Source organism: Burkholderia sp. BDU5, assembly GCF_001522845.1.
In the GTDB taxonomy this organism is placed as follows: Bacteria; Pseudomonadota; Gammaproteobacteria; order Burkholderiales; family Burkholderiaceae; genus Burkholderia; species Burkholderia mayonis.
Map to the genome: position 1 here is coordinate 1 of NZ_LOWC01000056.1, position 49,674 is coordinate 49,674.

General features: G+C 63.5%; 46 protein-coding genes and 3 pseudogenes. 35 read left to right on the plus strand and 14 right to left on the minus strand.

The genetic code is table 11. From position 1 onward, the window contains the following. A partial coding sequence (locus WS69_RS33195; RefSeq protein ID WP_156438067.1) for an SDR family NAD(P)-dependent oxidoreductase occupies positions 1–101 on the minus strand: 101 nt, incomplete at its 3' end. A gap of 46 nt (positions 102–147) precedes the next feature. Then, positions 148–888, minus strand: a complete 741-nt coding sequence (locus WS69_RS11665) for an acetoacetate decarboxylase (protein ID WP_059470934.1) — start codon at positions 886–888, stop codon at positions 148–150. A 469-nt stretch (positions 889–1,357) separates the two neighbouring features. Between WS69_RS11665 and WS69_RS11670 the strand changes: the two genes are divergently transcribed. Next, positions 1,358–1,954, plus strand: a complete 597-nt coding sequence (locus WS69_RS11670) for an undecaprenyl-diphosphatase (RefSeq protein ID WP_059470935.1) — start codon at positions 1,358–1,360, stop codon at positions 1,952–1,954. 22 nt (positions 1,955–1,976) lie between these two features. On the opposite strand, the gene WS69_RS11675 is transcribed toward WS69_RS11670, so the two are convergent. The 3 genes from WS69_RS11675 to WS69_RS11690 all read right to left on the minus strand — a co-directional run bounded on the left by WS69_RS11675 (position 1,977) and on the right by WS69_RS11690 (position 4,590). After that, the gene (locus WS69_RS11675; RefSeq protein WP_059470967.1) at positions 1,977–2,213 is read right to left on the minus strand and encodes a hypothetical protein; all 237 of its coding nucleotides are present in this window, start codon (positions 2,211–2,213) and stop codon (positions 1,977–1,979) included. A 797-nt stretch (positions 2,214–3,010) separates the two neighbouring features. Next, entirely contained in the window at positions 3,011–3,838 is an 828-nt protein-coding gene (locus tag WS69_RS11685) for a siderophore-interacting protein (RefSeq protein ID WP_059470937.1), read from the minus strand. Between the two features lie 38 nt (positions 3,839–3,876). Beyond that, a complete protein-coding gene (locus tag WS69_RS11690; protein ID WP_059470938.1) occupies positions 3,877–4,590 on the minus strand; it encodes a PadR family transcriptional regulator in 714 nt (237 codons plus the stop codon). Between the two features lie 339 nt (positions 4,591–4,929). Between WS69_RS11690 and WS69_RS34645 the strand changes: the two genes are divergently transcribed. The 13 genes and pseudogenes from WS69_RS34645 to WS69_RS11740 all read left to right on the plus strand — a co-directional run bounded on the left by WS69_RS34645 (position 4,930) and on the right by WS69_RS11740 (position 16,631). After that, positions 4,930–5,103 carry a hypothetical protein gene (locus WS69_RS34645; protein WP_226382904.1) on the plus strand — a complete coding sequence of 58 codons (174 nt, stop codon included), beginning with the start codon at positions 4,930–4,932 and terminating at the stop codon, positions 5,101–5,103. Positions 5,104–5,326: 223 nt separating this feature from the next. After that, on the plus strand, positions 5,327–5,767 hold the full coding sequence (locus WS69_RS34650; protein ID WP_231747117.1) for an IucA/IucC family protein: 441 nt from the start codon (positions 5,327–5,329) through the stop codon (positions 5,765–5,767). A 45-nt stretch (positions 5,768–5,812) separates the two neighbouring features. Beyond that, a complete protein-coding gene (locus WS69_RS34655) occupies positions 5,813–6,031 on the plus strand; it encodes a hypothetical protein (protein ID WP_226382905.1) in 219 nt (72 codons plus the stop codon). A 69-nt stretch (positions 6,032–6,100) separates the two neighbouring features. Beyond that, positions 6,101–6,253 (plus strand): annotated as a pseudogene (locus WS69_RS33200) (IS5/IS1182 family transposase); the annotation flags it as partial. An 11-nt stretch (positions 6,254–6,264) separates the two neighbouring features. Continuing rightward, positions 6,265–6,516: a Fur family transcriptional regulator gene (locus tag WS69_RS30825; RefSeq protein ID WP_082716134.1), complete on the plus strand. Its 252-nt coding sequence runs from the start codon at positions 6,265–6,267 to the stop codon at positions 6,514–6,516. Positions 6,517–6,843: 327 nt separating this feature from the next. Next, positions 6,844–7,371 (plus strand): sigma-70 family RNA polymerase sigma factor, encoded by a 528-nt coding sequence (locus WS69_RS11705; RefSeq protein WP_059470941.1) that lies wholly within the window; start codon positions 6,844–6,846, stop codon positions 7,369–7,371. Positions 7,372–7,374: 3 nt separating this feature from the next. After that, positions 7,375–8,388 (plus strand): FecR domain-containing protein, encoded by a 1,014-nt coding sequence (locus WS69_RS11710; protein WP_059470942.1) that lies wholly within the window; start codon positions 7,375–7,377, stop codon positions 8,386–8,388. 353 nt (positions 8,389–8,741) lie between these two features. Further along, a complete protein-coding gene (locus WS69_RS11715; protein WP_231747118.1) occupies positions 8,742–11,243 on the plus strand; it encodes a TonB-dependent receptor in 2,502 nt (833 codons plus the stop codon). A 77-nt stretch (positions 11,244–11,320) separates the two neighbouring features. Further along, positions 11,321–12,697, plus strand: a complete 1,377-nt coding sequence (locus tag WS69_RS11720; RefSeq protein ID WP_059470943.1) for an MATE family efflux transporter — start codon at positions 11,321–11,323, stop codon at positions 12,695–12,697. Further along, complete coding sequence (locus WS69_RS11725; RefSeq protein ID WP_231747119.1) at positions 12,694–13,734, plus strand: FecCD family ABC transporter permease; 1,041 nt, start codon at positions 12,694–12,696, stop codon at positions 13,732–13,734. Before WS69_RS11720 ends, WS69_RS11725 begins: the two co-directional genes overlap by 4 nt. Beyond that, positions 13,731–14,801, plus strand: a complete 1,071-nt coding sequence (locus WS69_RS11730) for a FecCD family ABC transporter permease (protein ID WP_059470945.1) — start codon at positions 13,731–13,733, stop codon at positions 14,799–14,801. The genes WS69_RS11725 and WS69_RS11730 overlap by 4 nt, the downstream gene beginning before the upstream one ends. Then, complete coding sequence (locus tag WS69_RS11735; RefSeq protein WP_059470946.1) at positions 14,798–15,655, plus strand: ABC transporter ATP-binding protein; 858 nt, start codon at positions 14,798–14,800, stop codon at positions 15,653–15,655. Before WS69_RS11730 ends, WS69_RS11735 begins: the two co-directional genes overlap by 4 nt. Then, positions 15,648–16,631, plus strand: coding sequence for an ABC transporter substrate-binding protein (locus tag WS69_RS11740; protein WP_059470947.1), 984 nt, complete (start codon positions 15,648–15,650; stop codon positions 16,629–16,631). Before WS69_RS11735 ends, WS69_RS11740 begins: the two co-directional genes overlap by 8 nt. Before the next feature lie 40 nt (positions 16,632–16,671). On the opposite strand, the gene WS69_RS11745 is transcribed toward WS69_RS11740, so the two are convergent. Genes WS69_RS11745 through WS69_RS11755 form a run of 3 tightly spaced genes read right to left on the minus strand, consistent with a single transcriptional unit; the run spans position 16,672 to position 22,251 of the window. Further along, positions 16,672–19,737, minus strand: coding sequence for an efflux RND transporter permease subunit (locus tag WS69_RS11745; RefSeq protein WP_059470948.1), 3,066 nt, complete (start codon positions 19,735–19,737; stop codon positions 16,672–16,674). Then, complete coding sequence (locus tag WS69_RS11750; protein ID WP_226382908.1) at positions 19,734–20,789, minus strand: efflux RND transporter periplasmic adaptor subunit; 1,056 nt, start codon at positions 20,787–20,789, stop codon at positions 19,734–19,736. The genes WS69_RS11745 and WS69_RS11750 overlap by 4 nt, the downstream gene beginning before the upstream one ends. Positions 20,790–20,847: 58 nt before the next feature. Then, a complete protein-coding gene (locus tag WS69_RS11755; protein ID WP_082716132.1) occupies positions 20,848–22,251 on the minus strand; it encodes a TolC family protein in 1,404 nt (467 codons plus the stop codon). Positions 22,252–22,380: 129 nt separating this feature from the next. On the opposite strand from WS69_RS11755, the pseudogene WS69_RS34660 reads away from it, so the two are divergent. From WS69_RS34660 to WS69_RS11855, 21 genes and pseudogenes are all read left to right on the plus strand, one after another. Continuing rightward, positions 22,381–22,524 (plus strand): annotated as a pseudogene (locus WS69_RS34660) (ISL3 family transposase); the annotation flags it as partial. Between the two features lie 171 nt (positions 22,525–22,695). Continuing rightward, on the plus strand, positions 22,696–27,819 hold the full coding sequence (locus tag WS69_RS34665) for a DUF6543 domain-containing protein (protein ID WP_231747120.1): 5,124 nt from the start codon (positions 22,696–22,698) through the stop codon (positions 27,817–27,819). A gap of 355 nt (positions 27,820–28,174) precedes the next feature. Next, positions 28,175–30,052, plus strand: a complete 1,878-nt coding sequence (gene sctC / locus WS69_RS11765; RefSeq protein ID WP_231747121.1) for a type III secretion system outer membrane ring subunit SctC — start codon at positions 28,175–28,177, stop codon at positions 30,050–30,052. Further along, entirely contained in the window at positions 30,049–31,161 is a 1,113-nt protein-coding gene (locus WS69_RS11770; RefSeq protein WP_059470950.1) for an FHA domain-containing protein, read from the plus strand. The genes sctC and WS69_RS11770 overlap by 4 nt, the downstream gene beginning before the upstream one ends. Positions 31,162–31,223: 62 nt before the next feature. Continuing rightward, positions 31,224–31,454, plus strand: a complete 231-nt coding sequence (locus WS69_RS11775; protein ID WP_059470951.1) for a hypothetical protein — start codon at positions 31,224–31,226, stop codon at positions 31,452–31,454. Positions 31,455–31,473: 19 nt separating this feature from the next. After that, positions 31,474–31,926, plus strand: coding sequence for a hypothetical protein (locus WS69_RS11780; RefSeq protein ID WP_156438069.1), 453 nt, complete (start codon positions 31,474–31,476; stop codon positions 31,924–31,926). Between the two features lie 96 nt (positions 31,927–32,022). After that, complete coding sequence (locus WS69_RS11785) at positions 32,023–32,226, plus strand: hypothetical protein (RefSeq protein ID WP_226382911.1); 204 nt, start codon at positions 32,023–32,025, stop codon at positions 32,224–32,226. 63 nt (positions 32,227–32,289) lie between these two features. After that, positions 32,290–32,721, plus strand: a complete 432-nt coding sequence (locus WS69_RS11790; protein ID WP_059470953.1) for an HrpB1 family type III secretion system apparatus protein — start codon at positions 32,290–32,292, stop codon at positions 32,719–32,721. Continuing rightward, positions 32,718–33,089, plus strand: coding sequence for a hypothetical protein (locus tag WS69_RS11795; RefSeq protein WP_226382912.1), 372 nt, complete (start codon positions 32,718–32,720; stop codon positions 33,087–33,089). The genes WS69_RS11790 and WS69_RS11795 overlap by 4 nt, the downstream gene beginning before the upstream one ends. Beyond that, positions 33,079–33,927 (plus strand): type III secretion system inner membrane ring lipoprotein SctJ, encoded by an 849-nt coding sequence (gene sctJ, locus WS69_RS11800; RefSeq protein ID WP_059470955.1) that lies wholly within the window; start codon positions 33,079–33,081, stop codon positions 33,925–33,927. The genes WS69_RS11795 and sctJ overlap by 11 nt, the downstream gene beginning before the upstream one ends. Continuing rightward, positions 33,920–34,570: a hypothetical protein gene (locus tag WS69_RS11805; RefSeq protein WP_156438071.1), complete on the plus strand. Its 651-nt coding sequence runs from the start codon at positions 33,920–33,922 to the stop codon at positions 34,568–34,570. The genes sctJ and WS69_RS11805 overlap by 8 nt, the downstream gene beginning before the upstream one ends. 23 nt (positions 34,571–34,593) lie before the next feature. After that, positions 34,594–35,187, plus strand: coding sequence for a FliH/SctL family protein (locus tag WS69_RS11810; RefSeq protein WP_231747122.1), 594 nt, complete (start codon positions 34,594–34,596; stop codon positions 35,185–35,187). Between the two features lie 86 nt (positions 35,188–35,273). Then, positions 35,274–36,194, plus strand: a complete 921-nt coding sequence (locus WS69_RS11815) for a FliM/FliN family flagellar motor switch protein (RefSeq protein WP_226382914.1) — start codon at positions 35,274–35,276, stop codon at positions 36,192–36,194. Beyond that, positions 36,191–36,832 (plus strand): type III secretion system export apparatus subunit SctR, encoded by a 642-nt coding sequence (gene sctR, locus WS69_RS11820; RefSeq protein ID WP_059470959.1) that lies wholly within the window; start codon positions 36,191–36,193, stop codon positions 36,830–36,832. Before WS69_RS11815 ends, sctR begins: the two co-directional genes overlap by 4 nt. Continuing rightward, a complete protein-coding gene (locus WS69_RS11825; RefSeq protein WP_015603580.1) occupies positions 36,832–37,116 on the plus strand; it encodes a flagellar biosynthetic protein FliQ in 285 nt (94 codons plus the stop codon). Before sctR ends, WS69_RS11825 begins: the two co-directional genes overlap by 1 nt. Next, complete coding sequence (locus WS69_RS11830; RefSeq protein WP_269434742.1) at positions 37,077–37,904, plus strand: EscT/YscT/HrcT family type III secretion system export apparatus protein; 828 nt, start codon at positions 37,077–37,079, stop codon at positions 37,902–37,904. The genes WS69_RS11825 and WS69_RS11830 overlap by 40 nt, the downstream gene beginning before the upstream one ends. Further along, complete coding sequence (locus WS69_RS11835; protein ID WP_059470960.1) at positions 37,901–38,653, plus strand: EscU/YscU/HrcU family type III secretion system export apparatus switch protein; 753 nt, start codon at positions 37,901–37,903, stop codon at positions 38,651–38,653. The genes WS69_RS11830 and WS69_RS11835 overlap by 4 nt, the downstream gene beginning before the upstream one ends. A 33-nt stretch (positions 38,654–38,686) precedes the next feature. Next, a complete protein-coding gene (locus WS69_RS11840; RefSeq protein WP_226382915.1) occupies positions 38,687–40,753 on the plus strand; it encodes a flagellar biosynthesis protein FlhA in 2,067 nt (688 codons plus the stop codon). After that, complete coding sequence (locus WS69_RS11845) at positions 40,750–42,099, plus strand: FliI/YscN family ATPase (RefSeq protein WP_059470962.1); 1,350 nt, start codon at positions 40,750–40,752, stop codon at positions 42,097–42,099. The genes WS69_RS11840 and WS69_RS11845 overlap by 4 nt, the downstream gene beginning before the upstream one ends. Before the next feature lie 28 nt (positions 42,100–42,127). Then, positions 42,128–42,586 (plus strand): hypothetical protein, encoded by a 459-nt coding sequence (locus WS69_RS11850; protein ID WP_059470963.1) that lies wholly within the window; start codon positions 42,128–42,130, stop codon positions 42,584–42,586. Positions 42,587–42,745: 159 nt separating this feature from the next. Then, positions 42,746–43,045 carry a hypothetical protein gene (locus WS69_RS11855; RefSeq protein ID WP_226382916.1) on the plus strand — a complete coding sequence of 100 codons (300 nt, stop codon included), beginning with the start codon at positions 42,746–42,748 and terminating at the stop codon, positions 43,043–43,045. Positions 43,046–43,180: 135 nt separating this feature from the next. On the opposite strand, the pseudogene WS69_RS34110 reads toward WS69_RS11855, so the two are convergent. From WS69_RS34110 to WS69_RS11880, 6 genes and pseudogenes are all read right to left on the minus strand, one after another. After that, positions 43,181–43,348: pseudogene (locus tag WS69_RS34110) on the minus strand (IS5/IS1182 family transposase); the annotation flags it as partial. An 83-nt stretch (positions 43,349–43,431) separates the two neighbouring features. Further along, positions 43,432–44,583 (minus strand): ParB N-terminal domain-containing protein, encoded by a 1,152-nt coding sequence (locus tag WS69_RS33205; RefSeq protein WP_197419242.1) that lies wholly within the window; start codon positions 44,581–44,583, stop codon positions 43,432–43,434. A gap of 289 nt (positions 44,584–44,872) precedes the next feature. Next, entirely contained in the window at positions 44,873–47,185 is a 2,313-nt protein-coding gene (locus WS69_RS11865; RefSeq protein WP_226382917.1) for an ATP-binding protein, read from the minus strand. A gap of 69 nt (positions 47,186–47,254) precedes the next feature. Beyond that, positions 47,255–48,019, minus strand: a complete 765-nt coding sequence (locus WS69_RS11870) for a response regulator transcription factor (RefSeq protein ID WP_059470966.1) — start codon at positions 48,017–48,019, stop codon at positions 47,255–47,257. A gap of 353 nt (positions 48,020–48,372) precedes the next feature. Beyond that, positions 48,373–49,053 carry a response regulator transcription factor gene (locus tag WS69_RS11875; RefSeq protein WP_082716133.1) on the minus strand — a complete coding sequence of 227 codons (681 nt, stop codon included), beginning with the start codon at positions 49,051–49,053 and terminating at the stop codon, positions 48,373–48,375. Positions 49,054–49,551: 498 nt separating this feature from the next. After that, positions 49,552–49,674, minus strand: a 123-nt coding sequence (locus tag WS69_RS11880) for a transposase (protein WP_147299358.1), incomplete at its 5' end; no start/stop codon positions are given.

Sequence of the window (49,674 nt, forward strand, 5' to 3'; positions counted from 1 at the left end):
GCGACCGCCGCGCCCGCGCGCGCGAGCTCCAGCGCGATTTCCTTGCCGATGCCGCTTGCTGCGCCTGTCACGACCGCGGTCTTGCCATTCAGATTGCTCATGATCGAATTCCTGTCCAGAAAGTAGTAGGGAAGGATGCAGCGCGCGTTACTGCGCGAGGTAATCGTAGACGACTTCGCCGAGGCCGAGCGTCAAATCGGCGATCAGATGGCGCGCTTCGACGATCTCGAGCACTGGCAGATCGGCGACGGGTGCGAGCGCATGCGGCGCGAGCTCCAGCGACGCGGGGCCCGTCCATGCGCCCTTCATCTTGATGTCCTGCAGGTAGTAGCGCACGAGCTCGCAGACGCGCGCCGAGCCGTCGACGTGCGGAATGATCTTCAGCAGGAAGTTCGCGCCGGCGAGGCGCTTCTGCTGCTCGTCGAGATCGAGCTCCTTGTGCTTGTAGCCCATCGTGCCCGTCGCGACGCGCACGGGGCCGTAGTCGAGCGTGCCGAGCAGCGTGTCGATGTGCGTTTCCAGCGTCGGCTGCGCGAGCTTCTTCGGGAATCCCCACAATTCGCGGCCGCCTGCGATCGGCGGATGATCGTTCAGATACATCGCGAGCGTGTAGCCGCCCGGCTGGCCGTTGTATTCGACGGGGATCACCTGTCCACTCTCGGTGTAATCGCCGAAGCCGGTCGAATCGGCCATGCGGATGAACTCGTAATGGACGAGCGGTTCCTTGACTTCGAGCGGTTCCGGCACGATTTCGCGGAGACGGTCGATGTCGGTGCGATAGGTGATGATCAGGAATTCGCGATTGACGAAACGATAAGGGCCCATCGGAAACGCCGGGCTCGTGAGCGGCATCGCGAATGCTTTCGATCGGACTTGGCTGGGCTTCATGCGGACTCCTTGTTGATCGCTTCGTTGTCGGGGTGCCGATATCGTATGCCTCTGCGAATCGATTGTGCGATGCCGCAACTGGAAAAGATTATTGCGCAAATCGAGGCAGTGAAATGACAAATATTGACAGTGTTGCGGACGTCGTAACGAACGCGCGCCGGCGGGTGACGGACAGCGGGTCGCCGGCGCTTCGTCGCGGCAAACGGTGAGTTTTTTCGGGGGCTATGGTGAGCATTTACGGGACACGTGAAACGAATGTGAACGACAGCCCGAAATCGCATGCTGCGCCGCGCGACGCGTACGATTGAACTTTTGGGGAATGACCGTCCTCGAAGAAGTGCGTTGTAGAATTTTCGATTTTCCTTTCGATCTCGCGGCGCTTCGGGTTAAGCCTTTCTTAAGCGTGCGCGTCCTAGCATCGTTCGAACCGGTGACCCGGTGCCGTTCGATTCGCTACCGTTTCAGCCCCATGCAGAACTTCAATCTCACTGTCTTTTCCGCACTCAATGCAGGTTCCGCTCCGCATCTCGCCGCCATTCGCTTCGGCGTGTTCGCCGCCGATTGGCTCGTCTATGCGGTGCCCGCGCTGCTGCTGTTGACCTGGGTAATGGGCGCGCGCCCGACGCGTCGCCAGGCGATCGAAGCGGGCGTCGGCGCATGTGTCGCGCTCGCGCTCGCGCAGGTGATCGGCCACTTCTGGTATTCGCCGCGGCCGTTCGTGCTCGGCATCGGCACACAACTGATTCCGCACGCGCCGGACGGCTCGTTTCCGAGCGATCACGCGACGTTCGTCTGCAGCGTCGCGGCGGGCTTGCTCATCGCGAGCACGACGCGCGCGGCGGGCCTCGCGCTCGCCGTCATCGCGGCGGCGGTCGGATGGGGGCGCATCTACGTCGGCGTGCACTGGCCGCTCGACATCGCGGGCGGCGCACTCGTCGGAACCGCCGGCGCGCTTGCCGCTCATCTGTATGGCCGTCCGGTGACGGCGCTGCTCGACCGGATCGGCGAATCCGTGCATGCGGTCGCGTTCACGCGATTGCACGAGCGGTCGATTCGTATCGACTGACGATAATCGGCGGGAATCCGAATCAACCGGGCGTTCTCGTCTGGGTGGCGTTGCTCGTCGAGTTGGGCTCGACGTCGGCGCCGCCGTGCAATTCGACGTTTTCGGTCTGTCGCTGGCGCGCGGCTTCACGATCGAGCGCGCTGTCTTTCAGGATCGCGCACATCGCGACGAACAGCGCGAGCGCGATTGCGCCGAGTCCGCAATAGCCGGCGATTCTGAGCGTCTTCGCGATGCCTGCGTAGGTGTGGTGGCGAGTCATGGTCGCGTATCCGGGTGACGACGCGCGAGGTTGCGCGCTCTCGTTCTCATTCGACGCGGAAAAATGCGGCGACGCGTCGTGCTTTTTCGATATTCGGATCACGGGCGACGCGGGCCACTTTGCCCCGGAGTCCGCCGACGTGTGCCGCGACGGCTTTGCCGAACCGGCCTCGTGCCGTCGAGATAGGTATAGGACACGGGCGGCTCGGATGCAACTCCGTTCGTGTCGAGACGACGCTTGCATCGATGCGCGGGCGTCGAAAGGCGATCGACGGAATGCAACCGCATGGGATTCGACGGATGCGGCTGTGGCTTCCATTTACGGGAAATCGGCCGCGAAACGCATAAAGAGGTTTTGTCGAAGCCGTCGCGCGCATTGAAGTGCGTGGCGCGGTACGCACTTCGATGCGATTGCGCCTCGGCTGGCAGTGCGGCCGCATGACTCAATGCGTACGAGGATTGCGCGCCGCGATCCGTGCGTGGCGAGCGCCGCCGAGCACGATTATTTCGAGATACGCCGATGCGCGGTGGCGACGCGGATGCGATTTCGTTCGGACGAAAACGCAGTGCGATGGCCGATGCCGCGCGCGGGCGTCTTTCGATACCGGCGTACCGGCGCATCTATGCGCGCGCGCGCCGCCGACCCGATCTACAGAGGATTCAAGCGCGACGAGTGTGTGTCGGCAATGCCGCACTTCGTATCCGCGCCGTGCGCTCGGCAGCGGCATGACGCGAGCATGCGCGCCGCGGAATCGTCGAACGTCGAACGCGTGTGCCGCGTTCGACTCGCTCATCGCGTCAGTCTTCGAGTGATTCGTGAACCGCGACCGCGCCGTGCTTCCAGTAAGCGGATGCGCGAATCCTCGATTTCGCGAGGCCGCGCTCATTGCATAGGTGCTCGCGTACGCCGCGCATCGCGGCCGCTTCGCCCGCGGCCCACACGTAGCCTTCGCCGGCCGGCAACGGCAGCGCCCGCAACGCATCGACCAACTGACTTGCACCGCGCTCGCCGTTCGCCGAGTCGTCGCGATGGCGCCACAAGACGTACAGATCCGCATCGGTAGCGAAGTCGACCTGCGCAGATGGATCGGCTACCTCCAGCACTGCGGCGACACGCGTGCCGGCCGGCAATTCCTCGAGGCGTCGTGCGACGGCGGGCAATGCGGTGTCGTCGCCGATCAGCAGGTGCCAATCGAAATCCTTCGGGATAACGAACGAACCGCGCGGTCCGCCGATGCCGAGCGTCTGCCCGACGCACGCTTGCGCGGCCCACTGTGACGCCGGTCCTGGATGATGCAGCACGAAATCGAGATCGAGTTCGCGGGCGGCGCGATCGTAGCGACGCGGCGTGAAATCGCGTGCGACGGGCCGCGGCCGGTCTTCCGGAAACACGATGCCGTTCGGGCCGAACTCGGGACACGCGGGTGCGTCCTCGCCGGGCGGCGGGAAGAAGACCTTCACGTGATCGTCGAAGGACGCCGATTCGAAATCGTCGAGTTCGTCGCCCGTCAGCGTCACGCGCATCAGATGCGGGGTCACGGCAGTGACGCGCTTGACCTGGAGCAAGCGGAATTTCAGCGTATGGCGCACGCGTACGACCGCGCGCTCGGTAGTCGGTTGGGTCATATCGATGGGTTCTCCTTGATAAGCCGGATGCGGCTCGATCAGTCCTCGGTCCGGCCTTCGATGTCGGCGACGGCGCGACGCAGGATCGCCGCGATGCGGCGCTGTTCGTCGGCGTCGGCGCTGCTCCTGCGGAAGAGCGCTTGCTTGAGCGCCGTCCGAGCTTCGACGAATTCCGGCAGCCAGCCGCGCGTATCGTCGTCGGAGGCGGCGGGCGCTTCGCCGGCGAACGCGCGGCGCATGAATTCCATCTTCCGGCCGAGATGCGCGAGCTTCGCGAACAGCAGGTCGACGCGTTCGCGCTGCGCATCGAGATACGCGCGGCCCGCGTCGGCGAGTGCATAGCGCTTGCGGTTGCCTTCGGCCTGCACGGTCACGTAGCCGAGCTCTTCCAGATACGTGAGCGCCGGATACACCATGCCGGGGCTCGGCGCGTAGAAGCCGCTCGAACGCGTATCGAGCGCCTTGATCAGCTCGTAGCCGTGGCTCGGCTGCTCGGCGAGCAGCGCGAGCAGCAGCAGTTGCAGGTCGTCGGCGCTGAATTGACGGCCGCGCGGCATGGCGTCGTCGCCGCCGAAACCACCGAAACCGCCCGGGCCGCCACCGAAACCGCCGAACGGACCGAAGCCGTGCCGGCCGCCGCCACCGCCGCGTCGATGGCCGCCGATCATGTGGCGGAACATCTCGAGCGGGCCGGCGCCGAACGAGGTATGCATGCCGCATCCGCGGCGCGAAAACAGATGAGTGTGGCGCATCGCCTTCTCCTGTGCATCTTTAGATGTATCGAAAGATATATATCGAAAGATATAAAGTCAACGGAATTTTATGGGGACGGATTGCCAAGGGTCTGGTGCAGGTTTGCGAATTTTGTAGGTTGGCAAAAAGGGTGGGTCTTTTTGGCATATTTGCGCAATGCTATTGATATTAATTTTCGATAGCATTGCGCGGCGGCGCCACTATAGTTTCCAGCGCAAATCTGGGGCAAGAAGCACCTTATCGTTGCAAGTGGAAGCCCCGGGCGAACTAGCATGCTTTGGCATTGCTAGCCGACAAGCGGATGGGTTTTTGGAGCAGTCGGAGGTTCGGAACGTTCTATGACAGACGTCGATGTCGTAGCCGACCGTCCGTCGGCGTCGGACGCTTCGGCCGAACACGACGGCGGCGTCGACCGACTGCTTGCGCAGGATCTGCTCGATGCGCTGCAGCGCGCAGACTGGTGGCCCGCCTACAGTGACCGTCTTGCCGAACTGCTTGCGCTTGCCGAATAGCAAATCGCGAAAACGTGTGCCGCGCAGGCGCGCTGGCTGGCCGACGTCGATGGCACGCCGTACAGTCTGGTGACATGGGAGGCGATTTGCTGCCTGCGGGACCGACCGTTCCATCCGGTTGCGCGCGCGAAGCGCTGGCCCGGCAGCCCGGGCGATGCGTACGACGTCGAGGCAGGCCGGGTTGCACTGCACTGGGTCGCCGTTTTGCCCGACGCGTTGCGACGTGGCGACGACAGTGCGCATGCACCGCCTGGCGTCCAGCCGATCGCTCGTGCCTGCCGTACTGGATGAGGATGCGTTCGCGGCGCTTGCGCATCGCGCCGCTCTGCTCGGAATCGATCCGGCGGCTCGCTGGCTGCCGGTTCATCCTTGGCAATGGGACTACCTTCAGCGGGAGCATCCCCGGCTTGTCATGCGGTGTATCGATCTCGGAGCCGGGTTCGGCACGGCTCGGCCCACCGCGTCGCTGCGCACGCTCGGCATCAGAGCGGACGAACGGATACATCTGAAGTTGTCGCTGAGCGTCCAGGCACTCGGTGCGTCACGCGTAATGCCGCCACGTTATCTGCACAACGCGGTACTGGCCGAGCGTTGTCTGCGCGCGCTTTGCGCGCGGGACACCTGGCTCGGCGAGCATCTCGAATTGTGCGACGAGCGTGCATGATGGGCGCTCGGCGACGACGGAACGCTGATCGAAGAGCAGGGTGAATTGGCTTGCATGTTGCGGCGGTATCCCGACGGCGATGGCTGGCTGTTGCCGATGGCCGCATGCGCGGCGTCGGCGACCGACGGGCGCCTGCCGGCATTCACCGTGCTGTGCGGGGCGAGCGATGCCGGTGTCTCCTCGGATGCCACGAGTGACGGTGCGTGGCGGATGTTCGAGCATATCGCGCGCTTGCTGATCGGGCTCGGGTTAAGGCAAAGCTGATCAAGTCCCCCAACCCCGTGTCTCAGCCGTTATAGATCGGTGGACATGACCCGAGAAAGGCAAACGACGATGAAGCAGCAGACGCTGGCGATGGCAGCCGATCAAGGCGCAGGCTTCGAGACGAAGCGCAAGCGTACGCGGCGCGACGAGTTTCTCGACACGATGAACCAGATCGTGCCGTGGGCGGCGTTGTGCGCGGTGGTTGAGCCGCACTACCCGAAACCTACCGCACCTTGTCCACTTTTCTCGAAAGGGGACTCGTCACCAGTGCATCACTGGGCGATTCGCGCGTCGTGTATGAACTGAACCGCGGCAAGGATCACCATCACCTCGTTTGTCGCAAATGTGGAGCAATCTGCGATCTCTACGAAGACGAACTGAACGAGCAGTTCGAGCGCATCGCTTCCGGGCGTCGCTTCAAGTTCCACGCTGCGTCTCTGGTGATAGCTGGGGTGTGTCCTGAATGTCAGGCGAAGGGCGTGTGATTCCCCGGATCGTCGCGAGCATCGGCCGGCTTGGTTGGTGTCGTAACGAAGGTGAACAGGAAGCTTGCGCGGGAGACAGTGGAACTGCAGTTGCCGCCATCGTGGCGCATCGCGAGCGGCAAGGCGACGAGACGTGCAGCATGCCGAAGCGGAAAACGCGAGGCGCCAGTCTAAATGTCTGATGAATCAAATCGTCTGATGCACCCGCCGACTTGATGCGGCCCCTAATTGCGAAATATTGCGTAAACCAATTGAATTGGTTTATAAGCGTGAATGATTCTTATTTGTCTTCTCGTCTCTCGCGTTTAAAGCAGAAGGGGTTGCTCCATGTCCGTCGCTCAACTCGCCGTCCATCAGGATGTGCAGGCTCTCTATCGCGACCACCATGGCTGGTTGCAGGGATGGTTGCGCAGGCGGCTGGGTAACGCTTTCGATGCGGCCGACCTTGCCCAGGACGCATTTCTTCGTCTGATCCTCAAGCCGGTGCCGAAGGGCTTCGACAGCGATGCCGAGGCGCGGGCTTACTTGCGGGCGATGGCACAGGGCATGTGTGTCGACCTGTTTCGCCGGCGCCAGGTCGAGCAGGCATGGGTCGAGGCGCTTGCCGCCCAGCCGGAGCCCTGCGAGCCTTCTCCTGAATATCGCGCGATCGTCATCGAGACGCTGATGGAAATCGGCGCGCTGATCAGCCGGTTGCCCGACAAGGCGCGGAACGCGTTTGTCCTGGCGCAGATTCATGGCTTGTCCACCCGCGAGATCGCGGGCGAACTGGGCGTTTCCGATCGGATGGTGCAGAAGTACCTCGCCCAGGCGATGCTGCAACTGGCCTTGATCGACGCCGGTATTACGCGCTGACCGATGGCAGCCTCGTCGTCTTCGGCGGCCGCCGATCCTGGCGTTCACGCAGATTTCGCAAGCCTCGAGCAGGCCGCCAACTGGTATGCGCTCCTGTATGCCGATGGCGGTAGCGGCGAGCACCGCAAGGCATGGGCAGAATGGCTGGCCGAACGGCCGGAACATCGTCGTGCGTGGGCACATATCGAGGCTGTCAGCCGCCGGTTCGAGCCGTTGAGGGGCGAGAGCCTGGCTGAGCGCAATGCCGCTGCGGCCGCCGTGCACGTTTCCGCGACGCGCGCGGCAAGCCGGCGCCATGTTCTGGGCAGTCTCGCTGCGCTGGCCGGAACCGGTCTCGCCGGGTGGCTCGCGTGGCGCTTCACGGCGTTGCCGGATCGGCTCATCGCATGGAGGCCGGATTACCGCACAGGTGTCGGAGAGCGGCGGGACGTGCAGCTCGCCGACGGTACGCGCGTCTGGTTGAACACGGACAGTGCGTTCGATGTTCACTACGACGATACCAAGCGCCTCCTGACACTGACGATGGGCGAAATCCTCATCGATACGGCCAAAGACGGCCAGGAGCGGCCGTTCTTTGTCGACACGCCGAACGGCCGGATGCAGGCATTGGGCACCCGGTTCACCGTACGGCAGTCCGGCACGCACACGCTGCTGGCCGTGTTCAAAGGCCGTGTCGAGATTCGCAATCTGGCCGGACACGCCGAAATCGTGGCGGCCGGTCAGCAGCGGCAGTTCACGGCGGACGCGATTTCGAGTCCGGAGAGGGCCGATCCCGCACGCGAAGCGTGGTCACGCGGCGTGATCCTGGCCGACGACGTCACGCTCGACGCGCTGATCGCCGAGCTGGATCGCTATCAGCACGGGCACATCGGCGTCGATCCCGAAGTGGCGGGCATCCGCGTGGTCGGCCGTTTCCCTGCCGACGACCCCGACCGGATGCTCTCGATGCTCGAACGCGACCTGCCGATCCGGGTGCGTCGCACGTTGCCGTGGTGGGTCACGATCGAAGCCCGCTGACGGGCATGTTGCCCGCCCGGTCGCGGTTCCCGGTGGTATTTCACCCTGTTGCAAAGAAATTTCCGATTTCGGTTCGCATTTCCGGGCGTCATCCGATTAACAGATGAAAGAGGACCATTCGGAGATCAATCAGTGCTCTGAATGCCGACCCGGCGCCATGACGCGGGGCATCCGCCCGGCTTGTCGACGCTTGTTTCCGACCGGAAACGGGTGTCGTCGCGATGGCGACAGTCGCAGCCAGCATGGCGCGCGCCCGAACGACCGGGTGCGGCCGCTATCAAGCCAAGGTATCCGGCTCTGTTAGACGCGCGATGGACCTCTCCTTGCCACTTCCATCTCGAGGAATGCCGTCCATGCTTCGCCCGTCGTTGTCGTCGAATCCCGATTTCTCGTTGTCCGTGCGCAGCCTCGAACGGATGCCCCGTGCGCTGCGCACCGCGCGCCGTCCCGCTCCGCACGCTGTGCGGTGTGCCGTTCTCGGCATCGCGCTCGCAGGTAGCGGCGCGTGGCAGGTGGCATCGGCGCAGTCGGCCGCCGGCGCGGCGCCGCAAGCTGCCAGCCGGCGCTATGACATTCCGGCCGGCCCGTTGTCGGCGTCGCTGAACCGTCTTGCCGATCAGGCCAACGTGATGCTCAGCGTGCCGGGCGACCTGACGGCCGGGAAAAACAGTGCGGGCGTGCGCGGCGCCTACTCGGTGCAGGGCGCATTCCAGGCGTTGCTGAACGGCACGGGCCTGGAGCCGGTGCAGCAGTCCGACGGCAGTTTCTCGCTGCGTCCGGCCGCTGCCGCGGCAGGCGCCGAAGCTGCCGTGCTGCCGGCGGTGAAGGTCGTCGGCAAGCGAATCGACGATGCCGTTCCCGAGCCGTATGCAGGCGGCCAGGCGGCACACGGCGCGAAGGTCGGCCTGCTCGGCAATCGCGACTACATGGATACGCCGTTCAGTCTCTCGAGCTACACGGAAAAGCTGATCCGCGACCAGCAGGCGACCAGCGTCGCGGATCTCCTGACCACAACTGACCCGTCGGTCCGGGCGGCGATTGACAGCACCAACCGCTACGATGCGATCACGATCCGCGGGCTGCGCGTCGAGAACGGCGAGATCGCGCTCAACGGGCTGTACGGGCTCGTGCCGGCCTACCGCGTCGGCTCTGATCCGGTTGAGCGCGTCGAGATCCTCAAGGGGCCTGGTGCGTTGCTGAACGGGATGATGCCGCAGGGCAGCGTCGGCGGCAGCGTGAACGTCGTGACGAAGCGCGCCGGCGACACACCGCTCAACCGGCTGACCGCCGAATATGCTTCGAGTTCGGTGTTCGGCGGCCATGCCGACATCGGCCGGCGCTTCGGCTCGAACGGCGAGTTCGGCGTGCGCGTCAACGCGGCCCATCGCGAAGGCGATACGCCGATCGACGAGCAGTCGCGGCGCAACACGTCGCTGTCGGTCGGGCTCGACTACCGCGGCAGCCGCCTGCGCGCGTCCGGCGACGTGATCTACCAGGAAGACTTCATGCGGGCGCCGGTACGCGGCTACACGCCGATTGCCGGGATCGCGGTGCCGGAGGTGCCCGATTCCCGGACCAATCTCGCGCAGACGTTTTCCTATTCGAATTCCCATAGCCTGACGGCGCTCGGGCGGGCCGAGTACGACCTCTCGTCGAACTTGACGCTGTTCGGCGCGGTCGGCATGAACCGCTTCGGCTACGACAAGCTGGAAGACCCGGGCGCGACGATCGTCAATGCGCAGGGTGACGCGACGTCCACGTCGAGATACCAGTCAGGCGCGTCGCATGCGCTGTCGGCCGAGGCGGGCGCGCGGGCGCGCTTCAAGACGGGCCCGATCGATCACCAACTCGTCGTGAGCGGCAACTACCTGCAGCAGACGACGTGGTTCGGTCAGACCGCCTACGGCAGCTACGCGACGAACATCTACATGCCGACCCGCCTCGCCGGACCCGGCGCGCCGGTTTCCGTGTCGCCGGAAGCGAAGGACAGCGCTCAGATCCTGCGCAGCATCGCCGTCGCCGATACGCTGTCCGTGGCCGGCGGGCTCGTGCAACTCACGGTGGGCGTGCGTCGCCAGCAGGTGAGCAGCCGCAACTTCGACACGTCCGGCGCGGAAACCTCGCACTACGACCAGGGCGCGACGACGCCGTCCGTGGCGCTCGTCGTCCGCCCGTTCGACCAGTTGTCGTTCTATGCGAACTACATCGAGGCGCTGACGCCCGGGTCGGCGCCGCCGCCTGACGCGGCCAATCCGAACCAGGTGTTCGCGCCGTTCAAGTCGAAGCAGTACGAGGTCGGGACCAAGCTCGATCTCGGCAAATTCGGCGCGACGCTCGGGCTGTTCCAGATCGACGTGCCGAGCGGAATCGTCGATCCGGTGAGCAAGCTGTACAGCCTCAACGGTTTGCAGCGCAATCGCGGTCTCGAGCTGTCCGGCTTCGGCGAGGTGACGCGCGGCGTGCGTCTGCTGGGCGGCGTCACGTGGCTCGACGCGCGGCTTCGCCGCACGCAGGGCGGCGCATACGACGGCAATCGCGCGATCGGCGCGCCGTCGCTCCAGGCCACGCTCGGCGCGGAATGGGATACACCGTTCGTGCCGGGCGTCACGCTGACGAGCCGGATGATCTACACGGGCAAGGCCTACGTGAGCCAGGACAACACGCAGCACGTGCCGAGCTGGACGCGTTTCGATCTCGGCGGCCGGTACACGACGAAAGTTGCCGGTCGCGACGTGACGCTGCGCGCGAACGTGACGAACCTGTTCAACCGGGACTACTGGCAGGCGAATCCGACCGGATATCTGTTCACGGGCGCGCCACGTACGTTCTGGCTGTCCGTGTCGACCGACCTGTGATGAATGCCGGCAGGCCGGGTACGCTTGAGCGCCCCGATCTGCCCGTCGTTTGTCAATCCGATCCTTGTCGCCATCGCATGAAATCTCACGAACAGTTCCGGCTCGACGCCCGGCACATCGGTGCGCTCGCCGCGCCGCTCATCCTTACCCAGCTTGCGCAGGTCGCGCTGACCACGACCGACGTCGTGATGATGGGGATGCTCGGTCCGCGCGAAATCGCCGCAGGCGGTCTTGCGCTGACGTTGTTCAACCAGCTGAGGACGATGGGAACGGGCCTCGTGACGGGCACTGGCAATCTCGTCGCATTCGCGAACGGGCAGGACGACCCTGCACGCATCGTGCGTCTCGTGCGTGCGAGTTTCGCGCTGTCGACGCTTGCCGCACTCGCGTTCGTGCTGTTGATGCTCGCCGTTGAACGGCCGCTCGTATGGCTCGGCCAGGATCCGGGCATCGCGCGGCTGACCGCGCTCTATCTCGCGGCGGCGGCGCCCGGCATGCTGCCGTGCCTGTGGTTCCAGTCGCTGCGCCAGTACACCGTCGGGCTGCGCAAGCCGGGGCCGCTGCTCGCGATCGCGGCCGCGTCGATCGTCGTCAACGCGGTGCTCGACTACGCGCTGATGTTCGGCCGCTTCGGGTTCCCCGCGCTCGGCCTGACTGGCGTAGCCTGCGCGACGAGTTCGGTGTACCTGTTGTCGTTCGTGGCGTTTCTCTCGATTGCCAAACGTCGAATCGGGCTCGCCGAACACCTGTCGCTTGCCGCGTGGCGGACCGATGCCGAAGCATTCGAGCGGACGTGGAAGATGGGCCTGCCGATCGCCGCCGCCTACGGCTCGGAGGCCGCGTTCTTCACCGTCCTTACCCTCGTGATCGGCACGCTCGGTACGGATGCGCTCGCAGCGCAGACGATCGTCAACCAAGTGATCTACATCGTGTTCATGATTTCGGTCGGGTTGTCGCATGCGTCGTCGATCAGCATCAGCCATGCATGCGCGCAGCACGATTATCGTGGCGCACGGCGGCTCGGCTATACGGGGCTCGTGCTGGGCATCGGCGCCATGCTGGCGGTCGCGCTTCCGTATCTCGTTGCGCCGACACACGTGCTCGCGCCGTTCCTGGATCGCGGCTCGGCCGCGAATGACGATGTGCTGCGACTTGCGACGGGGCTGCTGACGATTGCGGCCTTGCTGCAGATCTTCGACTGCAGCCAGAACATCGGCGTCGGCATCTTGCGGGGGCTCGGCGACGTGAAAAGTTCGTTCTGCATCTCGATCGTCGGTTACTGGATGATCGGGCTGCCGGTTGCGTGGGGGGCGGGCGTGATGTTCGGCTACGGAATCCATGGCATCTGGTTCGGGCTCACGATCGGACTTGCAGCGACGGCGACGATGCTGTTGCGCAAGTTCGAATATCGGCTGAGCGCGTTGGTGAAACAGGCCGGCGCGCCCCGATCATGAACGAACGGCATGTGACAAGAAATCGCGTGCGTACCTCGTCGTCGGGGTCGGGGCGGCTGGGTGTCGGTGCGATCGTGCTTGTGCTGATCGTCGGTCTCGGTGCGGTTGCGATTGCCAGCCTCTGCGCCGGCAATCTCGTTCTCGGTCCAGCTGCCGCGCTCGATGCGCTGGGTGGGGGTGAAACGCCCGCCGCGCAGATCGTCCATGCGCTGAGGCTGCCTCGCTTGATCGCGGCACTGATGGTCGGCGCGAGTCTCGCGGTGGCCGGCGCGCTGATGCAGGGCATCACGCGCAATCCGCTGGCCGATCCGACGTTGACGGGCGTGGTCGGCGGAGCGGCGCTCGCGGTCGTCGCGGCCACCGTGCTGGCGCCGGTCCGGGCGGCGGGCATGATGCCGTTCGTGGCGTTGGCGGGCGGCGGAATCGCGGCGACGCTCACGTTTGCGCTGGCGTGGCGCGCCCGTCTGTCGCCGTTGCGTCTTTCGCTGGCAGGGACGACGATCGGCGCGCTCGGCAGCGCGGGCGTCATCTCGCTGATGATCGTCGCGGGGCCGCAGGCCGGCCCGTTGTTCTACTGGCTGGCCGGTGGTTTCGCGGGTGTGGGTTGGCGGCAGGTCGCCATGGTCGCTCCGTGGACCGTCGCCGGTCTTGTCGCCGCGTTGTCCGGCGCGCGCGTGCTCGACACCCTCGCGCTCGGCGACGAGGCGGCGCAGAGCGTCGGCCTCGACCTGCTGCGCTGGCGCCTGATCCTCGGTTTCATTGCCGTCGCGCTGTCGGCGTCGGTGGTCTCGATCGCGGGGCCCGTCGGCTTCGTCGGGCTGTGCGTGCCGCATCTCGCGCGCGTCGCGCTCGGCGGCGGCTATCGCCGAACGCTGGCCGTGACGGCACTGGCGGGCGCACTGCTCGTCTCGGCAGCGGATCTCGTCGCCCGCACGGTCGCTGCGCCGCGCGAACTGCCGGTCGGCTTTTTGACTGCCTTGGTCGCGACACCGCTGCTGATCGCGATGATTCGCCGCGATGAAGGCGTATCGACATGACGGGCGTTCCGAACCGGCCGATTCGCACGACGCGCGCACAGGGCGCGGCCCGGTGGCGGACGTTCGCGCGTGGCGCAGGATGGGCGGCGATCCTGACGCTCACCGTTGTCTTGTCGGTGCGGCTCGGCGCGGCCGGCTTCCCGTTGACGTCGGCCGTTCAGGCACTGTTCCATCGCGACGTCGCGCGCGACGTCGCCTTCGTGATGTGGGAACTGCGCATGCCGCGCGTGCTGCTTGCGCTGATGATCGGCGCACAGCTTGCGGCGAGCGGACTCGTGTTGCAGGGGGCGCTGCGCAATCCGCTCGCGGAACCCGGTGTGATCGGCGTGTCGTCCGGCGCGACGCTCGGCGTGATGTTGCTGCTGCTCGTCGCGAATTTCGCGGGTTCGCTCGACGGCAGCCGGCTCGACGCGTACGACATCACATGGATACCGTTCGTCGCCCAGGCGGGCGGCATCGGCGCGGCGCTGGGCGTCTACGCGCTGGCGTGGCGCAACGGCACGGCGCCGTTTCGGCTGATTCTGATGGGCGTCGCCGTTAGCGCCGCGATGTACGCGGTCGCGATGACGATACTCGCTGGTTGGGGTTCGAGCCGTATCGAGGTGCTGCTGACGTGGCTTGCGGGCAACCTTTACGCACGCGGCTGGCAGCACGTGCTGCTGCTCGCGCCGTGGACGGCGGCGACGATCGTGCTGCTGCCAGCGATCCTGCCGGCAGTGCAGGTGCTGTCGATCGGCGACGACGCAGCGACGAGCGTCGGGCTGAATGTCGAGCGCTGGCGTCTGGTGGCGATCGTCTATGCAGGCTTCGCGGCCGCTGGTGCGATTGCGATTGCAGGCCCGGTCGCATTCGTCGGCCTGATCGCGCCGCATCTCGCGCGGCTTGCCGTGAGCGGGCCGCTCGCGCGGCAGGCGCCGTTCGCGCTCCTTTGCGGTGCGCTGATCACCGCGCTTGCGGATCTGACCGGGCGCGTCGTCGTCGCACCGGCCGAGATACCCGTCGGAGCCGTCACCGCGTTGTTCGGCGCGCCGCTTTTTCTTCATTTGCTGTCCCGATCTTCACGATGACACTCGTTGCCCGCGATCTTTCGCTCGGATATGGCCCGCGCCGCATCGTCGACACATTGTCGCTGTCGATCGAGCCGGGCCGGATCACTGTGCTGCTCGGTCCGAACGGCTCAGGCAAGAGCACGCTGCTGCGCGCACTGGCCGGGTTGCTCGCGCCGCGCGGCGGCGATGCGTTGCTCGACGACGTTCCGCTCGGGCAATGGCCGCGCCGCAAGCTCGCGCGGCGCATCGCGTTCCTGGCCCAGACGCAGGACATTCCGGCCGGCCTGACGGTGCAGGAACTCGTCCGCCATGGGCGGTTTGCGCACCGCACGTGGTTGCGAGGAGAAACGGACGACGATCGCGGCGCAGTCGAATGGGCGCTGACGACGACCGGTCTGTTGCCGATGCGCGATCGTCCGCTCGTCGCGTTGTCGGGCGGCGAACGACAGCGAGTATGGATCGCGATGGCGCTCGCGCAGCGCGCGGACATTCTGCTGCTCGACGAGCCGACGACCTACCTCGACCTCGGGCATCAACTCGATGTGATGCAGACGTTGCGGCGGCTCAACGAGGAATTCGGGTTGACGCTCGTGATGTCGCTGCACGACCTGAACCAGGCGATGCGTTTCGCGGATCGGGCGATCGTGATGCGCGGCGGGCGGCTCGTTGCGGACGGTGCGCCGGTCGATGTGCTGACGCCGGCGTTCGTCGCGAACGTATTTCATGTGCGCAGCGAGCGGCTGCATGGCGCGAGCGATGGCGTGCCGGTTTGCCATTCGCTTGGCTATGCCGGGCCCGGCGGCGAGCGGAGCGATGCCCGGCAGGACGTTGGCGACGCCGTGTCGGCGATCGAAGAGGCCGGCGATGATTGATCGCAAGCGCCGTACGTTGGCGTTCGCGTTGCCGGCTTCGCTTGCATCGGTGCTCGCGCGGCCCGTTCGCGCGGCGGCGCCCGGTAAGCCGTTCAGCGTCGTTGACGATCGCGGTGCGATGCTTCGCTTCGAAGCCGCGCCGAGCCGGCTTGCGGCGATTTCGTATTTCGGCGCCGATACCGCACTGGCGCTTGGGGTGCAGCCGGTCGCGTCGACGTTTCTCGTGCGCGGCCGGCGGCCCGCCTATCTGCTGGACAGGATGGATCGCGTGATCGATCTCGGGCAGCGTGCGAGCCCGAACCTGGAATTGTTGGCGAGTGCGCACGCGGACCTCATCATTGCGATCCGCCGCTACACCGAAGCGAACGCGGCGCGGCTTCAGCAGATCGCGCCGTATCTTGCGCTGGATCTGGAAGTCGGTGAGGACAGCAATCGCAGCATTGAACTCGTCGGCAAGGCACTGGATCGTGCCGAAGCCGCCGCCGCGCTCAACCGGCGTTTTGCGGAAGCGCTCGCAGGATTTCGCGCGCGTGCGGGATTGGGCCGCGCGCCGCGCTACTTGTTTGTCTGGGGTACGGGCGCCGCGCCGTGGGCGTTCTACGATGAGAACATGACTTGCTCGCTGCTGAATGCGCTGGGTGGCGTCAACATCGCCGGACGCAATCCGCTGCCGTCGCAGCGCGACAATACGGCGTTCCAGATGAGCCTCGAGACGTTGTTGCTTGCGAAGCCGGACACGATTTTTGTCTACGACGACGGTGGGCGACGCAGTTTCGAGACGAATCCGGTATGGCAGCACTTGGCGTCGACGCGTCGGGTGAGTATCGTGAGCGTGGGCGATCACTGGATCGAATCGTTCGGACCGATCGCGCGGCATGCCGTGCTGGCCGAAGCGGCCGCGCTTCTGCATCCTGACGTGTTCGCACCGCCGGACTTGCGCGCGATCGCGTCCTCGTACCTTGATCGTGTGACGTGACGTCCTTCGCTGTGGATCTTTACCCCGGCGATGCATGACATCAGTGTGTCTGGCGGCGCGATCCCCTTTCGATCAACAGCAGGTGCAGTAGCGCAGGCAGTACAAGCAACACCAGCGGCAGTTGAACGATCAGCCCCGAGATGATCGCGACCGCCAGCGGCTGCTGCATCGCCGAGCCCTGCCCGAGCGCGAACGCGAGCGGAAACAGTGCGAGGATTGCCGCGATCGTCGTCATCGCGATCGGCCGCAGCCGGTTGCGGCCTGCCGCGAGCAACGCGGCATCGGGCGCCATCCCTTCGTCGCGCACGAGCCCCTGGAATTCCGATACGTAGAAGATCGCGACCTCGGTCACGATGCCGACGATCATCGTCATGCCCATCATCGCGGAAATGTTGAGCTCGATGCCCGTCGCCCACAGCCCGATGAACACCGCGCCGGTCGCGCACAACGGCATCGCCATCACCGCGAGCGCGACGCGGAAGCGTTCGTAGAGAAACAGCAGCAGCCCGAATACCAGCGCAACCGCCGCGCCGAACACCGCGATCAGTCCGCGGAACGCGATCTGTTGTTGCTGGTACAGCCCGCCCAGTTCGTAATAGACGCCTTGCGGCAACAGGTTCGCATCGCCGAGCGCGCGCTGCACGTCGGCGATCGTCGAGCCGAGATCGCGCCCGTCGATCCGCGCAGTGACGGCGACCATCCGCTTCAGGTTGTCGCGGCTGATCTCGGGCTGCCCGCTGACCGTGATGCGATCGGTCACGCGATCGAGCGGGAACAGGTGCCCATCGGGCGCGCGGATCTGCAGTGCGCCGAGCCCCGTGCCGTTCATCCGCATCGCGTCCGACACCCGAACGCGCACGCCGACCGTCTTCGGCCCCTGCTGGAACTGCGTCGCGACGCTGCCTTCGAGCAGATCCGACACCTGCTGCGCGATCGACTGCGGGTCCATCCCTTCGGCGGCGGCTGCGTCGGGACGGATGTGCAGATCGAGCGCGTCGCCGGCCGGGTTGATGCCGTCGTCGACGTCGACAATGCCCGGAATCTTGCCGATGCGCGCGGCCACGCGCCGCGCGGTCGCGTCGAGCACGTTCGGATCGTCCGAGTAGATCTTGATCTGCACGGGCTGCGGTACCGCGGTCAGATCGCCGATCAAGTCTTCCATCAACTGCGCGAGCTCGACGTTGACGCCGGGCACGTTCGTCTCGATCTTCGAGCGGATCTCCTCCATCACGGTATCGATCGGCTCGCGCGAACCCGATTTCAGGCGCACGAAGAAATCGCCCTTGTTCGGCTCGTTGAGGTCGCCGCCGAGGCCAGCGCCGGTTCGACGCGAATACGTCGCAACGTTCGGGTTCTCGCGGATGATCGTCTCGATCTCGCGCATCAGGCGATCCGTCTCGGTGATCGACGTACCGGGCGCCGTGTGGTAATCGAGCACGAATCCGCCCTCGTCCATCGACGGCATGAAGCCGCTGCCGACGCGCGTGAATGCAAACGCGGCGGCGACGACGAGCGGCAAAATGCCCGCGAGCGCGAGCATTGGCCTGCGACTCACGCGCTCGACCAGCATCGCGTAGCGCGTGTTCAGCCAGTGCGCGAAGCGCGACTCGCGAAGCTCCTCCGCGTCGGCCGGCGTGAGCCAGTGATCGCACAGGATCGGGATCGCGAGCCAGCTCACGACGAACGAGATGAACAGCGCACTCGCCATCGTGATCGATAGCGCCTTGAAGAAGGCACCCGTCACGCCGGACAGGAACGCGAGCGGCACGAAAATGATTAGCGTCGCCGCCGACGAACCCGCGAGCGGCCGCGTGAACTCGAGCGCCGCGCTCATCACGCGGCCGTGGAACGCATGTGCGCCCGCCTCGCGCATGCGCCGCGCGATGTGTTCGATCATCACGATCGCGTCGTCGATCACGAGCCCGACCGCCGCGGCCATCCCGCCGAGCGTCATGATGTTGAAGCCCATCCCGAACACGTCGAGCAGCAGGATCGTCGCGCTCATCACGACCGGCACCAGCGCGACGGCGATCGCGGTGATCTTCCAGTTGCGCAGGAATACGAATAGCGTCAGCGCGGCCAGCACGACGCCGATCAGGATTGCATCGCGCACGCTCGACGCGGATGCGATCACGAGCTGGCTCTGGTCGTACCAGTTTGCGAGATGCACGCCCACCGGCATCTGCTTCTGAAAGTCCGCGAGCTTTGCACGGATCGCCGCGGCCATCGCGACGCTGTTCGCGCCCGGCTGCTGGAATACGTTCACGAGCACCGCGTCCTGCCCGTCGGCCGTCACGCGGATCCATTGCGGAACCGTGCCGCGCGACACCGTCGCGACGTCGCCGACGCGCACCTGGTTGCCGCCCGACGACGAAACGACTGCATTACGCAGCGTGTCGAGCGACGTGATCGTCGTGTCGGCGACGACGAGATACAGCTTGTAGTGATCCTCGATCCGCCCGGTCGCCGACAGCACGTTGCCCGCGCCGATCGCCTTCGACACGTCCTCGACCGACAGCTTGTACGCGGCGAGTCGAGCAGGATCGATGTCTACCTGCAACTCGTCCTGCGCACCGCCCGTCACTTCGACGCGTGCCACGCCGTCGACCGACGACAGCAGCGGCCGCAACTGAAATTGTGCGAGATCGCGCAGCTGCGACAGCGACTGCCGCGACGACGTGAGGCTGTACGCAAGTACCGGGAACACGGTCGGGTCCATCCGCTTCACCTGCATCGTCGTGCCGGCCGGCATCGACGGAAGGATCTCCGCGATCGCCGACTGCGCCTGCAGTGTCGCCTGCGCCATGTCGGTGCCCCAGTCGAAATTCAGCGAGATCTCCGCCGAGCCGCGGCTCGTTTTCGATTCGACGTCGCGCACACCCGGCACGCGCCGCAGCGCCTCCTCGACCGGCATCGTCACGAGCGTCGCCATCTGCTCGGCAGGCCGGTCGCCCGCATCGAGCGACACGACGGCGCGCGGAAACGATACGTTCGGAAACAGCGAGATCGGCAGCCGGAAAGCCGTCAGCGCGCCGGCGACCGCGAGCAGCGCGACGACGAACAGCAACGATCGCCGGTGCATCTGCATCCATTGCCCGACATTCATTGGCGCGCGCCTCCGGCAGAACGGACGGCCATCCCGTCCTGCAATTCATAGTTGCCGGTGACGACGAGCGGCTCCGATGCATTCAGCGGGCCGTCCACGCCGTAATGGTCGCCGCTTTCGACGCGCACCGCGACATCGACGCGATGCGCGGCGTGCTTCGGCGTGACCTGGAACACGTACGACCCCTTCGCGTCGCGCAGGACGGCGGAGCGCGGCACGACCCACCACGTGCCGGTCTGCGTCGCGATGTCGGCGCTTACGCGGGTGCCGGGGATGAATGCGGTGCCGCCGAGCGGCACGTTCGCGCCGACGTCCACGAGCTGGCTTTGAGGATCGATCGACGCGCCCGCGACGACGATCTGCCCTGCCGGAGCCGCGTGCGCGAGCGCGGTGGACAGCCCGTGCAGCACGACCGTATCGCCCGCGCGAATCGACGCGGCCGCGGACGGATCGACGCCGAGCGTCACGTTCGCCTGACGGCTGGACGCGCCGCCCGTCGCCGCGAGCTGCGCAATCGTCGCGCCCGCCTGCACCTGGTCGCCCGGCAGTGCGGAAAGCTGCGACACGACGCCCGCGAACGGCGCGGCGATCGTTACGTCGCCGCTCCGCACGCCCATTAGCCGCTGCGCGGCCTGCCCCTGCTGAGCATCGTCGAGCGCCTTCTGCGCGGCGGCGAGCTGCGATTGCGTCGCCAGGCCGTCGTCGAGCAGCGCGCGCGTGCGTGCGAGTTCGCCGCGCGCCAGCGTCAACGCGCTCGCGGCCTGCGACGCAGCCAGCACCGCGGCGGGATCGGCCTGCACGACGACGAGCGGCGCGCCGCGCGCGATCGCCTGACCGGGCAGCACGAGCACCTTGCGGATGCGCGCCGTGTACGGCAGGTTCACCGACGCGACGCTGGCCGACGAGGCGGCGACGACGCCGTATGCACGCACCTGTTGCGAGATCGGCGCACGTTGCACGCGCACGGTATCGACCGCGGCGGAAACGGGTTCGTCGGCCCGCGCGGAGCCGGCGGCGAACGGCGCGAGTGTGGCAAGTGCGGCGGCCAGCATGGCGGCAAGCGCGGCCGTGCGACGGCGGGTAAAGCGATTCAGGACGGCTGGCATGAGGTCAACGCTGGGTGGAATCGGTGGAAAAGGCATCCGGGACCGCACTGCCGAGCAGCGCCTGCAGGCCGATGCGCTGCTCGGCCAGTGCATCGCGCTGCGTGGTCGCGTCGATCCGCTTCGTCAGCGCGGCGAGCTGCGCGTCGGTGTACTGCCCGAGCGTGATGTCGCGCGCGGCGTACGCATGCTGCGCATGCGCGGCCGCTTGCTCGAGCGCGGGTAACGCGGTCTCGTCCTGAGCAAGCTGCTGTGCGGCGAGCCGGGCATCGGTACGCAGATGCGCGATGTCCGCATAGGCGGTGTTCAGCCGGGTCTGGTATTCGTCGCCGAGCCGCTGGCGGGTCGCCTGCTCGATCGCGACGTTGCCGCGATTGCGGTTGAAGATCGGCAGGCTCAGCGCAATCTGGAAACCAGTCGTATAGATGCCCGACGTGTCGCGCGCGCGATTGAAGCCGATGTTCAGGCTCGGAAACTGGTTCAGGATCGCCGCGCGGTACTTCTGTTCCTGCGCGTCGTAGCCGGCCTGCAACGCGATCAGGTCCGGACGCCGCTTCGGCAATTCGGTCAGTGCGGCGTCGAGCGTCGCGTCGGTCACCGGCGCCGCCCGGTCGGAGCCGGCGAGCCGCAGTTCGACATCCGGCGCGAGTCCGAGCAGCGCATTCAGGTCGTGACGGGTCTGTTCGCGCGCCCGGACCATGTCGTCGTACTGCTTGCGCGCGTCGCCGTATGCGGCCGACGCGACGGTGACGGCGTCGTCGGTCACGTTGCCGGCCTGCCGCGCGCGCGCGATCCGTTCGTAGCGCGTCGCGCCGAGATCGCGCGTCTGCGCGAGCAGCGGCAGCACCGCGTCTTCGTAGCGCGCCTTCGTATAGAGCTGCTTTGCCTGCGCGACAACCTGCCACTCCTGCCAAAGCAGGCCGAGATCGGTCTTGCGCACGGTCGCGTCGGCGGAGCGCTTGTTCGCATTGCGCATGACGATCGCCATCACGTCCATGCTCAGGCCGTAGTTGAATGCACGCTCGAGGCCGGCCGCGCCCGGATAATCGCTCGACACCGACAGTTGCGGATCGGGCAGCAGCCCCGCGGAATACGCCTGCGCCTGCGCGATCCCGAGATCGTCGCGCGCGAGTTTCAGATCGGGATTGTTCGCGACCGCGAGCATTGCGACGTCCTCGATGTCGAGTCCGCCGGACGGATCGAAGCGATGCGCGGCCAGTTCCGGCAGCGGCATTTTCGCCGGGTCGATGCGCAGCCGGCCGAGCTCGGCGACCGTCGTGAATGTCGAATGCGCGGCGAGCGGCTGCGGGCGATAGGCCGCACAGCCGCCGAGCACGAATGTGTACGACGCGGCACATACGACGAGCGTGCGTACGAGCCGCGGCGACGCCGTCTGAGATAAGCGGGACAACGGGCGCTCCCTGTGCGGTTGTCATGGAAACGTCATTCCGGCGTGCCGGAACGCTGGTTCGGACGATTATGTCGGCCGCCTGCTTAACGATTGCTTAAGCATCGGCGGAACGTGATTGGCCGTGTACGCGTCTACTTGCAATGCGACGAACCCGAGCGGCTTGGCTTCTTCTGGAAGCCCGCCCGGGCGCAAAAATCCAGAAAGCAATGGCTCGAACAAGCTCGGCAAAGCGGAATCGCTGCGCCGCACTTGTTCGCTCAGCGCCTGCGAGGCAAGCGGCCACGAAATTCGTGAAATGGCGCTCTGAATTGCGCAAGCGACGACAAAAAGCGCTTTGGTTCCGCTGTGGAAATGAGACTGGTCAGATATTTGTGCCGCATGGAAATTGATAGGCTGGGCGAAGCAGTTTGTCCTCTATCTTTTTTTTCCCTTTGCGGAATGGATATGAAAATTACGCCGTCTATTTCAAGCCGCTCGTTTCATCATGAGCGAGAGCAGCGGAATTCACTAAGCGAGCGCGAGGCTGGCGGCGCAGTGACCAACGTTCCGAAATACGAACCGGAGCAGTCGGGTACTGAAGCGTCGTCCGGCTCGACGGAGCTCGACAACCGGAGGCGCAGTGTCAGCACGGTGGATGCAATCAAACCTCGGCAGGCGCCGTCGGCGCAAAGGCCCGAGGAGCAAGACGCGAAGGCAGCCAGCTTGGCGGATTTCCAGGATTTCGTGCAGCGGGAAGCCAAGCGGCTCATCAAGGAGAAGTTTGCCGGGCAGAACCTCGACCCCGGCCAGGTTTATGTCAACCGGCGCGATCCGGTGACGGGCCGCGTGACGGTTTCGCGGACGTTAACAGAGGAATTGCTGCATGCAATCCGAGACGGAACGCCGACCTACGACCTGAACAATGCCGGATTGTTTCGTTCGCCGAACTGGAACGATGCGGACAGGATTGCCCGGCAAAGCTCGCGCGGACCGTCGAACGCGCTCATCGATATCGAGGACTATGTGGCGCCTCGGTTGCTGAACGATCCGACTCGCGGATCGCTCGAGACGCGCTATCAAGCGCATGTCCGCACTCGGACCGAGCAGCGGCTGTATCCGAATGCGACCGAGCGGGATCTCGGGCCGTTGCGTCAATATGAAGCTCAGCGAAACAGCGATGGGGCGGCGGTCGATCGTCTGATGGCCGACGTCGCGCCCGAGGCCCACGTGCGCCAGCGAATTCGGCAATACATGGAACAGCAGGGCGGAACGCCGGTGGATCCGGACCGCGTCAGGATTCGCGTGGAGAGCCGTGCCAGCGGTCGCACGACGTCGACCGAACTGTCGTTGACGGAGGCGGTTCTTCTGGGGCCCTATGCGAACGGAACGACCTTCACGCTGGGCACGCCGTCGGAGTCTGCGGCCGGTAATACGACCGCGTTGACGCCGGCATTTCTGAAGCGGATGTTGGGCGAACTCGACGTGCGGCCCGGCTATATCGAGACGCTGAGACAACGATACAACACAGCGAGCGCGCAGAGCGCGCTGAATGACGCGCTGGCCAGCCGGACGCAGCACGCGGCTTATAGCGCCAAGCTGAAGGGCGAAATCACGTCGGCCGATTACGAGCTGATTCAGCGCGTCCAAAATGGGTCCGGCGAAGCGAATTCGGGCAAGCGGGTCGAACTGGGCGGGGTAACGATGTTCGGCGGGGACCAGTTGAGGGACATCCAGGTCTATCGGGAAACCGATCCGCACACGCAATCCGAGCGCTATGTGATGTATGGGCCGGGTGCGCCGGACAAGGAGTTCTACGCGGCCAACACGCCATATCAATTGAGCCAAATGATTGCCGGATGGGCGGCCACAGAGGCGGGGCGTCGGTATTTGACGGACCAGTTGGACCCAAGCAATCGTCAGAAGGGCGAGCAGTTCTTCGGGCAGATCGCCCAAATGCCGTCCGAATGGAAGGGCGGTTTGGGCGAGGGCGCGTCAGTGAGCTGGAAGTCGTTCGGCGACGGCGGGTATCGGGCGCAACTGGGCGCGGTGGCGGCGGAAAAGGGCCGGGCGAGCGTGGCGGAGGCGGAGCGCGTGTTGTTGCCTCCGTGGTATGCCGGGGCGACGCCTAAAGAGCGCACGCAGTTCAATTCTCTCGATGCGGCGGCGCGATCGGCGCTGCAGGCTTATCAGGGATTGCGGCAGCCGGAGCCCTTCCATGAGTTTGCACAACGGGAAGTCGGCAAGTGGCTGAATGAGCGGTTGCGCGAGCAGGGAGTCAAGGAGAACATCGATCCCAATACGGTCAGGGTGGATCTGGACGGCACGGGGCAGAAGGTCATGACGCTGACCGATCTCGTGACCTTTGGCTACCGCGACCATCGAGGTGATATCGCGAAGACGATGCGATTCAGCTCGACGATCGGGCAGGATCTGTCCGGCCTCGAATCCGACGCGATGCGCGGCTATATCGCCACCAAGCCGCGAAACGCCTATCTCGGTGAACAATATATCAACAAAGTGACGGTGGACTTCCTGTCGGAAGGGCCGGCGCTGGACGAGCGGCGAGCGCTGTATCAAAGCAGCGCGCAATCGTCGATGGCGCGGGATGCGCTGGTGTCAAAGCTGAAGAATGAAATCACGGAGACGCAATATCGGACGGTACAGGCCGAGATCAACCGCCTGTCGGATCCCGATTCCGCTACCGTCGGCGATCGGCGAGAGAAGAGCGAGCGCGGCACGCGCGGCATTTACGAATTCACGCTGAACGGGAAAGTCGCGCGAGGCATTTACGTATTTCGATCGTCGCAACTGGGCAAGTCGGACGATGCGAATCTCGTCTACACACCCGGCGCGCCGGACGGTATCGCATTCCGTTCGATCGGCGAGCTTCGGTCCTTGTTCGGCGACGGCAAGAACCGGGAGATGTCGCGCTATTTGTACGGGCGTTTCGGCACGGCGGATCAGAACTCGGAGTCAATCGGAAAATTCTTCGACGATCTGCACCGGAACATCAAAGTTAGTGCGAAGCCGGCGTATGGCAACCGGCTGACGGACGGCTTCGAATCCGAATACGACAAAGGCATTCAGCAACTGACGGGAAACGTCGATGCGATCACGGAAAGTCGCAAGGAGGTGATCCAGTCGGTCGCCAAGGAGGTGTGGGACGGGATCAAGCTTGCGGCGACGATCGCAACGCTGCCGTTTCCGCCGGCCAGTGCGTTCGTGGGCGGGATTCTGGCGGCGGAAGGTCTCTATAACGGCATTCGGGCCTATCGGGACGGAGACCGCTCGGCCGCGCTCGAACATTTCATGAGCGCGTCGTGGGATTTGGCCGGTGCGGCGGGCGATCTTCTCGGCGGCGGGCTGAAAGGCGCCAAGGCTGGCGTCAAACTGCTGGATCAAGTTCCCGTGAAACGTTTCAGCGGCACTGCGGCATCCTCGACAGCGGCTTCCGCGTCGAGCGCCGCGACGCATTCGGCGGCGGCCGCCAAGGCGCCGTCCGTCGATTCGGCGCTGCATGCGCCGCTGCCGTCCGGCACGCAGACCATCCGGACGGACGGCTATATGAAGGATGTCGTCGAAATCCAGCAGCCGGGCGCGCCGAGCCGGTATTTCGTTCGCGATGGAAACGGATATCTCGAAGTCAAGCCGGATAACGATAATTTCACACTGCGGCTGGTTGATCCTCGAAAACGCGCGCAACAAATGTACTTCGAGCCGATCAGGAAAAACGAGCAGGGGCAGTGGGTTTACAACCCGAACGTCGGTGTCCGTGGCGGCGGCCGGGACGAACTGGCCGCGCGGCTTTCCACTTTGCCGTCCCGGATACAAACGGAGGGCATCGCGAACAGCGATGCGTTCGACCGCTTGCGTCCGGAGTTGGCCAGTTATCTTTCCGCCGACGCCAATCAGCAGGTTTTCACGCGGCTCGTGGATCTTTCGGTTGCGCAAGGCAGGCTGAGCTTGGCGGACCGGGCCCAGGCAATGAGCGCGTCCACTGCATACGAGCGGGCGCGCACGTTTCTCAGCAGCTTCCATAGCAGGAACGGCAACGGCGTCGACGCGTTTCCCGATCTGCTGTCGGAAGCGGTGCGCAACGGCGAGCGGGCCCGCTCGGCGCCGGCGGCGGTCCGTAACTTGGTTGCGCAGGAACGCTCGGCGTTGGCGGCGTTGCCTGCCAGTTTTACCGCGAGCGGCGCGTTCGATCGCGCGGGCTTGACGCAACATCGGCAGGAACTCGTTCGCCTGTTGTCGGCGGACAGCAATCGCGGCGTGTACGAGCGCTTCGTGGACATACTGGTGGCCAACGGCGGGCTGAGCGTGGCGGATCAGGTCGAGCTGGGCGGGTCGCTCCTGACGCCGTACGAGCGCGCGAGCCGCCTCCTGGATCGCGTACTCAGCCGTCGCGGCGAGCGAGGATTGGCGAGCCTGCCTGCCGAACTGCAGCAAGCCGTGAGCCGCACGCCTGGAGCGACGGCGGCGGACGGCCCGCTCGCTTTGCTTGCCACGCAGGAAAGCGAGCGCCTTGCCGGCGTGCCGCAACGAATTCGAGCGGAAGGCATCGCCAATGGCGCGGCATTTACTCGCTTGCGCCCTGAACTGGCCAGTTATCTATCCGCCGATGCGAATCAAGCAGTATTCACGCGGTTACTGGATCTTTCGGCTGCGGAAAGCAGGCTGAGTCTCGCGGACCGGGCACGGACAATGGCCGCTTCCACGCCTTACGAGCGAGCGCGCATCTTTCTCGACAGCTTCCTGAGCAAGAATGGCGACGGCGCATCCGCGTTCCCCGATCTTCTGTCGGAAGCCGTGCGTAACGGAGACCGGATTCGTTCGGCGCCTGCCGCGATCGACAGGCTGATTGCGCGAGAACAGCAAACTTTGGCGGCGTGGCCGGCGCGCTTGACGGCAGGCGCGCCGCTGAATTCGCAAACATTCGCGCAGCATCAAAACGAGATTGCCACGATTCTCGCGACAGGCGGAAACCAGGACATTTTCACGCGGCTCGTGGATCTTTCGGTTGCGCAAGGCAGGCTGAGCCTGGCGGACCGGGCCCAGGCAATGAGCGCGTCCACTGCATACGAGCGGGCGCGCACGTTTCTCAGCAGCTTCCATAGCAGGAACGGCAACGGCGTCGACGCGTTTCCCGATCTGCTGTCGGAAGCGGTGCGCAACGGCGAGCGGGCCCGCTCGGCGCCGGCGGCGGTCCGTAACTTGGTTGCGCAGGAACGCTCGGCGTTGGCGGCGTTGCCTGCCAGTTTTACCGCGAGCGGCGCGTTCGATCGCGCGGGCTTGACGCAACATCGGCAGGAACTCGTTCGCCTGTTGTCGGCGGACAGCAATCGCGGCGTGTACGAGCGCTTCGTGGACATACTGGTGGCCAACGGCGGGCTGAGCGTGGCGGATCAGGTCGAGCTGGGCGGGTCGCTCCTGACGCCGTACGAGCGCGCGAGCCGCCTCCTGGATCGCGTACTCAGCCGTCGCGGCGAGCGAGGATTGGCGAGCCTGCCTGCCGAACTGCAGCAAGCCGTGAGCTTCGTGCGCTGGTCCGAGAATGTTCCCGCGGATGTTCTCCGACGATTGGGCTGACAGCGGGATGCGAGCGGCGGCGTAATTGTGCCGCCGCTCAATCGCGCATGACGTGATCGGATGCGAAGTTGCGTGGCTCCTTGCGACAGTCGACGCGTCGAGCTCGATTCGGCGTACCGCGGCGGCTGAGATCCGGCGAAATCGAATCGCCCGTTGCAAGCGCGTTTTTCATACTGGTCAGATGTACCGCCGTTTCCGGGGGTGAGATAGTCGATCGCACGTCCTCCTTCGCGGAGGAGCAAATGCAAATGCAGGGGCGGAAGGTAACTACGTGCGAGAGAATCTCATGAATCGCTGGTCGACGGATCGCGGAGAAAAACGTCCGCGAGCGTTTCCGCGAATGCTGCGGCACGTCTTGCTCGCCGTCTCGATGGCCGCTTCGGTTCCGGCGGCGGCCGCGAGCTTTCCGTGGAAGGACGCAGTGTTCTCGTACCAGGCCAAATCGACCGCGTTGTCGCGCATGCTCGAGGATATTTTCGTCACTCAGCAACGACCGGTGCAGATCTCCGAGACAGTGAAAGACCTCGCCCCTGTGAGCGGCGATTTCCGGCAGGCGCCGCGACAGATATTCAATGACCTGGCGCAGTCATATGGATTGGTCGGCTATTTCGACGGCACCGCCATGCATGTGACAGCGCTTGCGGAGAACCGGACCGTATTGCGCCCGCTGACCAAAGTCGGCGCGGACGACGTCAGGCGCGCCGCGCTCGAGTTCGGTTATCTCGACAGCCGCTTCAGGTTCAACGCGATGAGCGCTCCGTCCGCCGTGCAATTGAATGGGCCACCTGCCTACGTCGAGCGCGTATCCGATTTGATCGCATTGATGGAAGCGAACGCGACACGGCAGGCCGACGGCACGCAGACAGATTTTCGCGTGATTCCGCTGAAGAACGCGTGGGCGGAGGACGTTACTTATCACGTTGGCGGACAGACGACCGTCGTGCGCGGCGTGGCGAACACGTTGCAGCGTCTCGTGGACGGATTGGACGGACTCGACGGCGAGGTGGCGCGCGATCCGTTCGCCGCGACGCCGGGTCTTCCCGCGTCGCCCGAGCGGCGGCCGAGGTCGGCGTTGAGTGCCTTGTTCGACCAGACGTCGCCGGACGGCGACCGGCAAGAAGCAAGGCCGCCGCTGCCGGAACCGGAGGCCGCCACGGATCGCGCGTCGGGCGCGGATCTGCGGCTGAGCCGGCGGCCAGGCGCATCCATTCGCATCGTCGGCGACAGCCGCACGAACGCAGTCATTGTCATGGCGCCCGTCGCAATTTTGCCGAAGCTCGAGGCCGTTGTTCGCGACCTCGATGTCGAACCGGAACTGGTGCAGATCGAGGCAGCGATTATCGACGTGCAGGACGGGGCGCTCAAGGAGATCGGCTTCGATTGGGCGTTGCAGGCAAGCCGGTTTCGTATCGCGTCGACGACGTCCGGCGCGAGTATCGGCCGGGATCTTCCCGACGCTCAGGGTACGCGCGGGAGCGGGCCGAATTTCTCGATTTTTGGCGGCTCGGGCGCGCTGAACTTCCTGAGCCGCATTCATGCACTGCAAACGCAGGGCAAGGCGAGCGTCCTGTCGCGACCGAAGCTCGCGACGCTGAACGGCAACGAAGCCGTGTTGACGAATCAGCAGGTGTTCTACCCGCGCGTCAGCAGCGAGCGCGCCGCCCAGCTTTATCAGATTGACGTGGGGTTGCAGATGCGCGTCGTGCCGGCGGTCGTGCGCAAAAGCGACGGAGCGGCGGACATTCGACTGCAGGTGTTCATCGAAGACGGCATGCTCAGCAGCCGGCGCGTGGATGAATTGCCTGTCACGAGCCGCAGCACGATCACGACGCAAGCGATCGTGCGCGACGGCGAGAGCCTGTTGATTGGCGGATATGTTCGGAATGCAAACGATGGCCGCGAGGCGAAGGTTCCGCTGCTCGGCGACATTCCGTTGCTGGGCGCGTTGTTTCGTTTTCGCTCGACGCAGGTCGATCGTCAAGAGCGCTTGTTTTTGATTACGCCAAAACTGCTTGGGGCGAGCGATTCCGAGGATGCGCATCCGATAGCGGGCGCCAACGGCAGGGAACGCGCGCTGGCGGAACGCTTCTGCGCCGCGGCGAGCGTCGGGAAGAGCGGTGGCTTCGACGAACCGGAATGCCCGGCAGCGAAGCCGATCTCGTCGAAGCCCGCGGTCGAGCCGGGCGCGAGCGCCGCGGTCGTCCCGGATGCGTCGCGAGGAGATGCAAATTGAATGGCGCGTCCGACTTCGCGTGTCGCTTCGAGATTTTCGTCCTGACCGGGCTGCACGCGGGAGCGCGGCTTGTGCTCGACGGGCGTCGCCATACGGTGATCGGCCGTGATCTGGCATGCGACCTCACGCTGCGCGACGCGAGTGTGGCGGACCGCCATTTGATGCTGGTCGAGCGCGACGGAAAGATTCGGGCGATGGGCCTCGATGGCGCGATCGAGGTGAACGGTCTGCCGGTGCCGGACGGCAAGGAACGTCTATTGCGCCGTGGGGAGCGGGTCAAGCTCGGCGACGTGTCGCTCGGCCTGGGCGAACCGGGAGCCGCGTGGGACGGAGCGCAAGCGGACGAGCCGAAGCTTGCGCGATCCCGGCTGTCGCGTTGGCGCGATCGAATCATGCATTGGATCGCGCAAGACGAAAAGCGTCGGCGCGCCGCGGCCGGATCGATCATCGTCCTGGCGGCGCTGTGTGCGTGTCTGCCGTTGATGGTCGTGCTGGCGCAATGGAAAAAGCGCAATGAGGTCGTCATGCCCGATACGGTGCAGATGGCGCAGCAGATCGGGCGGCGCCTGGCCAGCATGGACATGCGCGGACTTCAGGTTTTCGCCGATCCGACCAGGCACGTCGTCGTCATCGAAGGATATCTGCCTCGAGATGAAGACGTTCGACGCGCGGAAAAGGTCGCGATTTCGATGAAGGTGCGACCGACGCTACGTTTGCATTCGAACGAGCGAATCGAGCGACAGGCCCGGGATTATGTTCAGCGCAGCGTGCCGGAGGCGGTGGTGGAGGCGGGCGGGATGGGAGAGGTGCGCGTCGCGTCGCCTGCGGCGTTGCAGCCGCGCTTTCAGGCCTGGCTGCGCGACCAGATGTTGCGCGACATCACCGGTCTACGCGCGGTTACGTTTAGCGGTCCGGACTACAACCGGACCCAGGAGTTGCCGCCTCAGCCATTTTCGATTCTGTCGATCGGCACGACGCGCTTTTTGCTTGCGAAGGACGGCGAGCGACTGTTTCCCGGGGCGGAATTGCCGAAAGGTCTGGTGCTGGTGCGCATCGGTCAAGGATCGATTTTCGTCGAACGGCACGGGGCGGCCGACGACGGCATATGACCGGCTGCCGCCGACGATTAAGGACGACGTTTGCGGAAAGTCGGCACGAGCGGAGACGATGGATGAATCTGTTTGCGACGTTGATGGCGGGCAAGCCGTCGAAATTCGAAGCCGCGCTGGATCGGAGCGGTGGACTGGACGCGTTGATACGCCAACTGAAAGATGCGGAAGCGGCGATGCGAAAGCAATGGGAGCATCGTCCTGATTCGCAGGATCGAGCATCCGTCCTGCGCTACGCGGAAGCGATTTCGTGCGCTCGAGTGGAATTGGAGCGATTGAAGGCGTCCGAATAGCAGCGGGCGATGTGAAGTGATGAATCACGATTTTCAGATAGGAGATTTCATGATAAATCCCGTAAATGCGGGCATTCCGCTGCTGAAGCCGTCATCCCGCACCGAGCCGATCGGTGCGCCGGCGAATGCTCCCGTCGCGCCCTTCGCGACGCACGCCCAGACAGCGCACCGCGCGAGCACTGCCGAAACGCTGCAAAACGGCCTGAATGGACAGCGTTCGTCCCTAGCTTCGACGGCTCCGTCGCCGGAGCGCAGCGGCTCGAACGCCGCAGAGAAAAGCGGATTCAACTTCGGCGACATGCTGAAGAAGCTGACGGATTTGACCAAAGCGATCGGCGAACCGCTGTCCCAGATCTTCAAAGTGATTACCGACCTGATGAAAGGCGGGGTAAACATGGCGTCGTCGTTGGGTTCGCTCGCAATGAGCGCGATGTCGCCCGTGCTGGGCATGGTCAAATCGATCGTCAAATAACGCGATCTGACCTGTAGCGAACGATGCCGAATGGCGGCATCGAGATTTCTTTAAAGGAGAGTAGTTATGGCGTCTATTGGCGTGATTGCTAATGCGATGTATATCGTCCAAAAGAACGCAGCCGACCGGATGGAGCAGAAGGCTCAGTCGATGTCGGGGCAGACCGATCTCGATCAGAAGGATCTGAACGAGCTTCAGGTGCTGACCGAACTGTACAAGGCGACGAACCAGTCGACACAGGCGGTGATCTCGGCTGTGGGCGAAGGCATGTCGGTGGCCGCGCGCGCAACGAACCGATAAGCGAACGGCGGAAGCCCGTTCTGTCGACGGGCTTCCGTGCTCGGGCGTAAAGAGAGATTGCCGATGGACGACGCGAAGGTTATCGAGCAGATCAATCAGGTCGGCTATTTTCTGCGAAGAAAGAAGCGCTTCGACTCGGCTTTGCGAGTGTTTCAGGCCTTGCGGCGGCTCCAGCCGGAGTACGGCTATCCGCATTTGGGAGAGGCGCTCGTTCATGCCGAAGCGGGCGATTTCGCCGCGGCAAAGCTGCATCTGCAAATCGTGCTGTCGCGACAGCCGGAGAACAGCTTCGCACTGGCTTGTCTGGGGCTTGCAATGCTGCAGAGCGGGGATGGCAATTGGCGCGTTCCGATGCTGCAGGCGGCGAACACCACTGACAGTCTGGGGGGCAAACAGATGGCGCGCGAGATCCTCGCTGCGATCGACACGCGCGGCCAACCGCGTGCCGCGGCGCCAGTGTGCTCGACCGCAGGGCGCCTCAAGCGTTCCTTTTGACGATTGACGAAGGAATCTGGGATATGGAATCGATTTCTGCATTGACCCTGTCGGGTCATCGTGAATTACTGCGCACGCAGGCGCCGCGACCGCAGCCGGTGGACGCACCGATCGACTTGGCAAACACGGTCGAATCCGCGCGTGCGACGGGCCCCATCGCCGCTATTCGTCGTGCCGAGACGATGCTCGCGCGCGACGACGCGATGTTGATGCGGCACCTCGGACAAATCGACGCCGCGAAGATCGGCATCGCCAGCCTGCATCAGCTTCAAATTCGCACGATCCTCTTCAAGGTGAAACACGAGGCCGTGACGGGCATCGTCACGAACCTGAACCAATCGATCAAGACGGTTCTGAATGCAGCGTGACGACATCATCGCAAAGCGTCCGTTTCTTCGACGTTCCAGGTCGCTGTGGCTGGCGGCATTCGCCGCCGCGACACTGACCGCTTGTGGCAATGCCGCGCTGTTCGACCAGATCGGCGAAAGCGATGCGAACGAGATGCTGTCGGTGTTGGGGCGAGCGGGCATTCCCGCCGGGAAGGATCAGCGCAGCGCCGACGGATGGCGCTTGTCGGTGGCAAGCTCCGATGTCGCGCTCGCGCTCGAAATCCTGAACTCGGCAGGCTTGCCTCGCGAACGGTTCAAGAGCATCGGCGAGCTATTCCCGAAAGAAGGTTTGATCGCGACGCCTGTCGAGGAGCATATGCGCTCGATTTACGCGATCTCGCAGGAGTTGAGCAAGACGATCTCGATTATCGATGGCGTCATCTCGGCGCGTGTACATCTCAACATTCCGAAGCGCGAACCGTTGTTGCGCACTCGGCAGACGCCGACTGCCTCGGTATTCGTCAAATACCGGGCCGAGGTCAACATGCAGCAGAACACGCTCGCGATCAAGGATCTCGTCGTCGGGGCCGTCAAGGATCTCGATCGGTCGAACGTGACAGTCGCGCTGTTTCCATGGTCTCCGCAATCGGCGATGCCCGCGTCGACCGAATATGTCCAGACACTCGGCATGGCGGTTTCGCCGCGCAGCTACGGGAGATTGATGTGGCTGGTTTTTCTGCCATGGATTTTGCTCGGCGCGGGCGTGGCGGCGGGTCTCTTCGTCGTGGCGCGCTCGATGGAGCGCGACTGGCTCGGACGGATGAGCGAGGGAAAACTGAAGCGATGGCTGAAGAGAATCAGGCAATCTCATGAATGATGCGAACTTGCCGCGCGGCGTCAAACGGATGCTGTGGAATCTGAACGTGAACGTCGCGCATGATGTCCACCCGTTATGGAGGGAGCGCTCGGACCGGGCGCCCGGCACGCCTTGCGTGTCGCGTGCGGAGACTTTTTCCATGCGCCTGATCGAGCAGCATCGGCTCGGCTTCGTGAGCACGGCGCTATGGGATGACGAACTGGGCCGGATCGCTTTGCTCGACGCGATAGATCTGCGTAGGCTGGCTCGCCTCGGCTCGGCCGTCGCCATGCGAGAGTCGATTCGACTCTGCGTGTTGGGCAATGACGTCCGGCACTGCACGCGCGTACTCGGCCGCGGTTTGGTCGACCGCGTACTCGCGCTTCCATGCAGCGTCGACGCTGTGCCGCTCGGCCGCTTGAACGGAACAGGCATGACGCAGCGGCTGCCGCTTCGCCTGCTGCGGTTCCAGCGACGCATATTGCGCGCCCTGTGCGACTGCCTGCCGGATTCAGCCGCGCGGCGGGTGCGATTGAAATTTCGTCCCGGATATTTCAAGCATGCCGAACCAGTCGATGACGCGCGCAAGTGCGCGAAAGTCGTATTGGCCATGCACGAGCATGCGGACCTGAGTGCACGCGCGAAATGTATTTTAGGGTACTGAAAAACGCTGTCGGCGAGAGCGATGTGTTTTCCGCGTCGCGAGTCGTCAAGGCGGAGGCGGTTGAGGCATTGTTCGAAGCGATCGACCTGCGTAAGCGTCTCGTTGCGGACCTCGAGCAGGCACGCGTCGATCGACTGGCCGCGATTGAAGACGCGCGTCGGGACGGTTACGCACAAGGCAAGCGAGAAGCCTTCCAGACCATGGCGGAGCGCTTGCAAAACGCACACGGTTTTTTCGATCGCGCGCACGCAACCTTCGAGGCGCAATTCGCGAGCTTTGTCCGGTTGGCAGTGACGCGACTCGTTGGCCAGCTATCGGATGGCGCGAGAGTGCAGGCGGTGATTCAGCATGCGCGCGCGGAATTTGAAGAGGCGCATGCGCTGAGCGTCGTCGTGCATCCCGACGACGCATCCGCGGCGCGCGACGCGATGGCGCGCTGGCCGTCGTCGGGACGATCGGTGCTCGTGGAAGACGCGTCGATCGGACGAGGCGATTGCCGACTCGAATCTCCGTTTGCCGTAGTCGAGTACGAATGGCGCGCGCTATTCGAGGGAATTGAACGAGCGGCGCTTGAAGCCTGGCGCGATACGGAGCCGCTCGAGAAGGAGAGAGGGTGAGTTTTACTGAACAAATCGCGACGAACGCGCACGTCGAATCGCCGCAGCCGTTCGATGGCGATTTCCGGCTTCGCTGCGCGGACGTCTTGTCGCGCGTCGAATGGCACACGCTGAATCAATTGATCGCGCTGTCGTGCCGACGCATCGGTTTCAGGCCGCTTGGCGATGCGAAAAGCAACGGAACGGAGCGTGCGACGTGCCTGGTGACGGATATCGGCGGAGTGAGGATCGCCATTTATTTCGCCGGATATCGGCGTGGACCGCATCGGCGCTGGTTTGCCTTCGACAGCCTGTCGCCGGCAATGCGCGCCGAGCTATGGTCATTGCGCAATGCAGGGTTGCTCGACGCGCTCGAACAGGTGTTTGCCGCACCGGTGTCGATACACGCCGTGGCCGACGAAGCGGTTCCCGCCGGCTTGATGCGGGTTTCATTGCGTCTGGCGTGGATCGAGATCGGCTGCTGGGCTGATGCGGCGACGGCGGCGCGTGCGCTCGTGCCGACGCGCGCGCACAGGCTGCCCGCGCTGCCCGCGCTGTCCGCGCTGCCCGTCGCTTGCACGCTGAGGCTGCGCGGAGTGCGTTTGGATCGCGCCGAATACCTGGCGCTCGGATTCGGCGACATCGTCGTGATCGGACGAGAGAGCACGGGGCCGCTGCGCGGCGAGTTGGTCGCAGATGGTTTGGGCTACCGATATCCGGTGGCTTGCGAGAAGGAAGGGACGGTGATGATCGAACAAGACGAAATGACGCTCGATACGCGCAGTGCGCGCGCGGATCTGGATGATCGGCACGTGGAACTGACGGTCGTACTGGCGACTTGCCGAATGACGCTGGGTGAGCTCGCGAATTTGAGAAGCGGGCAAGTGTTGCGGCTCGCGAAGGCCGCCGACGAGATGTCGGTTGATCTTTGCTATTGCGACTCGCGTTTCGCGCAAGGCCGTCTGGTCGAAATAGACGGGTTGCTGGGCGTGCGCATCGACGCGATGAGCGTGAGCGCTGCCGCATGACCCTCGATCAGCCGCTCGACCTGCTCGCGCTGGCCGTCGCGATGAGCATGCTGCCCGCAGCCTGCGTGCTCGTCACGTCGTTTACGAAGATCGCCGTCGTGTTCGCGCTCGTGAAGAACGCGATCGGCATTCAGCAGGTGCCGTCGACGCTCGTTACGAACGCTCTCGCGCTCATCGTAACCCTGTACGTGATGGCGCCCGTGCTGAGCGACGTGGCGGCGAACGCATCGAACGGGCCTGCACGCGGGCAAAGTCGGATCGAGTGGCTCTCGGGGGCCGTGAGCGGTCCGGTTGGCGGATTCATGAAAAAGCACGTCGATCCTCGCGAGCAGGAACGCTTGATCGCCAGCGCTGCGCAAATCTGGCCGGACGCCATGGCGAAGTCCGTGAAGCCGGACGATTTCTTCATCCTCGCGCCCGCATTCGCGATTTCGGAGCTGACCGCGGCGTTCAAGATCGGTTTCGTGCTGTATCTGGCGTTCGTCGCCATCGACTTGATCGTCGCCAATATTCTCATGGCGATGGGAATGATTATGTTCTCGCCGACGATCGTGTCGATTCCGTTGAAGATCGTGCTGTTCGCCCTAGCGGACGGCTGGTCCCGGCTCATTCAGTCGCTGATCTTGACCTATCGCTAATGGATACGTTTTCGCTCGGGCACGCAGTCGAGCAGGTGATGGCGTCGGTCGTGATCGTCAGCGGGCCCGTGGTGCTCGCGGCCCTCGTGGTCGGCGTGCTCGTGGGCATCGCTCAGGCCGTGACTCAGGTCCAGGATCAGTCGATCGGATATGGCGTCAAGATTGCGGTCGTGCTGTTCATTCTCGCGCTCTTCGGCAAGTGGATGGCCGTCGAGATGCTCGCCGCGTTCGAGCGCGGCTTCGAATGGATTCCGCAAATCGGTTCGGGGAGCGCCGGCACGTGAACGGGCTGGACGATCTCGAGAAGGCGATCGCCGTGCTGGCGTTGATGCTGCCGCGCGGCTACGGATTGCTGCTCGCGATTCCGCCGTTGATGAAGGCGGGGCACGCGTGGACGATGCGCTTGCCGATCGCGCTCGCGCTCGCGTTGCCGTCGCTTCCGTTCGCCTATCACATGATGCCGAGCGCGCTGCCGGCCGGTCAGATCGCATTCGTGGCCGTCAGGGAGTTCGCACTGGGCGTTCTGACCGGCATGTTTTTCCTGCCGCTCTTCTCAGTGCCGCGGGCGGTCGGAACGTTCGTCGATCAGCAAGCGGGCCTGATGTCGGTGCAATTGTTCGACCCGACCTCTACCGAACGATCCGCGACGGTTTTCGCCGACGTGTTCGAGCAAAGCGCGCTCTTCATGTTCGTCGCGTCCGGAGGATTCGGCGCGCTCGGTGAACTGTATGCAATGTCGCAACGCTTTTGGCCGGTGACGGAAATGAATGCGCCGCCGATCGCTGATGTGACCGACATCGCAAGGCAAGGCTTCAACGCGATGGTGGATACGGCGATTCGTCATGCAGGGCCGTTCGTTGCGACGTTGATTCTGGTCGAATACGGAATCGGCCTGATCGGGCGCGCCGCGCCGCAATTGAACATTCTGACGACGTCGGTCGCGATCAAGCTGGTTTTCGCGTTGGTCTTGATCGCGATCGTCGGTCCGGGGTTTACCGATGCGTTCGTCGACGCGTTTCATGAAGCGCAGGCGTTCGCCGCGCAGTTTCTTCGTCGGGTGGAAGGGACATGAGCGAGAAGACCGAACAGCCGACCGAAAGCCGGCTGCGCCAGGAGAGGCGGGCGGGGCGGATCTCCAAGTCCCGCGATCTGACTCAGGCCGTCGCTGGCGCAGCGTGGCCGCTTGCGCTTGCGTTGTCGTTCGACTTCGTGTTCGGGGCGGCGGTGCGAGTGCTGCACGGCTTGTTCGAGCTGATCGGCGAAGAAAGGCTGCCCGATTCCGTGCGAATGGATTTCGCGATGAGCAGGGTGATCGTGCCGACCATCGCATTGAGCGTCGGTGTGGCTGCGGCGGGAGCGGCAATCTCGATCGCGCTCGAACTGATGCAGACGAAAGGCCTGCTGAGCATGAAGCCCGTGACGCCGAACTTCGGCAAGCTGAATCCGATCAATCAGCTCAAGAGCATTTTTTCTCTGCGCACGCTCGTCGAACTGGCGAAGAATCTCGTCAAGGTCGCGGCGGTCGGGGCGTGCACGCTCGTGGTGATTCGCGTCGCGCTGCCGGATCTGGCCGCCGTCGCAACTGTCGATTTACCGTCGACCCTGAATTTGACGACGAGCCTGCTGTTCAGGATCGCGACGGCGTCGATCGCCGTGCTCGTCGCGCTCGCGGTGATCGACGTGGGCTATCAGCGGTACGAATACATCAAGGGTTTGAAGATGACGAAGGACGAAGTGAAGCGGGACTACAAGCAGCAGGAGGGCGACCCGCTCGTCAAGGGAGAAAGGCGACGGCAACACGCCGAACTGGCCGATCGATGACACGGCATGGGCAAAACGACTGGAGCGAAGACGATGGCGGACGAACAATACGGACGGCGGCTGCAACGCGCGCTCGGGCGGCACGTGGACAGCATTCCGATCGTCTCGGTGTTAGGCGTGCTCTGCCTGATTATTTTTCCGCTGCCGATTCCGATCCTGGATGTCGCGCTTGCGCTGAACCTCACAGCATCGGTGCTGATCCTCGCATTGAGCGTGTACATTCCGCATGCGCTGCATCTATCGACATTTCCGACGCTGCTGCTCGTAGCGACACTGTTTCGCCTCGGATTGAACATTGCAACGACGCGTCAGATCCTGCTGAACGGCTACGCGGGCGACATCATCACGACGTTCGGTAAGCTGGTCGTCGGCGGGGACGTCGTCGTAGGCTGCGTGGTCTTCATCATCATCGCGATCATCCAGTTCGTCGTCGTTGCGAAAGGCGCGGATCGCGTCGCTGAAGTGGGCGCGCGCTTTTCGCTCGATGCGTTGCCCGGCAAGCAAATGGCGATCGACGCGGATTTGCGCGCGGGCATGATTAGCAAGGCCGATGCGTTGGAGCGCCGGCGGCAGCTCGAGCAGACGAGCCAGTTTTACGGCGCGATGGACGGCGCAAGCAAATTCGTCAAAGGGGATGCGATTGCCGGTTTGCTGATCGCAATCGTCAACGTGGTGGGCGGAATCGTGATCGGCACGGCGGTCAATGGTCATGCGCTTGCGGACACCGCCCGCCTGTATACGGTGTTGACGGTCGGCGACGGCCTGGTGTCGCAGATTCCATCGCTCCTGATTTCGTTTGCCTCAGGCATCCTGATTACGCGCGTCGCGTCGATCGACAGCGCGACCGCAGTCGGTGCGGATATCGGCACGCAGATCGCGAGCCAGCCGCGAGCGATTTTCGCGGCGGCGATCGTGGCGGCCGGCTTCGCGCTCGTTCCCGGCTTCCCGGCGATGGCGTTTCTTGGTCTGGCCGCTGCGCTTGCGCTGCTGGCTGCGTTGATTCCGCGGCTGAACGTCATGAGAGGCGGCAGTGCATCGGCTCGCCAGCATTGGGCGCGCCGGGACGGCGGCGCGAACGCGGTCGTCGACGGCGATCTCGGCGTATCGGTGCCGTTGCGTGTGCGACTCGGCCTCGATCTCTTCCATCGGCTGAGGCCGCTTGAACTCGATCGTCTGCTGCTTGCGCTGAGGGAGCGCTTCAGGGAAAGCGGCGTGCCTTATCCCGGACTGACACTTTCGGCCGATCCTGCGCTGCCGGCATACGGCTATGCCGTGGATGTCGACGAGGTTCCCATCGCGGCCGATCAACTGGAACTCGCATCGGATGACGTCGAGCGCGCGCGGCGGATGCCGCTTGACGTCCTGGCCGGACGGCATCGCGCGGACGACGAGAAGCCCGTTGCGCTCGAGGCGGCGCTCGTCGAGCGGATCGGCGAGGCGATTTGCTCGAGGCCGTGGCGTTTCCTCGGCATTCAGGAAGCGAGCTATCTGCAGGATGCGCTATCCCGGCATTATCCGCAGCTCGTCAACCTGCTCGCCGAGCGGATTCATCTATTCGTCTTTCGTGACGTGCTCGTCGAGCTGCTCAGATCCGGCATCGCGATTCGCAACACGCGCGCGATTGCAGAGGGGTTGACGAAGGGCTGTGCGCAACCAAACGACATCGATGGCCTCGTTTCGTCGGCGCGGCAAGCTTTGTCGAGTCAGATCTCGAATCAGTGGGGCGGTGCGGAGCACTGCATTCCGATCGTCGTGCTGGCCCCCGAATTGGAAGCGATATTGAGGCAGAAGTTGATCGTCACCGGGCAGGGAAAGTTTCTCGATCTGCAGGTCGACGAACAACATCTGTTTGTCCAACGGGTGGTCGACGGGATGAAGGAAGCCTGGTGCGAGCAGCGCGGCGCAGTACTCGTGACCGGTCAGGATCTGCGCCGCTCGGTCGAGATGTTGGTGGCTGGCGGAGGAGGACGCATGACGGTGCTTGCGGTCGAGGAGATTTCGGACGAAATCGAGTATCGGGTGCTGCATACGATTTGCGTCACCGAGCTCGAGCAGCCTGGAGCTTGCATGAGCGGCAGCGTCGAAGGATTCCGCGAATGAGCGACGCCGGATACGAATCGCTTGGCGCGTCGTTCGAGCGGCGCCTGAATCGTGCGCTGCGGGGCCGGCGATTCGGCAGGCTCGTCGAAGTGACGGGGGCGCAAGTCAAGGTCGCGGGCGTCGATCTGCGCGTCGGTCAGCTATGCGAGCTGTCGCGTTCCGGAAGTGATGAGCGCGTACTGGGCGAGGTCGTCGGACTGACGCGCGAAACCGCGCTCGTCACGCTGCTGGGCGACGTGGCGGGACTCGGTACTTCGACGCTCGTGCGACCGTGCGTGGACAGCCATCGCGTCTGCGTCGGCGCAGGTTTGCTCGGGCGCGTGCTGGACGGGTTGGGGCGGCCGCTCGACGGCGGTCCGGCACTCGATGGCATGGCCGCGCGTCCGAGTGCGGCGGCGCCTCCTCCGCCGTTGACCCGGCCCTTGATTCGGGCGATTCTGCAGACCGGCGTCCGGGCGATCGACGGATTTCTGACGATGGGGCGCGGGCAGCGCATTGGCATATTCGCCCCGGCGGGCACCGGGAAAAGCACGTTGCTCGGCATGATGGCGCGCAATATGGCTTCCGGGACCGTGTGTGTCGTTGCGCTGATCGGGGAACGGGGGCGCGAGGTGCGCGAGTTCCTGGACGAGATTCTCTCGGTGACGCAACGGCAAAGCACAGTCGTCGTCGCAGCGACGTCGGATCGACCGTCGATGGAGCGCATCAAGGCCGCATATACAGCAACGACGATTGCAGAATATTTTCGCGACGAAGGGTACGACGTGCTGCTGCTGTGCGATTCCGTGACGCGTTTCGCGCGCGCGATGCGCGAAACCGGGCTGGCGGCCGGGGAGCCCGCGGTCCGGCGCGGCTATCCGCCGTCCGTATTTGCCGCGCTGCCTGGCCTTGTCGAACGGGCGGGCCCGGCGAAAAACGGAAACATCACGGCGTTGTACACGGTGCTATTGGAAGACGCCGAGATAACAGACCCGATCGGAGAAGAGATTCGCTCGCTGCTGGACGGACATATCGTGCTGTCTCCCAAGCTGGCGAGTGCCGGACATTATCCGGCGATCGACATACGAAGCAGCATCAGCCGTGTGATGCCGCAGTTGGTCGACTTCACGACGGCAAGGGCGGCGGCCCGATGTCGCGAATGGATCGCGCGCTACGACGATGCCGAATTGCTGCTGCAAATCGGCGAATATCGCGACGGGGGCGATCCGGTATTGGATAGTGCGATTGCGGCGCATGGCGATCTGACCGGCTTTCTCAAGCAAGGCACGCGGGAATCCGTAGCGATCGAGGAAACCACGATGCGTTTGCGCGACATTGCACAGCAGTACGCGGGAGCGGGCGATTGAACCCGATCGATCATTCGAGGCGGCGCGCGTGAGCGAGAAATCGAAAGTGCTGCTTTCGATGAGCCGGGTGACCGGCATGCGAAGCGAGCGGACGAGGAATGAACTCGCGGGAACGCTACGCGCGCTTCGCGCGATCGACGACAAGATTGCCGCGTTGCGGCAGCGGTTCGGCAAGCTTGTCGCGATGCAGCGAAACTGGATGCGCGCCGTGCCCGAAAATGCGGGCAGGCTGGCCGGCACGTCCGACGAGATGCGCATGCCGCTGAAGTGGATCGAGCAGCAGATCTTCGAGACGTTGGACGCAGAGCGCGAGCTCGAGCGGGGAAAAGCGGCATTGATCGAGGCGCGCGATGCCCAGAAGCGTGCGATGCTCAAGCACGACGAATTGGGAAACGTTTACCGGATGAGGCGCGCCGCTCTCGGAAAATGGCGGGAGGCGGCAGCCGAAGAGGACCACGAACATGCCGTCGCACGGCGCGGCCGCTAAGGCGCGCTGCTGCGCGGCCCGAGCATCGCGCATGCCGAGTCGCCGGTCGGGCGATTCGCGAAATCGATCCCGTTTCGGGACCTTTGTACGTACAACTTTCTAGACTCAGTGAGGCGGATGATGGAAATTTTGTTTCGAAAGCATGGATGGCGCCCGGCGATGGGCGTACTGTCGTCGTGTCTGGCATTGACTGCGTGCACCGGCGTGTCCGAGGCCGTGCGTGGCGGCCTCTCTCCGGACGGCGCACAAGAGACGCGCGCGCAATGCCGAGCGGATGCCTTGCCGGACGACGCGCTGCAAGGGAAAACCGAAGCCGAAGCGGTAACGCTGCTGTCGGGTTGTACCTGGCGAATCGGGGAAAGGGACGGAAAGGCGCTGCCCGGAACGATGGACTATCAGGCGCAGCGGCGGACCTTGGGAATCGAGAAGGGCAAGGTCGTCTGGGTAAGGCGCGGTTGAATTCCATTCGACGGCGTCGCGTTGCTCGAGGCCCTGGGTTTGATCTTGCCTTCCGTCGCGGCGCCTGCCTGGGCGACGTCCCGTTTCTGCCGGAAGATCGCGCCGGCGATTATCCGTTAGCAATCCGCTCACCTTCTACGCCTTACGCAAAGTCTTGCGCGCCATCCACAGGTTGTCCGGCGCAAACAACGTGGTGATCTGGGCGACGTTCTTCATCAAGCTCCAGTAGCGCGTCTTCATATAGCAGAACTGGCGCTTCAGGACGCGAAACGGATGCCCGACCCTGGCACGGATGCTGCCTTCCGAGGATAGCTCACGGCATCATCAAATCCAGGGCTTTTGCAAACCTTCCTTAACAGCAACTGTGCGTATTTTTGAAACCGTCTCTAACGCACAATTTCGTATGGAACAGTCTTTAACCTCAGCACGCGTGCAGCGGCAAGCCGGTGATTGCCGTTAACGATTTCGAATTTGGTTTCCCCTTCCAAGGAAACAATTTTTACCTGAACTGGTTCAATGCGCACTCCTTTTTTTATTGCTTCGATTACGCTCCCGTAACGCTTCCCATCCAGCGATTCACGGCTCTGAGCAAATTTATCGATCGGTGCGTATTTCTGATCTGGATTTCCGGTTCTCCATGTATAAATTTCATGATAATTATAAGTCTCGGTGGGATACCAAGTCTCATTTGATTCGATGGAGATGTAAGCTTTATCATCCAGATCATAAATCAGATATGTCTTTTCGCCGGTTTTCGACGTATGAACTCGCACATCCAGAGAATCTTCAAATGTCTCATTAATTTTCTGAACTAAATCATCGTTCAGATCGTCCTTCGATTGACGATTCCAAGTTTCTCGGGATAACGATTCCGGCTCTCGCTCGGCGGGTAGATGGGCTCCGCCAGTTGGCTCGGGCGCCACACCTGAATCCTGGATCACCGCGCCACTCTCTCCACCTGACAAGCCACCACCTTCATTGAGTTCGATCTGTGGCCTCACAGGGGACGGCCGCGCACTAATTTTAGTCGGGGCGCCGGATTTTGGTGGAATCAACGGTGTGTTCTCGAAGGAAATCGAAGACGATCGCGATGCAGCGAGGGACGGGCGTGGTGACGGGATGGTGGACGGACGCGGCGATGGACGGACCGGAATTGGCCTGACACTGGGGCCCCCTCCTATCGGCCCACCAGCAGCAAAAGTAAAAATCAGTTCTAATACAATGTCCCACGGCGATCTACGAGACTCCTGAGGATCGACTGGATAACCCGCCGCCATTCTTCGTTTTTGATAGTCTGAATAGCTTTCGTTAATATGCCGTATAGGTTCTTGCAGCGCCCGCGGCCTTCTGTTCGATCGTTCATTTTCGTATTTTGTCAGTCGATCGACAGTTGCGTCTGAATGGCCGGTGCGGAACACCTGTGAATTTGCGACCGGAATGACGTCGGCCGATATGGGTTCACCTGCGCCTCGAACATCCGTACTGTCATGAATCGGAAGTGTGAGCGACCCAAGAGGCTTGGAATTAACTGATGTCATTCTGCCCTCCATGCAATGGATGGTTCTCATCGAATTCTGGAAGCCATCCCGGTAGCGAAAATCGGCAGAGACACAATATGAGGTTTCTCGTGCGCAGCAAATAGGACTGGCACGAAAATCATCTATCGAAGACGGCGAATGGATGCTCGGAGACGAGGCGAATGGAACGAAGCATTTCTGTCGCCGCGCTCGAAGTGGGCGAACTCTGCGCAACGACGCGATGTGACAAGCCAGATCGAAAGTCGAACAACTCCAAGTCAACCTGCCGCGTCGCCAGCGCGTCGCGTGGCTACGGGAATAGCGGCAACCTGATGACGAATTCGGTGCCGCGTCCGAGTACGCTGGACACGTGAATCGTTCCGCCGTGGCGCTGAATCACTGCTCTGACGAACGGCAGACCCAGGCCGACGCCCCCATCGATATCGTGCTGACGCTCGGCCTGATAGAACGGCTCGAACAAATGCTGGAGCGTGTCATCCGACATGCCGATGCCCTGATCGTTGATGTGCAGCGCGACGTGACGATCGTTGGTTTCCTCGATCCGCACGCGAATTTCCGTTTGATGAGCTGAATATTTGATGGCGTTGTCCAGCAAGTTGACGATGGCGCGCACCAACATGTCCGGGTTTGCGCGGATCAGCAAAGTATCGGCGCTCACTTCGGGGCCATGCAGCTTAATGGCCTTTCGCTCTGCCGCAAACCAGACCTGATCGATTGCGTCGCGAACAATGTCCGCGGGAGCGATCGGCACAAACGTGTCTTTTTCCAGCCGCTCCGCACGCGCGAGCTGCATGAACTCCTTGGCGATCCGAAGCGAATAGTCAGCATACCGGCGCAAGTTCCGCAGGAATTCGTGATCGTGTTGCGTCGCATCGGCCACGGCGGTTTCGGCGCTGCGCCGCTCGATCAGCATGAGGATCGTCGTTAGCGGACTGCGCAGATCATGTGCGACGTGGCGCAGCATTTCTTTATCGTACGCGACGTAGTTTTTCGCGTCAGCAAGGTCGATGAGGCTGATGAGTTGCGACGCGGGCCAAGCGTTCGTTTGTCCGTGCTTGTCGGCTGCTTCGGCAAGCGGTTCGCAAAGCAGGACGTATTCCCGGCTCCGCCATACGATTTCGCGAGGTGTGCCCGGCGCAGCATGCAGCGCAGCGTCGATTTTTTGCTTGAGCATGTTGAGCGGAGCCGTTCGTTTTTTCAATGAGCAGTCAGCGGCGTCTGAAGCGTCGGGAAGCAACAGGTTGTTTGCCTTGTCGTTGCGCACCGCGAGCCGACCCTCGAGCTCGAGAAAAACCGGATAGGGCAGCCGATCGATCATGCTCACATAGGTGCGTTGCCATAAGCGGATTTCGTGGATCATGCTTTCTATGTGACGCAGTTCGCCATGTGCCGCGAGCGCCGGGATCGACGTCAGTTTGGTGACGTCGGACGATTGAATCGACGCGAGAACCGTATTGAGCTCGGACACTTCGCGACGCAGCAGCATGAGGGTACGGTGATGGCGCACTGACGCAAAAAAGCCGTAGATCAATATGCACACGACCGGCAGAAAGCCAATGGGCAGCCAGACATGAAACAACAGCAGCCCGAGAGCAATTGCGAATATCAGCGGAACCCAGGCGAGCGCGGCCAAGTGCATCGCACGCCCCGGCACGACAAAGCAGATGAGCGCGATGCCGATCGTAATGACGAATTGGATCGCCACCTCGGCCGGATAGGCTATTTTCCGCGTGAGACTGCCGGACGCCACCGCTTCCGTAATCAGTGCGTCGAGTTGCACGCGCGATATCGCTTCTGAATGCAGCGACGACGTTTGATAGGTACCCTCGCCTAGCCAGGCTTCGTGTCCGACGAATACGATCTTGCCGGCGAACGCGTCGCCGGGAATGCGCCCTTGCACGACGTCGAGATAGGAATATTGCCGCGTCGCTTCGACGGGCGGCATCACGATCGACACTGCCTGAACGCGTTCCGCATCGACCGACGGCGCATACGGTTCCAGGTAGTCCTCGAACGGGACGGGCGCTTCGATACGCGCGACGCGCAGCGCATCGAGTGCAATATGCGAGATGGTTCCGCTCGCAGTGCGAATGTACGGCACGAAGCCCGTCACGACGCCATAGTGGCCGATCGTAACGTCGCGCTGGCTGATCGCGGCAGCATGATCGGCCAGCGCGCGCGGCAGCGGCAGGACCGGATTGCCCGAGACGTCGGTGGCGTTGCTGGGCCGTACCAGAATGACCTGCGGATGATCTTGCATGCCTCGTTCGAGGCTGCCGTAATCCAAGCCGGGCGCAAGGGGCAAATCCAGCACGATGCTCCGGGCAAGACCCATTCGATCGAGCAATGCCTTCGAGTAGGCCGGCAAGTTGCGTGCGCCGAGCGCTGTGAGCGTGGGTTCGTCGATGTTGACGACGACGATGTCGCCGGTTGGTTTGTGTGCGACCATGCGCGCCATCAAGTCGAACAGAACGCGGTCGAGCGTGCCCGACACGACTCCGCCTGCGGGATACGAGCCCAGCAGCGCCAGCGCAAACATCGCGAACATGAATACGATCGGGCCGCTTCCGAGCGCCGCGAAGAAGTTCAGTAGCTTTCGCACGCGGCAATTCTTCGGAATAGCGACCGCCGCACACGCGGCGGCGGAGCAGAGAACAATCGTGCGGCCGCGCTAAGTGGTCCGTTTCTCATCGCTTCCCTGGCCGCGGATCTGTTCCAGCCGATAGCCATATCCGTAGATGGCGGTTATCACGACCCCGTGGCGTGCGCCGAGCCGGAGGAGCGTGCGTAATTTGCTGATATAGGTCGAGAGCATCGCTTCTTGACTGCGATTGCCTTTTGCCGATTCTTCCAGTTTGGCATCCGAATCGGTGCTCCAAATTTTCTGAATGAGCGCCTTCTTGGTGACGATCCGGCCTAGATTCGAAAACAGTAATTGAGCAAGCCTGAATTCCCGTTCGGGCAGATCGATCGATTGGCTGCATAGCGTGATGACTCGCGAGCCCCTCAATTCGTAGTCTCCGGCTTTGATGACCGGTTCGGCCGGAGCCGCGGGATAGTAGCGGCGCAATTGCGCGCCGACGCGGGCGATCAGGATATTTTCAGTGACGGGCTTGACCAGATAATCGTCCGCGCCGTGCTCGAGGCCGTAGACGACGTCGGCTTCTTCGTCATGCTGAGTGACGAGCACGATCGGCATTGCGTGCGCGATGCGTTCGCGAGTTCGTTGCAGGACGTCGATTCCGGACGCGCCCGGAACGTCCCAATCGAGGAGCAACATGTCGAATGGTTGTTGCTCGATGAGATCGAGAAAGCGATCGCCGTCGTCGCAGGCAGCCGTGTCGTAACCGGCTTTTTCCAGCCAGGCTGCGAGCGTCTTGGCTTGATTGACGTCGTCTTCGAGGATCGCAATGCGTTTTCTGAATTCCGTTTGCATGGACGAGCCCGTGATCGTAACTGGGGTTAGGTGATCTTTTGAAAGGTTATTGTTAGAAAATCGAACGGAAGCAAACTGCATGATAGTTGCATAAATGAATATTAATTCGCGACGACTTTTATGCAAGCTCGTCGGCGCTGATGAAATCGCCAATAAGCAAATCGGAAAAGATCACGCGGACGTTTTTTGACGTTCATGCCGTCTGAGGCGGCTATCGGAAGACGGCACGGCAGATCTTTCGATGCGCCTCGTTTCTTTTTATCTGGCCGGCTCTCGGAGACTCCGAATGAAAATGTCCGCAACTTCATGAACGAGACATTGCCGCCGGAAAGGCATGATGCCCGCGGCGCGTGTCACGAAGCGGTTGCGCTGATTGAGCAAGCGAGCTTCGTGTCGACGGCATATTTGATGAGATCGATGTTCCGCTTGATGCTCATCTTGCGCATGGCGTTATTTTTTTGTGAGCTGATCGTTTGTTTGCTGCGACGCAGGCGAGCGGCGATTTCGTTGATCGTGAGACCGGACACGAAAAGCCGCACGACTTCCAGTTCACGAGGCGTCAATGCGAGACCGCGGCTCGAGGTCGGGGCGTCCGTCTTGCTCTCCCGAACAATCGAGGCGATGACCGGCGAAAGATAGGCTTCTTCAGACTTGGCCGCGCGCACGGCGGCCGGCATTTCGTCGGCATGGTCTCGCTTGCTGAAGATGCATGAAATGTGTTTCGACAACAGTGAGCGAATCACGCCGGGATTGTCGATTGCCGTGAACACGACGAGGCCGACACCGGGATGGCGGCGTCGAATCAACGACAACATCGCGATGCCGTCGCTGTATTTTTCACAGCCGGAGGACATCGTGTAGTCGGAGATGACGACGTCGCACTCGCGTCGTGTCAGCATGTCGACGAGATCGCCCGGACTCCGTGCGGTGCCGACCACCTGTATGTTCGGATCACGTTGGAGCTCATATGCGAGCCCGGAAATCATGACGGGCTGGCTGTCGGCAATGACGACTTTGGTCGGGGGTGAACGCACGGATGTTCCTCGCTATGGAAACGGTGCTGCGGTATAGGACTCCTCAAGCGGCGCTGCCATCGCGCTGGGACAACCTGGACGTTGTCGCAGCCGCGGTTCCCAACACGGGGTGGACAGCGCGGATGCACCGGTAATGACGATGACGCCATTCTCATCGGGGAACTCGGATAGGGGAAATATTCTGGACGTTTGTTAAATTCGGTGGCTGATCATGAAGAACGCAGCCGCCCCGGCCGGACGTTCAATCGCTTTTGGCGTCGAACGAGTGCGTTTCGATTCGCTCGTCAGGCCGTTGCGGGCCGGCGCCCGCAACGGATAAAGGGCTCAAACGGCGGCGCTTCGAACAGAATTCGCCGCGAATTGAACGACGCTGGACGAATGCCGATTCATCTAACGAATGCCGACTCCCAAATGGCTGCCGTAGAAATAGTTATGTCCCTCCAGCCCGGTTGCGATGTTTTTTATCTTGGGGTATCCGGGGGTAGGTTTATTTTAGGCTCATCGAGGAATTCCGGGGAACGCGGCGCGGATTTTGAGGAAGAAGTATTCCTCGTCGCGGTACCCGTAAGCGCGACGCTTGATGACCTTGATGGTGTTGTTGATGCCTTCGACGACGCTGGT

What these genes read in the sequence shown, in the direction of transcription:
- WS69_RS11665 (WP_059470934.1), bottom strand. Translation starts at nt 888, where the DNA reads ATGAAGCCCAGCCAAGTCCGATCGAAAGCATTCGCGATGCCGCTCACG.
- WS69_RS11670 (WP_059470935.1), top strand. Translation starts at nt 1,358, where the DNA reads ATGCAGAACTTCAATCTCACTGTCTTTTCCGCACTCAATGCAGGTTCC.
- WS69_RS11675 (WP_059470967.1), bottom strand. Translation starts at nt 2,213, where the DNA reads ATGACTCGCCACCACACCTACGCAGGCATCGCGAAGACGCTCAGAATC.
- WS69_RS11685 (WP_059470937.1), bottom strand. Translation starts at nt 3,838, where the DNA reads ATGACCCAACCGACTACCGAGCGCGCGGTCGTACGCGTGCGCCATACG.
- WS69_RS11690 (WP_059470938.1), bottom strand. Translation starts at nt 4,590, where the DNA reads ATGCGCCACACTCATCTGTTTTCGCGCCGCGGATGCGGCATGCATACC.
- WS69_RS34645 (WP_226382904.1), top strand. Translation starts at nt 4,930, where the DNA reads ATGACAGACGTCGATGTCGTAGCCGACCGTCCGTCGGCGTCGGACGCT.
- WS69_RS11705 (WP_059470941.1), top strand. Translation starts at nt 6,844, where the DNA reads ATGTCCGTCGCTCAACTCGCCGTCCATCAGGATGTGCAGGCTCTCTAT.
- WS69_RS11710 (WP_059470942.1), top strand. Translation starts at nt 7,375, where the DNA reads ATGGCAGCCTCGTCGTCTTCGGCGGCCGCCGATCCTGGCGTTCACGCA.
- WS69_RS11715 (WP_231747118.1), top strand. Translation starts at nt 8,742, where the DNA reads ATGCTTCGCCCGTCGTTGTCGTCGAATCCCGATTTCTCGTTGTCCGTG.
- WS69_RS11720 (WP_059470943.1), top strand. Translation starts at nt 11,321, where the DNA reads ATGAAATCTCACGAACAGTTCCGGCTCGACGCCCGGCACATCGGTGCG.
- WS69_RS11725 (WP_231747119.1), top strand. Translation starts at nt 12,694, where the DNA reads ATGAACGAACGGCATGTGACAAGAAATCGCGTGCGTACCTCGTCGTCG.
- WS69_RS11730 (WP_059470945.1), top strand. Translation starts at nt 13,731, where the DNA reads ATGACGGGCGTTCCGAACCGGCCGATTCGCACGACGCGCGCACAGGGC.
- WS69_RS11735 (WP_059470946.1), top strand. Translation starts at nt 14,798, where the DNA reads ATGACACTCGTTGCCCGCGATCTTTCGCTCGGATATGGCCCGCGCCGC.
- WS69_RS11740 (WP_059470947.1), top strand. Translation starts at nt 15,648, where the DNA reads ATGATTGATCGCAAGCGCCGTACGTTGGCGTTCGCGTTGCCGGCTTCG.
- WS69_RS11745 (WP_059470948.1), bottom strand. Translation starts at nt 19,737, where the DNA reads ATGAATGTCGGGCAATGGATGCAGATGCACCGGCGATCGTTGCTGTTC.
- WS69_RS11750 (WP_226382908.1), bottom strand. Translation starts at nt 20,789, where the DNA reads ATGCTGGCCGCCGCACTTGCCACACTCGCGCCGTTCGCCGCCGGCTCC.
- WS69_RS34665 (WP_231747120.1), top strand. Translation starts at nt 22,696, where the DNA reads ATGAAAATTACGCCGTCTATTTCAAGCCGCTCGTTTCATCATGAGCGA.
- WS69_RS11775 (WP_059470951.1), top strand. Translation starts at nt 31,224, where the DNA reads ATGAATCTGTTTGCGACGTTGATGGCGGGCAAGCCGTCGAAATTCGAA.
- WS69_RS11780 (WP_156438069.1), top strand. Translation starts at nt 31,474, where the DNA reads ATGAATCACGATTTTCAGATAGGAGATTTCATGATAAATCCCGTAAAT.
- WS69_RS11785 (WP_226382911.1), top strand. Translation starts at nt 32,023, where the DNA reads ATGTATATCGTCCAAAAGAACGCAGCCGACCGGATGGAGCAGAAGGCT.
- WS69_RS11790 (WP_059470953.1), top strand. Translation starts at nt 32,290, where the DNA reads ATGGACGACGCGAAGGTTATCGAGCAGATCAATCAGGTCGGCTATTTT.
- sctJ (WP_059470955.1), top strand. Translation starts at nt 33,079, where the DNA reads ATGCAGCGTGACGACATCATCGCAAAGCGTCCGTTTCTTCGACGTTCC.
- WS69_RS11805 (WP_156438071.1), top strand. Translation starts at nt 33,920, where the DNA reads ATGAATGATGCGAACTTGCCGCGCGGCGTCAAACGGATGCTGTGGAAT.
- sctR (WP_059470959.1), top strand. Translation starts at nt 36,191, where the DNA reads ATGACCCTCGATCAGCCGCTCGACCTGCTCGCGCTGGCCGTCGCGATG.
- WS69_RS11825 (WP_015603580.1), top strand. Translation starts at nt 36,832, where the DNA reads ATGGATACGTTTTCGCTCGGGCACGCAGTCGAGCAGGTGATGGCGTCG.
- WS69_RS11830 (WP_269434742.1), top strand. Translation starts at nt 37,077, where the DNA reads ATGGATTCCGCAAATCGGTTCGGGGAGCGCCGGCACGTGAACGGGCTG.
- WS69_RS11835 (WP_059470960.1), top strand. Translation starts at nt 37,901, where the DNA reads ATGAGCGAGAAGACCGAACAGCCGACCGAAAGCCGGCTGCGCCAGGAG.
- WS69_RS11840 (WP_226382915.1), top strand. Translation starts at nt 38,687, where the DNA reads ATGGCGGACGAACAATACGGACGGCGGCTGCAACGCGCGCTCGGGCGG.
- WS69_RS11845 (WP_059470962.1), top strand. Translation starts at nt 40,750, where the DNA reads ATGAGCGACGCCGGATACGAATCGCTTGGCGCGTCGTTCGAGCGGCGC.
- WS69_RS11855 (WP_226382916.1), top strand. Translation starts at nt 42,746, where the DNA reads ATGGGCGTACTGTCGTCGTGTCTGGCATTGACTGCGTGCACCGGCGTG.
- WS69_RS33205 (WP_197419242.1), bottom strand. Translation starts at nt 44,583, where the DNA reads ATGACATCAGTTAATTCCAAGCCTCTTGGGTCGCTCACACTTCCGATT.
- WS69_RS11870 (WP_059470966.1), bottom strand. Translation starts at nt 48,019, where the DNA reads ATGCAAACGGAATTCAGAAAACGCATTGCGATCCTCGAAGACGACGTC.